Annotated in this window: 54 protein-coding genes and 1 pseudogene; 32 read left to right on the top strand and 23 right to left on the bottom strand. The window is 59.5% G+C overall.

Going from position 1 to position 56,299, the window contains the following annotated elements; translation table 11 throughout:
- Positions 1-305: 305 nt before the first annotated feature.
- The 3 genes from AC0QUY_RS03035 to AC0QUY_RS03025 form a co-directional block, all read right to left on the bottom strand.
- Positions 306-1,145: an FkbM family methyltransferase gene (locus tag AC0QUY_RS03035; protein WP_475385694.1), complete on the bottom strand. Its 840-nt coding sequence runs from the start codon at positions 1,143-1,145 to the stop codon at positions 306-308.
- 104 nt (positions 1,146-1,249) lie between these two features.
- Entirely contained in the window at positions 1,250-2,224 is a 975-nt protein-coding gene (locus tag AC0QUY_RS03030) for a glycosyltransferase family 2 protein (RefSeq protein ID WP_475385693.1), read from the bottom strand.
- A gap of 210 nt (positions 2,225-2,434) precedes the next feature.
- Complete coding sequence (locus AC0QUY_RS03025) at positions 2,435-3,034, bottom strand: serine acetyltransferase (protein ID WP_475385692.1); 600 nt, start codon at positions 3,032-3,034, stop codon at positions 2,435-2,437.
- A gap of 323 nt (positions 3,035-3,357) precedes the next feature.
- On the opposite strand from AC0QUY_RS03025, the gene AC0QUY_RS03020 reads away from it, so the two are divergent.
- Both AC0QUY_RS03020 and AC0QUY_RS03015 read left to right on the top strand, forming a co-directional pair.
- Positions 3,358-4,407 (top strand): WecB/TagA/CpsF family glycosyltransferase, encoded by a 1,050-nt coding sequence (locus AC0QUY_RS03020; RefSeq protein ID WP_475385691.1) that lies wholly within the window; start codon positions 3,358-3,360, stop codon positions 4,405-4,407.
- A 65-nt stretch (positions 4,408-4,472) separates the two neighbouring features.
- Positions 4,473-5,003: pseudogene (locus AC0QUY_RS03015) on the top strand (tetratricopeptide repeat protein); the annotation flags it as partial.
- A gap of 45 nt (positions 5,004-5,048) precedes the next feature.
- Here AC0QUY_RS03015 and AC0QUY_RS03010 read toward each other — a convergent pair.
- On the bottom strand, positions 5,049-5,522 hold the full coding sequence (locus AC0QUY_RS03010; protein ID WP_475385809.1) for a hypothetical protein: 474 nt from the start codon (positions 5,520-5,522) through the stop codon (positions 5,049-5,051).
- Between AC0QUY_RS03010 and AC0QUY_RS03005 the strand changes: the two genes are divergently transcribed.
- Positions 5,448-6,860 carry a tetratricopeptide repeat protein gene (locus tag AC0QUY_RS03005; RefSeq protein WP_475385802.1) on the top strand — a complete coding sequence of 471 codons (1,413 nt, stop codon included), beginning with the start codon at positions 5,448-5,450 and terminating at the stop codon, positions 6,858-6,860. The two genes, AC0QUY_RS03010 and AC0QUY_RS03005, sit on opposite strands and share 75 nt — an antisense overlap.
- Positions 6,861-6,867: 7 nt before the next feature.
- Here the strand turns inward: AC0QUY_RS03005 and AC0QUY_RS03000 are convergent, their stop codons facing one another.
- The 3 genes from AC0QUY_RS03000 to AC0QUY_RS02990 all read right to left on the bottom strand — a co-directional run bounded on the left by AC0QUY_RS03000 (position 6,868) and on the right by AC0QUY_RS02990 (position 9,674).
- The gene (locus tag AC0QUY_RS03000) at positions 6,868-8,136 is read right to left on the bottom strand and encodes a hypothetical protein (RefSeq protein WP_475385690.1); all 1,269 of its coding nucleotides are present in this window, start codon (positions 8,134-8,136) and stop codon (positions 6,868-6,870) included.
- Positions 8,129-8,713, bottom strand: a complete 585-nt coding sequence (locus AC0QUY_RS02995; protein WP_475385689.1) for a polysaccharide biosynthesis/export family protein — start codon at positions 8,711-8,713, stop codon at positions 8,129-8,131. The genes AC0QUY_RS03000 and AC0QUY_RS02995 overlap by 8 nt, the downstream gene beginning before the upstream one ends.
- Before the next feature lie 124 nt (positions 8,714-8,837).
- Entirely contained in the window at positions 8,838-9,674 is an 837-nt protein-coding gene (locus AC0QUY_RS02990) for an ExeA family protein (protein WP_475385688.1), read from the bottom strand.
- Between the two features lie 269 nt (positions 9,675-9,943).
- On the opposite strand from AC0QUY_RS02990, the gene AC0QUY_RS02985 reads away from it, so the two are divergent.
- Both AC0QUY_RS02985 and AC0QUY_RS02980 read left to right on the top strand, forming a co-directional pair.
- On the top strand, positions 9,944-11,290 hold the full coding sequence (locus AC0QUY_RS02985) for a GumC domain-containing protein (protein ID WP_475385687.1): 1,347 nt from the start codon (positions 9,944-9,946) through the stop codon (positions 11,288-11,290).
- 16 nt (positions 11,291-11,306) lie between these two features.
- Positions 11,307-12,122: a CpsD/CapB family tyrosine-protein kinase gene (locus AC0QUY_RS02980; RefSeq protein ID WP_475385686.1), complete on the top strand. Its 816-nt coding sequence runs from the start codon at positions 11,307-11,309 to the stop codon at positions 12,120-12,122.
- A 65-nt stretch (positions 12,123-12,187) separates the two neighbouring features.
- Here the strand turns inward: AC0QUY_RS02980 and fcl are convergent, their stop codons facing one another.
- From fcl to epsI, 4 genes are all read right to left on the bottom strand, one after another.
- The gene (gene fcl / locus AC0QUY_RS02975) at positions 12,188-13,135 is read right to left on the bottom strand and encodes a GDP-L-fucose synthase (protein WP_475385685.1); all 948 of its coding nucleotides are present in this window, start codon (positions 13,133-13,135) and stop codon (positions 12,188-12,190) included.
- A complete protein-coding gene (gene gmd, locus AC0QUY_RS02970) occupies positions 13,116-14,201 on the bottom strand; it encodes a GDP-mannose 4,6-dehydratase (RefSeq protein WP_475385684.1) in 1,086 nt (361 codons plus the stop codon). Before gmd ends, fcl begins: the two co-directional genes overlap by 20 nt.
- A 69-nt stretch (positions 14,202-14,270) precedes the next feature.
- Positions 14,271-14,975, bottom strand: coding sequence for a serine protease family protein (locus AC0QUY_RS02965; protein WP_475385683.1), 705 nt, complete (start codon positions 14,973-14,975; stop codon positions 14,271-14,273).
- Between the two features lie 32 nt (positions 14,976-15,007).
- Positions 15,008-15,718 (bottom strand): exosortase-associated protein EpsI, V-type, encoded by a 711-nt coding sequence (epsI, locus tag AC0QUY_RS02960; RefSeq protein WP_475385682.1) that lies wholly within the window; start codon positions 15,716-15,718, stop codon positions 15,008-15,010.
- 252 nt (positions 15,719-15,970) lie between these two features.
- On the opposite strand from epsI, the gene AC0QUY_RS02955 reads away from it, so the two are divergent.
- From AC0QUY_RS02955 to AC0QUY_RS02940, 4 genes are all read left to right on the top strand, one after another.
- Positions 15,971-16,834 (top strand): hypothetical protein, encoded by an 864-nt coding sequence (locus AC0QUY_RS02955; RefSeq protein WP_475385681.1) that lies wholly within the window; start codon positions 15,971-15,973, stop codon positions 16,832-16,834.
- A gap of 53 nt (positions 16,835-16,887) precedes the next feature.
- The gene (locus AC0QUY_RS02950; protein ID WP_475385680.1) at positions 16,888-17,109 is read left to right on the top strand and encodes an XrtV sorting system accessory protein; all 222 of its coding nucleotides are present in this window, start codon (positions 16,888-16,890) and stop codon (positions 17,107-17,109) included.
- Positions 17,110-17,166: 57 nt separating this feature from the next.
- Positions 17,167-18,078, top strand: coding sequence for an exosortase V (gene xrtV / locus AC0QUY_RS02945; protein ID WP_475385679.1), 912 nt, complete (start codon positions 17,167-17,169; stop codon positions 18,076-18,078).
- 138 nt (positions 18,079-18,216) lie between these two features.
- Complete coding sequence (locus tag AC0QUY_RS02940) at positions 18,217-18,897, top strand: metallophosphoesterase family protein (protein ID WP_475385678.1); 681 nt, start codon at positions 18,217-18,219, stop codon at positions 18,895-18,897.
- Between the two features lie 448 nt (positions 18,898-19,345).
- Here AC0QUY_RS02940 and AC0QUY_RS02935 read toward each other — a convergent pair whose 3' ends face one another.
- On the bottom strand, positions 19,346-20,545 hold the full coding sequence (locus tag AC0QUY_RS02935; protein WP_475385677.1) for a glycosyltransferase: 1,200 nt from the start codon (positions 20,543-20,545) through the stop codon (positions 19,346-19,348).
- 196 nt (positions 20,546-20,741) lie between these two features.
- Here AC0QUY_RS02935 and AC0QUY_RS02930 point away from each other — a divergent pair, with 196 nt between their 5' ends.
- The 6 genes from AC0QUY_RS02930 (at position 20,742) to AC0QUY_RS02905 (ending at position 25,604) form a co-directional block, all read left to right on the top strand.
- Positions 20,742-21,929, top strand: coding sequence for a glycosyltransferase family 2 protein (locus AC0QUY_RS02930; RefSeq protein ID WP_475385676.1), 1,188 nt, complete (start codon positions 20,742-20,744; stop codon positions 21,927-21,929).
- 169 nt (positions 21,930-22,098) lie between these two features.
- Positions 22,099-22,257: a hypothetical protein gene (locus AC0QUY_RS02925; protein WP_161856056.1), complete on the top strand. Its 159-nt coding sequence runs from the start codon at positions 22,099-22,101 to the stop codon at positions 22,255-22,257.
- A 487-nt stretch (positions 22,258-22,744) separates the two neighbouring features.
- A complete protein-coding gene (locus tag AC0QUY_RS02920) occupies positions 22,745-22,975 on the top strand; it encodes a hypothetical protein (RefSeq protein WP_475385675.1) in 231 nt (76 codons plus the stop codon).
- A gap of 214 nt (positions 22,976-23,189) precedes the next feature.
- Positions 23,190-23,882: an Npun_F0296 family exosortase-dependent surface protein gene (locus tag AC0QUY_RS02915; protein ID WP_475385674.1), complete on the top strand. Its 693-nt coding sequence runs from the start codon at positions 23,190-23,192 to the stop codon at positions 23,880-23,882.
- Positions 23,883-23,968: 86 nt separating this feature from the next.
- Positions 23,969-24,238 carry a hypothetical protein gene (locus tag AC0QUY_RS02910; protein WP_475385673.1) on the top strand — a complete coding sequence of 90 codons (270 nt, stop codon included), beginning with the start codon at positions 23,969-23,971 and terminating at the stop codon, positions 24,236-24,238.
- 244 nt (positions 24,239-24,482) lie between these two features.
- Positions 24,483-25,604, top strand: a complete 1,122-nt coding sequence (locus AC0QUY_RS02905) for a PEP-CTERM sorting domain-containing protein (protein ID WP_475385672.1) — start codon at positions 24,483-24,485, stop codon at positions 25,602-25,604.
- Positions 25,605-25,727: 123 nt separating this feature from the next.
- On the opposite strand, the gene AC0QUY_RS02900 is transcribed toward AC0QUY_RS02905, so the two are convergent.
- The gene (locus tag AC0QUY_RS02900; RefSeq protein ID WP_475385671.1) at positions 25,728-28,331 is read right to left on the bottom strand and encodes an NfrA family protein; all 2,604 of its coding nucleotides are present in this window, start codon (positions 28,329-28,331) and stop codon (positions 25,728-25,730) included.
- Between the two features lie 745 nt (positions 28,332-29,076).
- Here AC0QUY_RS02900 and AC0QUY_RS02895 point away from each other — a divergent pair.
- From AC0QUY_RS02895 to AC0QUY_RS02880, 4 genes are all read left to right on the top strand, one after another.
- Entirely contained in the window at positions 29,077-29,373 is a 297-nt protein-coding gene (locus AC0QUY_RS02895) for a hypothetical protein (RefSeq protein WP_161856051.1), read from the top strand.
- 272 nt (positions 29,374-29,645) lie between these two features.
- The gene (locus tag AC0QUY_RS02890) at positions 29,646-29,921 is read left to right on the top strand and encodes a hypothetical protein (RefSeq protein WP_161856050.1); all 276 of its coding nucleotides are present in this window, start codon (positions 29,646-29,648) and stop codon (positions 29,919-29,921) included.
- A 533-nt stretch (positions 29,922-30,454) separates the two neighbouring features.
- Complete coding sequence (locus AC0QUY_RS02885; RefSeq protein ID WP_161856049.1) at positions 30,455-30,829, top strand: hypothetical protein; 375 nt, start codon at positions 30,455-30,457, stop codon at positions 30,827-30,829.
- Positions 30,830-31,006: 177 nt separating this feature from the next.
- Positions 31,007-32,164: an epoxide hydrolase family protein gene (locus tag AC0QUY_RS02880; RefSeq protein ID WP_475385670.1), complete on the top strand. Its 1,158-nt coding sequence runs from the start codon at positions 31,007-31,009 to the stop codon at positions 32,162-32,164.
- A gap of 25 nt (positions 32,165-32,189) precedes the next feature.
- On the opposite strand, the gene AC0QUY_RS02875 is transcribed toward AC0QUY_RS02880, so the two are convergent.
- The gene (locus AC0QUY_RS02875) at positions 32,190-33,131 is read right to left on the bottom strand and encodes a GAF domain-containing protein (RefSeq protein ID WP_161856047.1); all 942 of its coding nucleotides are present in this window, start codon (positions 33,129-33,131) and stop codon (positions 32,190-32,192) included.
- 119 nt (positions 33,132-33,250) lie between these two features.
- On the bottom strand, positions 33,251-34,045 hold the full coding sequence (locus tag AC0QUY_RS02870) for a class II aldolase/adducin family protein (protein WP_161856046.1): 795 nt from the start codon (positions 34,043-34,045) through the stop codon (positions 33,251-33,253).
- Here AC0QUY_RS02870 and AC0QUY_RS02865 point away from each other — a divergent pair.
- Together AC0QUY_RS02865 and AC0QUY_RS02860 are read left to right on the top strand one after the other, a co-directional pair.
- On the top strand, positions 34,044-34,196 hold the full coding sequence (locus tag AC0QUY_RS02865; RefSeq protein ID WP_161856045.1) for a hypothetical protein: 153 nt from the start codon (positions 34,044-34,046) through the stop codon (positions 34,194-34,196). The genes AC0QUY_RS02870 and AC0QUY_RS02865 overlap by 2 nt on opposite strands.
- 10 nt (positions 34,197-34,206) lie before the next feature.
- Positions 34,207-35,217, top strand: a complete 1,011-nt coding sequence (locus AC0QUY_RS02860) for a glutathione S-transferase N-terminal domain-containing protein (RefSeq protein ID WP_475385669.1) — start codon at positions 34,207-34,209, stop codon at positions 35,215-35,217.
- A 9-nt stretch (positions 35,218-35,226) separates the two neighbouring features.
- Here AC0QUY_RS02860 and AC0QUY_RS02855 read toward each other — a convergent pair whose 3' ends face one another.
- The 5 genes from AC0QUY_RS02855 to AC0QUY_RS02835 form a co-directional block, all read right to left on the bottom strand.
- Positions 35,227-35,856 carry a DsbA family protein gene (locus AC0QUY_RS02855; RefSeq protein ID WP_475385668.1) on the bottom strand — a complete coding sequence of 210 codons (630 nt, stop codon included), beginning with the start codon at positions 35,854-35,856 and terminating at the stop codon, positions 35,227-35,229.
- Between the two features lie 529 nt (positions 35,857-36,385).
- Positions 36,386-38,296, bottom strand: a complete 1,911-nt coding sequence (locus AC0QUY_RS02850; protein ID WP_475385667.1) for a flavin-containing monooxygenase — start codon at positions 38,294-38,296, stop codon at positions 36,386-36,388.
- Positions 38,297-38,319: 23 nt separating this feature from the next.
- Entirely contained in the window at positions 38,320-39,084 is a 765-nt protein-coding gene (locus AC0QUY_RS02845; RefSeq protein WP_475385666.1) for an SDR family NAD(P)-dependent oxidoreductase, read from the bottom strand.
- Complete coding sequence (locus AC0QUY_RS02840; protein WP_475385665.1) at positions 39,074-39,730, bottom strand: TetR/AcrR family transcriptional regulator; 657 nt, start codon at positions 39,728-39,730, stop codon at positions 39,074-39,076. The genes AC0QUY_RS02845 and AC0QUY_RS02840 overlap by 11 nt, the downstream gene beginning before the upstream one ends.
- Positions 39,727-41,223 carry an AMP-binding protein gene (locus AC0QUY_RS02835; RefSeq protein ID WP_475385664.1) on the bottom strand — a complete coding sequence of 499 codons (1,497 nt, stop codon included), beginning with the start codon at positions 41,221-41,223 and terminating at the stop codon, positions 39,727-39,729. The genes AC0QUY_RS02840 and AC0QUY_RS02835 overlap by 4 nt, the downstream gene beginning before the upstream one ends.
- A gap of 164 nt (positions 41,224-41,387) precedes the next feature.
- Here AC0QUY_RS02835 and AC0QUY_RS02830 point away from each other — a divergent pair, with 164 nt between their 5' ends.
- The 10 genes from AC0QUY_RS02830 to AC0QUY_RS02785 all read left to right on the top strand — a co-directional run bounded on the left by AC0QUY_RS02830 (position 41,388) and on the right by AC0QUY_RS02785 (position 50,855).
- The gene (locus AC0QUY_RS02830) at positions 41,388-42,647 is read left to right on the top strand and encodes an ABC transporter substrate-binding protein (protein ID WP_475385663.1); all 1,260 of its coding nucleotides are present in this window, start codon (positions 41,388-41,390) and stop codon (positions 42,645-42,647) included.
- Positions 42,648-42,746: 99 nt separating this feature from the next.
- Entirely contained in the window at positions 42,747-43,649 is a 903-nt protein-coding gene (locus AC0QUY_RS02825) for a branched-chain amino acid ABC transporter permease (protein WP_161856037.1), read from the top strand.
- On the top strand, positions 43,646-44,665 hold the full coding sequence (locus tag AC0QUY_RS02820) for a branched-chain amino acid ABC transporter permease (protein WP_475385662.1): 1,020 nt from the start codon (positions 43,646-43,648) through the stop codon (positions 44,663-44,665). Before AC0QUY_RS02825 ends, AC0QUY_RS02820 begins: the two co-directional genes overlap by 4 nt.
- 2 nt (positions 44,666-44,667) lie before the next feature.
- Positions 44,668-45,423 (top strand): ABC transporter ATP-binding protein, encoded by a 756-nt coding sequence (locus AC0QUY_RS02815; protein ID WP_475385661.1) that lies wholly within the window; start codon positions 44,668-44,670, stop codon positions 45,421-45,423.
- Complete coding sequence (locus tag AC0QUY_RS02810; RefSeq protein ID WP_475385660.1) at positions 45,420-46,136, top strand: ABC transporter ATP-binding protein; 717 nt, start codon at positions 45,420-45,422, stop codon at positions 46,134-46,136. Before AC0QUY_RS02815 ends, AC0QUY_RS02810 begins: the two co-directional genes overlap by 4 nt.
- A 26-nt stretch (positions 46,137-46,162) precedes the next feature.
- Positions 46,163-47,377, top strand: coding sequence for a CaiB/BaiF CoA transferase family protein (locus tag AC0QUY_RS02805; protein ID WP_475385659.1), 1,215 nt, complete (start codon positions 46,163-46,165; stop codon positions 47,375-47,377).
- A complete protein-coding gene (locus AC0QUY_RS02800) occupies positions 47,374-48,147 on the top strand; it encodes an enoyl-CoA hydratase/isomerase family protein (protein ID WP_475385658.1) in 774 nt (257 codons plus the stop codon). The genes AC0QUY_RS02805 and AC0QUY_RS02800 overlap by 4 nt, the downstream gene beginning before the upstream one ends.
- Positions 48,147-48,602 (top strand): MaoC family dehydratase, encoded by a 456-nt coding sequence (locus tag AC0QUY_RS02795; RefSeq protein ID WP_161856031.1) that lies wholly within the window; start codon positions 48,147-48,149, stop codon positions 48,600-48,602. Before AC0QUY_RS02800 ends, AC0QUY_RS02795 begins: the two co-directional genes overlap by 1 nt.
- Before the next feature lie 4 nt (positions 48,603-48,606).
- A complete protein-coding gene (locus AC0QUY_RS02790; RefSeq protein WP_475385657.1) occupies positions 48,607-49,467 on the top strand; it encodes an HpcH/HpaI aldolase/citrate lyase family protein in 861 nt (286 codons plus the stop codon).
- Positions 49,468-49,622: 155 nt separating this feature from the next.
- Positions 49,623-50,855 (top strand): acetyl-CoA C-acetyltransferase, encoded by a 1,233-nt coding sequence (locus AC0QUY_RS02785; protein ID WP_475385656.1) that lies wholly within the window; start codon positions 49,623-49,625, stop codon positions 50,853-50,855.
- Positions 50,856-50,863: 8 nt separating this feature from the next.
- Here AC0QUY_RS02785 and AC0QUY_RS02780 read toward each other — a convergent pair whose 3' ends face one another.
- The 3 genes from AC0QUY_RS02780 to AC0QUY_RS02770 are packed head-to-tail and all read right to left on the bottom strand — an operon-like array spanning position 50,864 to position 54,682.
- Positions 50,864-52,456 carry an ATP-binding protein gene (locus tag AC0QUY_RS02780; protein ID WP_475385655.1) on the bottom strand — a complete coding sequence of 531 codons (1,593 nt, stop codon included), beginning with the start codon at positions 52,454-52,456 and terminating at the stop codon, positions 50,864-50,866.
- The gene (locus AC0QUY_RS02775; protein WP_475385654.1) at positions 52,453-53,157 is read right to left on the bottom strand and encodes a response regulator transcription factor; all 705 of its coding nucleotides are present in this window, start codon (positions 53,155-53,157) and stop codon (positions 52,453-52,455) included. Before AC0QUY_RS02775 ends, AC0QUY_RS02780 begins: the two co-directional genes overlap by 4 nt.
- A 34-nt stretch (positions 53,158-53,191) precedes the next feature.
- The gene (locus AC0QUY_RS02770; protein WP_475385653.1) at positions 53,192-54,682 is read right to left on the bottom strand and encodes a DUF4153 domain-containing protein; all 1,491 of its coding nucleotides are present in this window, start codon (positions 54,680-54,682) and stop codon (positions 53,192-53,194) included.
- A gap of 294 nt (positions 54,683-54,976) precedes the next feature.
- Between AC0QUY_RS02770 and AC0QUY_RS02765 the strand changes: the two genes are divergently transcribed.
- Complete coding sequence (locus AC0QUY_RS02765; protein WP_475385652.1) at positions 54,977-56,278, top strand: glycoside hydrolase family 3 N-terminal domain-containing protein; 1,302 nt, start codon at positions 54,977-54,979, stop codon at positions 56,276-56,278.
- Positions 56,279-56,299: the final 21 nt, after the last annotated feature.

The following is a 56,299-nucleotide window of genomic DNA, read 5'->3' as shown; positions in this document are numbered from 1 at the left end:
TGCACAGAGCAGCTTGAATAAAGTGCGCCGGCGTTCTGCCTTTCAGGTCGCGGCACTGGTGAGGGCGACGCTGATCGTAACTGACCTGCCACTGAACGTTCATCCAGAAGCGGTGAGAGTCTCGGGGTTCTGCATGCCTAGTGGCGCGGGGGAGCAGCGGACGGTCGGTGAAGCTGGTGGGATTGCGTGCTGACTGTCCGCTGTGGTGAGGTGGGCGGCGTAGGCCATGGATTAGGGTTTCAGCGACGGATGAGGTCGCCGAATATTCGACTCGGAGACCCAGTCACGTCGTTGAGGTTCGGGGCCTAAAGTCCGTATAAACTACGAGCGCGGCCTGGAATTTCTCGCTTGGTAGAGACGGCGATGTAGTCGTGCGCGCGCTTGTTTTCCGTCAGTGCGAGGGACATAAGAGATTTTTCGATCCCGAATGTCTTGTATCCGATTTGCGTTAGCATCGCACTGATTTGTGGAGCATCATGGGCCGAGTCCTCAAACAAAATCGCGCGAGGATGCAACCGATCGAAATGCGAGAGACACGACTCTATGATCGTCTTTTCGTGTCCTTCTGCATCAATCTTAACTAGGTCAATTCTCGAAATCGAAGTGTGGGCGAACAGCCGGTCGGCCGATTGCGTTCGAATACGGATGGCGTCTTGACCGCCGGCGGCGACTATTCGGCCAGCGCCGTTGTTTGTTTTGCTGGTTTGAAACCATACTTCGCCGTCCGTGTCCGACAGGGCGCATGGGACAATAGTTGATCGGTCGGGAGGCAGGTTAGCGCGCAAGAGCTTAAGGACGCCCTCTTGAGGCTCCACGGCAATCGCTTTCGATCCTTGCACGTTCTTCAAAAAGCAAGCGCTTACATACCCGATGTTGGCCCCCACATCGAGTAAAACATCGTTCGGTTGTGAAAAATTGCAGAGGATCTCGATAATAGTGCGGTCGAATTCTCCGGTCAGGTAAATATGCCGTCCAATCAATTCGTTTGGATTGACGGTCATCGCGAAGCCATCCGTGGTCTGCACGGTAGCCTCGTTTGTGCGAAAATGCAGTCCACTAAAAAACTTGTCGACGATACGACCTGCACCGCGCGGAAAAGGCCAGGGGCGCAGCAATAGTTGTGGAACAAGATGTTCTTTGTTCAACGGTCAACACCTCCAAAGCTGCAAATTAGCCGACGTTGCCGCCGCCGCCAATACCCACAGGACGTTTCTCGCGAGGACGTTTCTCGCGGCCGGAATCTATTTTCTCATTTATATTCGATGATTCTAGGCTGCCTGCCATGAAGATGATCACGATAGAATTTGAGCGTCCCGACCAATTCGGGGAAACGAGCGGCGACCTGGAAAGATGAAAGCTTGATTCGATCGTCGAATTTTCCGGGATTTTTCATCGCAAGGCGGCAAAGCTGCACGGGAAAGATCAACCAAGCCATCAATCCCATCGGATAGAAAATGACTGCTGATATGACGCAGATTACGGGCACGGCGAAGCCCCATACGAGCGCGCGGCACGATTCTCGTACCCCAAAGCGTTCCGGCAACGCTCCATGCAGATAGGCGCCTTGTGCGAATGCATATCCGGCTCTCGAAGACCGCTTCCACCATTGTGAAAAATGCAGCATCGCGGCGTCGTGCAAAGCCATCTCGTCGGTGAGCCGCCAGAGCCGCCAGTTCGCCTGACGAAGCCGAACGGACAACTCTTCCTCCTCGCCGGCTATCACGTCCTCCCGATAACCGGCCACGCCCCTCAGCGCCGCGGCGCGGATCATGACATTGCCGGCAAAGGTGCGGACCTCGCCGGTGGGACGGTCCCACTCTTTGTCGCACAGCCAGTTGTAGACCGATCGATCGGGATGTCGCTCGCGGAGCCTGCCGCATACGGCGGCGGCATCGGCCTGGCGATCGAGAAATGCGATTGCGGCCTCAGGCCATCCGGCGGCAAGTTCGCAGTCGCCGTCGACGAACTGAACATAAGGCAGATCGGGAGCAATCGTCAGCAGGCGGGCAAAGCCGGCGTTGCGCGCGCGCGCCGCGGTGAAGGGGATGTTGAGATCGAGTTCGACGACATCGGCGCCCAGTTCGCGCGCCGCCTGCACCGATCCATCCGTGGAGTTGGAGTCGACGTAAACCACCGCCGCTGCGGCCCGGACGGAGTGCAGGCAGGTGATCAGCCGCTGGCCCTCATTGCGCCCGATGACGACAACGCCGAACCTTCCAGGCACTGTGCTGGCTTTGTGGCTAATGCTCTCGCTCTGCAAAGTGGAATCTCTTAACATCTCAATTCCGCGGCGGCCTGGGACGCCGGTAATTTCATCAAATTCGATCCGGAAACACGACTGGCAGTGGCAACTTGTTTGCCGGGCGGGCGTCAGCGGGCGGCAGTTCGACCGGAGCCTAGGTATCACGAACAGGGCGAAGCGAAGGCACTATTGCTAAGCGTGGTGAATTCCTCCGGGGTAGCCCCTCGCCACCCCGTATGCCGCAACGTCGGCAATCACGACGGCGTTCGCCCCGATTCGCGCATGTGCGCCGATTTTGACCGGCCCAAGGATCTTGGCGCCGGCGCCGATGTCGACATGGCCGGCAATTTCGGGAACCCCGCTGCGGCCGCGGCTGCCAAGTGTGACCTGGTGGAAAATCAGGCAGTTCACCCCGATTTTGGCGTCCGGGTGAATGACGATTCCGTTGGGGTGGGGGACCAGCAGCCCGCCGCCGATCTGGCAGGTGAGCGGTATCTCGGCCCCCGTCACCACACTCCAGAAGCGATGGCGCAAGGCGATAACCTTGCAGCAAAGCGTGCCGAAAAGGCCGCCGCGTGCCCGCCAGAACTGGTAGCGCCGGACCGTCAGAAGCAGCTTGCGGCCGGGGTCCCAGAACTGCCGCGGATGTTCCCGCGTCCAGTCGGGAACATCCGCGCTGATCTCTTTGGTCGCCTGATCCACCTGTGTGCACCTGTCCTGGAATTTAACCAAATAGCCGACAGCTCGCCGCGTTGGAAGCGCCCGGTTCTCGATGCGCGCAACCATCTCCATCGGCTACCGCGATCTCCGGGGCGTCTGCCTATCCATCCTCTTGCAATTGATATTTCATTCGGGGATGGGTATTAATCACGTATATTAAATCGATTTCACTAAGCAAGATTTTCGTAGTAGATCGCTTACTATTCGTTAATTATAGGATAGCCCACCCGCTGTGCGCCGGGCAAAGATTTGAAGTTCGTGGAGCTTTTATGTTAAATACGTTGCGCGCCCCTCCAGCCTCTTCCGACTTTGCCGATCAATCTGCGGATCCGCGATCGGCGTGCGTATCTCCAGACGACCTTTCCCGCAATATATTTGGCCTCCTCGGCATTCCCGTGGACGCGCTCGATTTTCCTTCGCTGCTGCGCGCGATGGAGCTTGCAACGAATGCCGGCTCGCCATTTCTGATTTCGACGCCCAACGTTAATTTTCTTGTCAAGAGTCAGATCAACGACACCTTCCGCGAGTCCATGCTGCTGAGCGATCTGTGTCTTGCGGACGGCATGCCGCTGATCTGGATCGCCAAACTGCTACGCATTCCGATCCATGAGAGAGTTGCCGGCAGCGATCTGTTCGGCCGGCTCAAATCAGCCAATGGGGTAGGCCGGCGCCTGCGGGTCTTCCTGTTGGGCGGAGCCGAGGGGCTGGCGGCTGCGGTCGGCGCCAGGCTGAACGCCGAGCGGGGCGGCCTGGAATGCGTCGGCGTGCTCAACCCCGGTTTCGGTACGATCGAAGAGATGAGCTCGTCGAAAATAATCGACGAAATAAATACCAGTAACGCGGATTTAATTGCAGTGTTTTTCGGTGCGGAGAAGGCCCAGGCCTGGCTGCTGCGTAACCATTGGCGGCTGAGCCCGCCCGTGCGCGCCCAGTTCGGCGCCACCATCAATTTCGAAGCCGGAGCCGTTCGGCGGGCGCCGCCAATGCTCCGCAGCACCGGTTTCGAGTGGCTATGGCGCATCAAGGAAGAACCATATCTCTGGCGGCGTTACTGGAGCGACGGGAAAGCCTTGCTCGCGATGTTGGTTACTAGCGTGCTGCCCCTGATGCTGAGTGAGCGGCGGACGCGAAACTTGAACAGGCTGTCGATCGTAAGGACCGAAGATCACGGTTCCGTGACCCTTGTTCTGTCGGGGGCAGCAGTGGCCACACACGTTGACGGCGCGATCGAACAGCTCCGCGACGCGCTCGACAGTGGCAAACGATTGATCGTCGACGTTTCGAATACGCAGTATGTCGACGCAAGGTTCTTCGGGTTGTTCCTGATGGTGCGAAAGCAATTGGCCAGCCGGGGACAGAAACTGCTGTTCACGGGCGCGTCCTCCGGCATGCGACGAATATTCCGACTGAACAGATTCGAATTCCTCCTATCACAGGAAGTGTGATAGCGGAGGCAACAGACGATTATCCGGTCGCCTTTCGGCCGCATGACACTAATCCAGGGCCAGAGATGAAGCAGCCAGTTGGTCAGACTTTTCAAGTTCGCCGCGGACTTGCACTCCTGCTCGTGACGTTCTTAGCGGGCTGCGGATCGCCCGAAGAACGTGCGCAAGGTTACTATGAGAGCGGAATGGCTCTCATTGAAAAGAAGGACGACCTCGGGGCGCGCAAGGAACTGCTGAAAGCCGTCAAGTACAAGAGCGACAAGGTCGAAGTCTGGCGGGCGCTCGCAGGCGTCGACGAGCGGACAAAGTCAACCTCACTCTTCCTGGATTTGCGCCGTATCGTCGAACTGGACCCGAGCGATCTGAATGCAAGATTAAGGCTTGCGCGAATTATGGTGAGCGGAGGAGCCGCCGAGGCCGCGCTCCGGGTCGTCGATGCTGCGAACGAGGGCGACAAGCCGAATGCGGAACTCCATGCTTTGCGGGCGATTATTCTCCTGAGAACCAACGACAATCCTGGTGCGATCCGTGAAGCCCAGCGCGCCTATGAGATCGATCCGGCAAACGTCGATGCGATCTCTTTGCTTGCGTCGAAAAAAGTCGCAGATGGCGATCTGGATGGCGCACTGAAGCTTCTGGATTCAGTCCCCGCCGGCAAGGACGAAACGCGCCTTACGCTGCAGAAGATCGATACTTATGCACGCAAGAAGGATCTGGCGACGGCGGAAGAGTTGCTGCGCAAGCTGATCGCGCAGAATCCTCAAGAGGCGACTTATCAGGCTCAGCTTCTGCAATTTCTCATTGCGCAGCGAAAATTTGTCGAGGCGGAAAAGGAGTTCCGGGCGAGGGCCGAGGCCAATCCGACCGATAGCAAGGTCGGGCTCGACCTTGTTCGCTTCTTGATCGCTACGAAAGGCGCGGATGCCGGCAGAACCGAGCTGGAAGCGCGGATCAAGGCCGCGGGCGATGACTTTGATTACCAGGTCGCATTGGCCGATCTTAACGTTGCGCAAAATCGGACGGACGACGCCGTTCAGGCTTTGCAGAAGCTGGCCAACACGGCAGCCGCCTCCGACAAGAAGCTCACCGCCCAGGTCAAGCTTGCGGAGATCCATGTCGCCAAAGGCAACAAGACGGCAGCGGAGCCCTTGATCGCGGACATTCTCTCGAAGGATCGCCGAAACGCCGGCGCGTTGCGGTTGCGGGCCGCCATGAGCATAGATAAAGGCCAGTTCGACAGTGCTATTTCCGATTTGCGCGAAGCACTCAACGATCAGCCGAAGTTGGTTGAGCTGCTGTCGTTGATGGCAGTGGCGTATGAACGCAGCGGGAAGGGTGAGTTGGCTGATCGTCAATATGCCGACGCGCTGAAATCATCCAATTTCAATCCCGATGTCGTCCTCCGGTACGTCGGATTCCTGCAGCGCAAGGGGGACGCAGCGCGCGCTGAAGAGATTCTGACGGAAGCTGCCAGCCGCAATTCCGGCAATCTCCAGATTTGGTCGGCGCTCGGGCAGGTCAAGTTAAGCCGGCAGAATTGGTCGGGAGCGTTGGCAGTCGCGGACGCTATCGGACGCGTCGAGGAAGGCCGCGTGGTTGCTGAGCAAATCCGCGCGGCAGCGCTCGCGGGCCAGAACAAGATCGAGGAAAGCATCGCAGCGCTAGAGGCCGCGCACAAGGCAGCGCCCGGTGCACCGCAGCCGGCGCTTGCGCTTGCGTCGGCCTATGTGAAACAGGGCAAGCCTGACAAGGCTTCGGCGCTGCTGCAGGTGATGAGCGACAAATTCCCGGCCAACGCCCAACTACTCGTGTTTCTTGGCCAAGCGAAACTGGCCGAAAAAAAGACCGATGAGGCGCTGCAAAGCTTCAAGAATGCAGTCGCACAGCAGCCGAAAGAGCCGGCAGGATACACCGCTTTGACCGAGTTCTACGTTCAAGGCAAGGACTATGATGCAGCGGCCAAGGCGCTCAAGGCTGGCCTCGCCGAGTTGCCTGGCAATGCAGCTTTACGCCTGTCCCTGGCAGGCTTGCAGATTTTGCGGGGGGACAACGACGCCGCAATATCTCAGTACGAAACGCTTCTGCAGGATCAGCCGAATTCAGCAGTGGCGATCAATAATCTCGCCAGCCTGCTGCTGGACAATCGGAGCGACAAGGCAAGTCTCGACCGTGCATTCGAGCTGTCGGAAAAGCTGAAGAGCTCCAACGCGCCTCAGTTCCAGGATACGTGGGGATGGGCCCAGTACAAGCGCGGCGATTTCAAGGGAGCGATCGCCACGCTCGAGGCGGCTGCCGGGGCGATGCCGAACCTTGCGGCGATCCACTATCATCTCGGCATGAGCTACGCGGCTGCGGGGCAAAATGAAAAGGCGTCCGAGAAGTTCAAGACTGCGTTTTCCCTGGAGCCGGACGGGACGCCGCTCAAGGACAGCATCCGTTCCGCGATGAAATGAACGCGGGTTAGTTGCCGGAAGGCAGTATAGTCCAGCTGTGCGTCGCGACAAACATCAGGCTGTGGGAATTCGCAGGCCCGGTGCCGGAAACCGTTGGCGTGCCGGTAACCGGATCGAGAACGGCGGTACCGGTGCTGGCAAACCGATGCTGGTAACGGTAGGTGAGCGACGCCAGCCATTCCCGGGTCAGACTGTAGCTGTAGGTCGCCGACGCTGAAGCGTAATCTGTCGTTGTGGTCGAGATCTGCCGGTTGCCGCTCGCTGAAAGTGAGAGGGTTGATCGTGAATTGATGCTGTGGCTCAGCGATGCCGTGATCGAATCCCGCTTGAACAGAGAGCCGACGACGCTCGGGCCAACCGACTGGCTGGCGATAACGGACAAGGTCGTGCTCTTCAGCATTCGATAGGTCAGGACAGCGTCGCCGATCCAGTCGGCTGCCGAGCTCGATACGGGAGTGGCAGACACCGTGCCCCCGAATGCAGAACTCGAGACGCCTCGGTCGGTCACCAGATAGGCGACGCCGGCATTGGCGCGAAAGGAAAGCACCGCCGACAAAGTGGCGTCGAACCAGGCCTGCTCACGAAAAATCTGGATCTGGGTGTTGAATGCGTTGCCATATTCGAGCAGTTCATATTCGGAGGACAGGTTGATTGCTGTGACCGAACTTAGCGAGCGACGCCAATTGCCGCGCGCAAGTGTGTCCGTAAAGGGTGTGCCGCTGCTCGATGGCTCGTAACTCGTGCGGGTGGACGTGGCGAACAGGGACACGGTGTCGATTGCGGAAATCGAGCGGTCGATTCCGCCGGTAGCCGTAAGCCGATCAATACTGCCTGACGTCGGCACTATGACGCCAAGATCGTTCAGGAGTGCGAGAGCGGTACTCTGCTGTCTCCAGCTTGCCTCGACATACTCCCGGTCGAATCTGGTCTTTTCCTGCACCTCGTATCGCGCCTTGAATCCATAGCTCAAGAATTCCGATGCGGTTCCGGCAGCGCCCGGGCCCCAATACTTCTTGTAGGTGCCGTCGCCCATGAAATTGAACTTGGTAGTCGGAGTACGCGCTTGTGCGTCAGCACTGAGCGTCGTGTAGGAACCCACCGAGCCTGCGGGGGAGGGGCGCAAGAACTGATTGCTGTTCAGTTCGACCGTTTCCGTCTCGCTGGCCTTTATCGACCAGTCGAACGCAAATGCCACGGACGGCGCCATGCCAAAGCACACCGAGACTGCTATGGCAGCTCTCTTCACGTTGCCCCCGCCGAACGTCAGGTCACTCAAACAAGCGTCGTTCCGGAACCATGATGACGTCGCCGGCCCGCAAGGTGATGTTACCTTCCAAATCGTCACCAGCTTCGTAAGCCCGGTAGTTGAACATGAAAATTGTTTCGTCACCGCCGGGACCCTTGCGTCTCACCTGGATGCGATTCTTCGCAGCAAAGGGGCCGATGCCGCCGGCAAGGGCAATCGCCTGCATCAGGGTCGTCTTCTGTCTGACGACATAAGAGCCCGGCTTGATGATCTCACCGGTGATGAAAACCTTCGGCTTGAGGTCGTCCTCGGGGATCTCCTTGGGCGCGGCTATGACGGCGACCGTAACGTCGAGGTTCTCGTCCTTGTAGTTGTTCTTCAGCTTGTTCTTGAGAACGTTTTCGAGCGCCAATGGCGTGAGGCCGCGTGCTCGGATATGGCCGGCGAGGGGAAATGCGATTTCACCGGAGGGGTCGACAACGACCGTCCGGTCAAGCTTCGGGTCCTGCAGGACCGTAATGCTCAGGCTGTCGCCTGATTTCAGGGTCTGCGCGTTTGCCCCCGGGGTCAGGAAGGCAACAAAAAGCAGTACCAGCAGGATTCGCATGTCATTCCCCCTAACCATCGGCAGAAAAGCCCGTAAACAAAGACATTTAGGCCGTCGTGAAGGGATTCTCTCCCGAAGACGCGGCCATTATTTAGCCACGGGGAAACTAATAGGATACAAGGACTTAGGGAACCCGCGAGAACTTTTTAACCGGAAAAATACTGTACTGTTGCTTGTCTGCAATAACGTCCCGCACGATGTGATCCGAAATAACCCGCTGGTCGTTGGCAAAGCCGTAGACCAGCGCCGTGTCGCACAAAACATTAATCATGCGGGGTATGCCTCCGCTTGCGGAGGCGATCTGCGAACAGGCTTCCTGGGTGAAGAGGGGACGGCGGGCGCCCACCGCCTGGAGCCGGAACGCGATATAATTGGCGACCTCCCGATCATCGAGCGGGCGCAGATGGAAATCAGAGGAAATCCGCTGTGCGAATTGATGCAGCTTCGGCGCCAGCAGGAGGTCGCGCAGCTGGGGCTGGCCAACCAAAATCAACTGCAAAATCTGGAACTTGTCCGCGTTGATATTGGAAATCATGCGCAAATGTTCGAGCGCCTCCGGCTCGAGATTCTGCGCCTCGTCGATGATCAATATGGTCCGTCTTCCGTTGGCGAATTGGCCATAAAGAAAATCTTGCAACTTCTTGAAAAGATTTGGATAATCCCCTTCGAACGATTGCCCGAGCGACATCAGGATCCATTGCAGCAATTCTTGGCGGCCCTGAGGGGAATTGGAGATCAGGCCGATGGTGATAGCCGGGCTGACCTTCTTGAGCAGATGCCTGACCAAGGTAGTCTTGCCGGAACCGATCTCACCTGTAATGACAGTGAAGCCGGCGTTGTTCATGACGCCGAACTCCAGCATCGTGAACGCCATGGAATGCATCTTGCCCCAGTAAATCAGGTCGGGGTCGGGAAGAATTGAAAAAGGTTTCTCCCGCAGCTGATAAAATGCCTCGTACATTGAACTTCCTTAGCCCGGCCACAGACCTCTTATAGCGCAATTTGCAGGATTCCCCCTGCTACTCTCGACCCATTTCTCCGATCTACGTAAACTCGCCGACGTGGCAGCCGTTGGAACCATTAAGATTGAATTTTAAAAGTCCCTTTGCTGAACAACTATTCATTAAATCCCTGCAAGATCGATGCTAAGGTCACGCGTCGGAGCGATGCGCCGATCATTCCGCGGCACTGTTAACCTTGCAGGCTCGCAAACAGACGCTCGGACGAGACATGCTGCAGAAAGTTGAATTTGAGGACGATTTCCAGCCGCTGCAAGAGGACCGCAGTCATCTGTTGCAGCCTGCCTTCTACTGGGAACTGTTCAAGCGCCGCTGGGCCTATTTTGTACTGCCATTCGTCACGATCCTAGCTGTGGGCGCCGCGGCGGCTTCGCTGTGGCCACCCACCTATCTCTCCGAGGGACGAATCCTCGTTCAGTCGCAGCAGATCCCATCCGAACTGGTCCGGCCTACGGTAACCAGCGCTGCGCAGGAGCGAATCCAGGCCATTCAGCAGCGGACGATGACGCGAGATAATCTCATCGCGATCGCCGATAAATTCAAACTGTTCCCGGACAAGCGCACGCTGATGTCGCCGACCGAGCTCGTCGCGGAAGTCAAGAAGCACACGAAAATCGCGCCGGTCGACCTCCAACTGGACTTCAAGCAGCGGACGCGCGCCTCGATGGAGAATCCCACCATCGTTTTCTCGGTCGGATTCGAATACGGCAATGCTGCGGTGGCGGCCCAGGTGGCCAACGAGTTGATGACGCGGATCCTGAACGAGGATCTTCGAGATCGAACCAGCCGCGCTACGGACACGACGAAGTTCCTGGCGCGAGAGGTGCAGAGACTTCAGGCCGAGAACTCGGCGCTTGATGTCAAGATCGCTCAGTTGCGCCTCACGCAAGGCAAGCCCGCGTCGTCAACCGGCTCTGACCAGCCGACCACGCTTACCCAACTGAAGGCTGAATTGATCCAAAAGGGCGCCCTTTATTCAGAGCGACACCCCGCGATTCAGTCCCTGAAGAAACAGATCGAAGCCCTCGAAAAGGTGGCTTCGGCACCGGCGCCTTCGAACGACGCTGCGACGGCGGCCAGTCTCGAGATCATGGTCGCCCAGCAGGAGAGTCTGCAGAAAAACCTCGATGCCGCCTCCGCAAAATTGGCCGCCGCGCGGCTCGGCGAGAACCTTGAAAGGGATCAGCAGTCCGAGAAGCTCGAAATCATCGAGCAGCCGACGGCTCCGCAAGTGCCGGTGAGGCCCAATCGGCTGAAAGTCCTTGCGATGGCGTTCGCGGCGGCGTTTTTCGGCGGAGCAGGGCTGACATTCCTGGTCGAAATCCTGGATAAGGGAATCCGCAGAAGCAATGATCTTCTGTCAGTGGTCGATGGCAGATTGATTGTCTCAATTCCCTATATCTCGACGGCAGCCGAATTACGTGCGAAGCGCCGACGGATGTTTGTTTTTCTGGGAGTGTTTGCGCTGGCTGTGATCGGACTGTTGGTCGCCGCCTACCTATTCCTTCCACCCCTTGACCTCATGATTGCCAAGGCCAGGGTCGGGCTGTTTCGATAATTTGCGGAGTCGCGCAGTGGATTCAATAAAGCAGGCTGTCGAACTCGCACGAGCTGCCGAAACAGTGTACCGTCCGGGAGCCTTGAGCGGATCTCCCCTCGCGGCTGAAGGGCCGCTGCAGCGCTCTGCCGAGTCGCCGTTCAACGAAGTCCGTCTTCGCGCCGATCATCTCGAAGCCAACCGAATAGTGGCCCACGGCACTTCCGGTCAGAGCGGCCGTTACTACGACATGTTGCGCACGCAGGTGCTGCAGGAGATGGATAAGAAGAGCTGGCAATTCCTGGCCGTGACTTCGCCCACGGCGGGGTGCGGAAAGACGGTTACCGCCTGCAATCTTGCGTTGAGTATTTCCCGGCTGCCGGAGCGGTCAGTGCTGCTCGTCGACCTCGATTTGCGCCGGCCGGCGGTTGGAAATTACCTGGGCATTAGCGGCAATGGTGGTGTTCTCGACGTACTTGAAGGACGTGCGCCGCTTTCATCATCTGTTGTGCAGGCAAGCGTCGGCCCCAACAACATACTGGTGCTGCCCGGAGGTGTCTCGTCGAATTCCTCGGAATGGATGGCTTCGCAGACGATGGGAGCGATGCTGCAGACCATCAAGCGAGACTTCCGGTCGCGTATCATCATCTTCGATCTCCCGCCGATGCTGCTCGGCGATGATGTGATTTCGATTCTGCCTCGAATAGATGCCGCGTTGCTCGTTGCGGGGATTGGAAACACGACAGTTTCCGATATCAAGGAATGCCAAAGGCATTTGCAACGAACGCCTGTTATCCGCGTCGTTGTGAATAAGTCGACCGAAACGGCCGGTTCGTATTACGGCTATTATTGATTTCAAATCCGATCGCGACTCCGAAAACGGCGTGGTTCGGTTCGATTGTGCGTCTTTCGGAATGACTATTGTTGTCTTTCGTTCAGGAACGCCTGATAGGCGAGCCGGACGCCTTCCTCGAGCCCGGTGCTGGCGCGCCAGCCGAGCTTAGCCAGCCGGCTGACATCGAGCAGTTTGCGCGGCGTGCCGTCCGGGCGCGCGGTGTCGAAACTTATCTCGCCGGTATAGCCGACCGTCGCCGCGACCACGCGAGCGAATTCGGCGATGGTGATGTCCTCGCCAGTGCCGATATTGACCAGTTCGTTGTCCGAATAGGTCTTCATCAAATGGATGCAGGCGTCGGCGAGATCGTCGACATAGAGGAATTCGCGCCGCGGCGTGCCGGTGCCCCAGACCACGACTTCCCTGGCACCGGACACCTTGGCTTCGTGGAAGCGACGGATCAGCGCGGCGACGACGTGGCTGTATTCGGGGTGATAATTGTCGCCGCTGCCGTACAGATTGGTCGGCATCACATTGATGAAGTCGGCGCCGTAGTGGGTGCGATAGGCCTCCACCATCTTGATGCCGGCGATCTTGGCAATCGCATAGGGCTCGTTGGTCGGCTCCAGCGGCCCCGTCAGCATCGAGTCCTCGCGCAGCGGCTGCGGCGCCAGTTTGGGGTAGATGCAGGACGAGCCGAGGAACATCAGTTTCTCGGCGCCATGGACGTGCGCCGCATGGATCACGTTCGAGGCGATCGCCAGATTGTCGTAGAGGAATTCGGCGCGCAGCGTGTTGTTGGCGACGATGCCGCCGACCTTGGCGGCTGCGAGAAACACCACCTGCGGACGCTTCGCGGCGAACCACTGGTTGACCGCGGCCTGATCGCGCAGATCGACCTCGCTGCGGGTCGCGGTCAAGAGTTCGACATGTTCCTGTGCCAGCCGGCGCACAAGCGCCGAGCCGACCATGCCGCGATGGCCGGCGACATAGACCGTCTTGCCCCCCAGTTCAAACGGCAGACTTGCCATTGGCGACCTCCCGCCGCGCTTCCTCGAGATCGCTCGCGACCATTTCCTTGACCAGTTGGGCAAAGGACGTCCTGGGCTTCCAGCCGAGCTTGTCCCGCGCCTTGCTGGCATCCCCGACCAGAAGATCGACTTCGGTCGGCCGGAAATAGACGGGATCGATGCGCAGGATGGTCTTGCCGGACTTGCCGTCGACGCCGGTCTCCTGGACGCGCTGGCCACGCCATTCGATGCGGCGGCCGACTTCTGCAAACGCCACCTCGACGAACTCGCGCACCGAACGGGTCTCGCCAGTCGCCAGCACGAAGTCGTCCGCCGCGTCCGCCTGCAATATTTTGTGCATGCCGTCGATATAATCCCGGGCATGGCCCCAGTCGCGCTTGGCGTCGAGGTTGCCGAGATGGAGCGTGTCTTCGAGACCGACCTCGATGCGGGCGACGCTGCGGGTGATCTTGCGGGTGACAAAGGTCTCGCCGCGGATCGGGCTCTCATGGTTGAACAGGATGCCGTTCGAGGCAAACATGCCATAGGCCTCGCGGTAATTCACCGTGATCCAGTAGCCGTACAGCTTGGCGACGCCGTAAGGCGAGCGCGGGTAGAACGGCGTGGTCTCCTTCTGTGGCACCTCCTGAACCAGACCGTAGAGCTCTGAGGTCGAGGCCTGATAGAACCGCGTCTGCTTCTCCATGCCGAGAATCCGGATAGCCTCCAGCAGCCGCAGCACGCCGATGGCGTCGGCGTTGGCGGTGTATTCCGGGCTTTCAAAGCTGACGCCGACATGGCTCTGGGCGGCGAGGTTGTAGATCTCGGTCGGCCTGATCTGCTGCATCAGCCGGATCAGGTTGGTCGAGTCGGTCATATCGCCGTAATGCAGCAGGAACGGCACGTTGCGCGAATGCGGGTCTTGGTAGAGGTGGTCGATGCGCGCGGTATTGAACGAGGACGACCGCCGCTTGATGCCGTGGACTTCATAACCAAGCCCGAGCAGATATTCGGCGAGATAGGCGCCGTCCTGTCCGGTAACGCCGGTGATCAGCGCCACGCGCCGCTTTGAATGTTCATTCGTCATGCCAGCTTCGACCCTTCCTCCAAAGCGCCGACGCGCGAGCGATCGATCGACAGGGCCAAAGAGGCGCGACTAGAGCTGCAAATGGGCGGGTAAGAAGGCCGCAATTTCTGAGGCCGGAACAAAGTATTTGGCAATATCACGTGTTTCCGTCTTTCTGGTACCAGGTCGAGAATATGATTGCGAAATTTTCCGGCTCATTATGCCGAGCAGGCATTTGCGTTTGACATCGAACACTCCCGATCCGGAATTGCCGGTGCGAGCCACATCGGCGATGACTGTGCTGAACCGGCCGCGGGTTCCGATCGGCAGCCTATCGGGCGCGAGGATGTGGGAGCGCACGGCAGATCCCGGCACAATCGTCACGACCTGTTGTCCGGGACTGGGCGGATCGGTGCAAATCGAGTTTCGCCGAAGTCGCAAGCGTGCCGGAAGAAGCTCTTCCTCGACCGACAGCAACGTGAGATCCGTTCCTTCGAAACTCCCCTCCTTGATGACGCGGGTGGGATATTCCGATCCGGCAATTGCGATTTTGGGTCGCGTCAGCCAGCTCCGGCCTGCGACATGCGCTGCCGTAATGAACAGGCCTTTTCCGAGATAGATGCCGGCCCCTGGTCCCCAGCTCTGCATCGGCGTTTGATGGATGCTCACCGCGTAGGGCAACAGCGTATCGTCAGCGCCTTGTGCGCATGCCGGCTGCCACAGCGTCATCAGAAGAAGTGCGCCATGGAATAATGGTGCGCGCAGCAGCTTCGCAGTAAGTCGAGCGAACGCCAAAAATCACCTGCCGGGGTTGCGCGCCGCGACCATCAGCTCGCGCCGGTAAAGAACCTGAGTTCTTGAGGCGGAATGGCGGCGAGAAGGTCGCGGATAAACTGGTCCTGGAGCTTAAACGATACATCTTTCGGCAGGCCGATCGTGGAGACCCTGATCAGAGCACCATCGGGAATGATTCCGCGCAAGCCATACTTCAGCCGGCTCAGCTGATGACCGACGACACCGTTGGCGATGTCGTTGCCGATCCGCAGCCAGTAAGTCACCGGCTCGAAGCGCGACTCCCTTGCCGCAATCAACCGGGCCATCTTGATCGGTTGCGCGCCATCGCGATAGCTGATCACGGCATCCGCTTTTTCCGAGATCCGGAAGCCATTGGCGGTATAGCAAATCTCCGGGCGATGGGACTTCAGCCGGTAGTTCTGCACCGGACCATACGCGACCATCAGCATGACGATATTGCCATGCCCGTCGGTATAGCCTCGACCGACTTCCTGGCTGTAGATCTTTCCTGCGAGCGGGTCCGGCTGAACGTATGCGTCCGGATCCGCTGGGCGGACCGGGCTGATTTCCGGAACGAGCTTCCAGGTTCCAAACTGACGGGGAATAACGGTTTCAAGGCTGGGGGAGGCTGATGTGCGGGCCATCAGTTGACGGGGCGCCAGCACGCTGGCAAGCACCGCGCAGCCTACGATTGCGATACATGCCAACATGATATGAATTCGAGGGTATTTCATTGAGGCCATGCAAAATCTTCAAGAGTTAATTGGATTAGCCGCGCTTGAGCATATACTCCAACGGACCTATTTGCAGTCAAAAGAAAGAGATAATTAGATCCCTTAATGAAATTAACATAAATAACGCAAAACGCAGCGAAAAAGCGTTATTGGCTCGACCCAGGGCAGCTGGCTGTTTAGTCATACCGAGATTAGGGCACGGCCAGCCTGCTGTATATGCTTCTCGACCTATTAGATGCACGGAGTTCCTCGATGAAGGGTATGTCCATCAAGATCGCCCGGCTGACTGTTTTGCTCGCCTGCGGCGCGGTCGCCTTGGCTGGTTGCGGCAAGAAGAGCGACCAGCCTGCCGCTTCCAAAGGACAGGTCGTTGCGCGTGTCGGCGAGGAAGTCGTGACAACCCAGGATCTTGAGAACGAGTTTCGTTGGGCAAACGTCCCGGCCGACAAGCAAAAAGAGCCGGAGATCGTCAAGAAAGTTCTGGGTGATCTGGTCGTTCGCAAATATTTGCTCCGCCAGGCAATGGCCGCGAAGCTCGACCGCGAGCCGAGCGTGCTGCTGGATCTTCTGAGATCACGCGAACAGGTTCTCGAGAATGCATACGTGCAGCGAGCCGCGGCAGCCAAGGCGCCCGGCAAAACCGATATCGACAGGTATATCGCCAACAACCCGGCGAAATTCGCCGGCAGAAAACTGCTCAGCGTTGAACAGATCGCATTTCCGATAGGGCCGTCCACGCAGTCCTTCGTCGAAGCGAACAAAGGGGCCAAGTCGCTCGACGAGATCGATGCAAAGCTTACTGCCGCCGGCATCCCCCACGGTCGGCAAATGGGTGCGCTGAACAGCGGCGATTTGCCGCCGGAGTTTTACGGATTGATCGAGGCTAAGAAGGCGGACGACGTATTCTTCGTTCGCTCTGGCCAGAATGGGTTGTTCTTTAAGGTCAAGGGCGAGGAGCCGCGTCCGCTCGAGGGCGAAGCCGCAGCCACTCTTGCGCGACAGTTGATGCGCGCGGACGCCGTTAAAGCCGAAGTGGGAATTGCGGCCTATTCCGCGAGCCTCGAAGCAAAATATGAAGGTGATTACGCAAAGATCATGCAGCCCGGCGATAGCAAGAAAAACTGAGCACAGGATCTGACTGCAAGCCTAAGAGTTTCTCAAAGCGATATCGATGTGAAATGACAACTTTTTTTGATGTGTTAACGGTTACCTGTTTCGTGGCCCTGGTGATCGCGTTCTTCCTGTTCACCGAGCGAGACAATCGGACGTTGTTGCACTTTATGCTGGCCGGTATCGTGTTTGCCGTTGCGAACCAGGTCGGAAATGCCGGGTCGTTCTATCTTGCGCTGATCTTGATACTTGCTGGCGCTGGGTACGCGGTTTTGATATCTCGGAGATAAGCGGCTTGTTCCTTTAATGCTGTCAGTAAACTAAGTTTTGAACCTGTTGGTATTTGAATGACATATTCGCAAGTAATACCATCGGCGAAGGCAGGTTTTCTCGGCCCTTTTCTATGGCCGGCGCTGCTTGGCGCCTCGGTGATCGCCGCTTATGCCCGGACCATTCTCAGTCTGATCGATGGGCCCTGGCAGACGGAGCAGGAAGGCCATGGTCCGCTTATCATTGCGGGCTCGCTCTGGTTGATCTGGCAATCGAGAGAGAAGCTGAAGGCCGTTGAAATCTCTCCGGCTCCCGTTACGGGATGGGCTGCTCTCCTGGCCGGCCTGATCATCCTGTATCTGGCTCGTATCCAGCAGGGGCTGGTCACCTTCGAGACTTTCTCCTTGATTCCCGTCATCGTTGGATGCGTCCTGATTTCAGTCGGATGGCCGGTTTTGCGTGTACTCGCGTTTCCGATCGGCTTCCTGATCTTTGCCGTGCCGATGCCCGACTGGCTGGTCGACGCCGCTACAGTTCCGCTGAAGGTCTTTATTTCGAACGTCGTAACCGATGTCCTGTATGCGACAGGTTTTCCGGTTGCTCAGAACGGCGTCATGATCATGATCGGGACCTATCAGCTCCTGGTGAAAGATGCTTGTTCCGGAATGAATTCGATTTTCGCATTGTCCGCAATCGGTGTTTTTTACGCCTATGCGTTTCGCTGGCAGGAGAAAATTCGCAGCCTGCTCCTTCTCGCGGCGATCATACCGATTACCATCATTGCAAATTTCTTTCGCGTTTTCGCGTTGGTCCTGATCGCTTACTACTTGGGGCCCGACATGCTCGATGGAATTCTGCACGATCTCACCGGGATCGGCCTTTTCGTCATCGCAGTTATTCTGCTGTTTCTGTTCGATACCTTTCTGGGTCTATGCTTTGGGCTAGTGCTTCGTGTGCGCAAGCGTGCCACACCGGCGACACCCGCCTAACCTCGACTATCTTCGCGGCGTCTCGCAAAATCAGCCGTCAAGGCGCTTTGCTCTTGCCTCCGCTGTTTGCTAGGGCTGGTTCGCGCAGCGCTTGCTAAGCTCGTTCCACCTCAAGATCAGTTCTTGACGAAGGTTGCCGTGAGCCGAACGTACGCCATACCCGACCTTCATGGCCGGCTGGATCTTCTTGACCGCGCCATCGAGGCGGTTGCGCGGCATGCGGAGAGGATGGCTTCCACGATCATAACTCTGGGAGATTACGTTGACCGTGGGCCGCAGAGCAGGCAGGTCATCGAGCGGCTCATTAACTGGAGACCGGATGGATCGAAGGTGGTCAATCTTAAGGGCAATCACGAAGCCATGATGTGCGCGGTCTGTGAGAACCGGGCGGAACTCGAGTGGTGGATCAAGAATGGGGGAGGCGAGACACTGGCGTCATATGACCAAACTCCAACGCTTCCCGATTTGCGAGCGATCCCGGCCGACCACCTGAACTGGATCGCCAATCTCCCACTGATGCATGTCGACCGACATAGAGTATTTGTTCACGCCGCAGTCGATCCGAAAGCTCCGCTCGACCAGCAGAACGAGGAAACGTTGCTGTGGAAGCGTTATCCCCGCGATGCCGACGTCGGACACGGGCGCCGATATGTCGTACACGGCCACCATGCCGACGCGCGCGCGCCGATTGTAGGGAAGTGCAAGACCAATCTCGACGGGCTGGCCTGGAAGACGGGGCGCCTGGTTATCGGGGTATTTGAGGATGACCGCCCCGGCGGTGCCTGCGAGTACCTGGAAGTGTATGGTCGCGAAATGTGAGAACCTGACGCTCGTCCGGCAACGGCAAAGATGCGCTGAGTTGGCTCAGCACCGTTCTAATAACAGCGGCGCCCCTGACGATCGTGCATTACATAATCCGTTCCGGGCGATGGATAGTAGAGTTGCCCGCATGAGCCGGAATTGACCGGAGCGCCAATTATATCAAGCTTTCTGTCCAGCGCGTTTGGCGACGCAGTCTGGTCGCTGCTCCCTCGTCCGTAATATTGTCCGCTGTATGGGCCGCTAAATTGCCCGCCATACTGGCCGGCGTACTGTCCGCCATAGCGGCCGCTATACTGCATATTGACCTGACCGACGGTCGGCTGCACCGAGCCGATCATCGTCACGACCGCCAACAGGGAAAGCGATATCCTCATCTCACTACCTGGAAGTATGAGGTATGGCGCAACCGGGGGGCGCCGGCAATTTTTCGGCCCATCCGCCCGGTCTAGGCTTCAATCAGCCCGATCAGCTTAGCCGCTTCCTTGTCGACATCATGGCGCTCCAAAACCCTTTGGCGGGCACTTTCTCCCATTTGCGTGATCGCTTCCGGCGCCGCGCCGAGACATTCTTCCATTGCCGCAGCCAAGCTCTCAAGATCGCCGGCAGGAACCAGCCAGCCGTGCTCACCGTGCTCGATCAGTTCGGGGATGCCGGCGACGAACGTACTGATGACGGGTCTGCGGAGCGCCATGGCTTCCATGATGACGACCGGCAGACCTTCGGCGAAGCTCGGCAACACCAGCGCGCGGGCTGCGAGAATTTCGGCCCGCACCTCGTCACTGCTGATCCATCCCGTTATTCGCACAATGCCAGCCAGCTTGTATTTTGCGACGAGCGTCTCGATCTCGCCGCGCATTTCGCCGTCGCCGGCGAGCACCAGTTCGAATTTTGTCCCGCGCTCCGCCAGCAGCCGTGCTGCCTCGATCAGGAGCAACTGCCCCTTCTGTTCACACAAGCGCCCCACGCAAACCAATCGTCGTTCACTGCCTGCCGGCGCTGCGACGTCGGTTTCGTGGAAAGCTGGCTCAAGCCCGCAATGGACCACTTTTATCTTTGGCCAATAAGCGTGGGGGACATTACGAAAGAGCTGGCTGCGTCCGAATGAACTGACCGCAACGACAAAGCGAGCCCGCCGGATTTTCTCGGGAAGCGAGATGAATTTCGGCTTGTCGAATTCTTCAGGTCCGTGGGCGGTGAAGCTCCAGGGCGGCCCGCCCAGTTCGCCGACAAGCATCGCGACTTCGGCCGAATTGGTTCCGAAATGAACGTGCAAGTGCTGCGCCTTTTCGCTGCGTAACCAAAGGGCTACCTGACATGCTTCGAGCAAATAAATCAGATGAACGGGGAGGGGGCGCTCCGCCCGCAGGCCCACCTTCAACGTCAGAACGAACGCGCGAAACAGGCCGACGGGGTTGGTTGTCAGGATCCGCAAAAATGAAACCAGCAGCGGCCCCGCGCCGCCGCGCAGGACGTAACGCGTGCGAGTCTGCTCCAGCTGATCTTCGGAGCCGCGCTGCGCATCGTCCCAGCCCCGCACCGATACTCGCACGATCTCGTGCCCCAGGCGTTCGAGCGCCAGGATCTCGCGCCGAATGAAACTGTGGCTGACTGCCGGATAATGGTTAACCAGATAGGCGATCTTCATGAAGGGTGTGCTCTTCCTGACTTTTATCCCAAAGCAGCCCCGATAAAAGCGCCCATTTTTGTTCCGCACGCCTATTTATCTATTTGGGAAATATAGTAGTAATCGAGCTGGAAACGGGATATTTATACCCCGCTTAGATATTCTCTTTTTTGCCTGACAAAACGTTAAGTCAAACGTTTCGAGATCGGTTTTTGCGATGTTGATCTTGGCCGCTCTGGCTGGATTGCTCAGCGTTCCTGTCGCTGTCCTGCTGGTTGAAGTCATTGCCGCCCTCAAAGCGCCGAGGCTGGAGCCTTTCGAAGTCCAGGAATTAAATAGCGAGAAGCGCCTGGCAGTCATTGTTCCCGCGCACAATGAGAGCCTGGGCCTCGTTCCGACGTTGCAGGATATCAAATCCCAGCTTCGTGCTGGAGACCGCCTTGTCGTCATTGCCGATAATTGTACTGATGATACCGCGTCGGTCGCGGCCGCAGCGGGTGCGGAAGTTATTGTCCGCGATGACCGCGAAAGAATTGGCAAGGGATTCGCGATGGGGTGGGGCATCGCCCATCTCGCCCAGGACCCACCCGATTTTGTTCTCTTCGTCGACGCCGATTGCCGGCTCCAGACCGACCTGATCGAAGGGCTGAAGCGGGTCTGTCAGCAGGTTCAGCGGCCGGTACAAGCACTGTTCATGATGCGAAGCGCTGAAAATTCACCCATCAATCACAGCTTCGCGGAGTTCGCCTGGATTCTCAGAAACTGGATCCGTCCCCTTGGACTGAGAAACCTTCATTGTCCCGTTCAGTTGATGGGAACGGGAATGATGTTTCCGTGGAATGCGATCAGCTCCGTACCATTGGCCAGCGGTCATCTGGTTGAGGATTTGAAGCTGGGGCTCGATCTCGCGCAAGCGGGCAAGGCTCCGTATTTCTTTCCGTTCGTGAAAGTTACCAGCACATTCCCGACCAGCGCCAAGGGCACCGACAGCCAGCGTCAACGCTGGGTGCAGGGTCATCTCGCTATGATCGGAAGATTCGTTCCGCAGCTTCTGGCTGGCGGCTTGAAGCGCGGCGACGCCAATGTTCTTGTGCTGGCGCTTGATCTTTTGGTGCCGCCGCTCTCTCTGCTTGCGCTGATGATCGTCGGCATGATGGGCCTGACTTCATTGGTCACATTGCTTGGAGGGCCGTGGTTGCCCACCCTGATCGCGGGCGGCAATCTCGCTGGGTTTATCCTATGTGTTCTTCTGGCCTGGTTTAGATTCGGGCGCGAGGTTTTTCCGGCGCACGAGGTATTATCGTTCGGTTCTTTTGCATTTAAAAAGATCGGGTTCTACGGCCGGATGTTGCTAGGCGGCACAGCATCCCATTGGATACGGACCGACCGATCAACGCCTAACTAGCTATGTTTGGCCCGCGGTTTTTTTCGCGACGTCCCCCAAATGGGTCACGCAACCGTTATCGAACTCCCATAAAAACGCGCCGACAAAGGTTAAACGGAGTCCAGTTGCATCACCGAATTTAACTGGCATGCCGTTTGCCTGAGTTCTCAGGCAGGAGGAGGGGGCACACATGAAAGCGCACAGCCGCACGACCATTCTGCCGAAACCAAAGAAGCCGCCGAAGGCCTTGAAAAAGCAGCCGGCCGAGACCATTGCGGAACGATATCTCGAATTGCGACGCCTTCGCGAACGTCTGTCCGAGGCGGAAGCTTTGCGAAGTTCACAATGATAAAGTTGCGTCAAGGACTGACGCCGCCGCTCTATCTGGCGGCAATCGGGATCGCCATGGTTGGTTGGCTGTGGGCGATATTCACCGGTGTGGAATGGCTCTTAGGGGTCTAGGCAGTCCGCTCGTGGCGTGCGCACAAGACATGCTCCCAAACCGGACCATGGTTGCCCAGCGGGTTGATCCTATCGTCCGGGAATATCCCGCTTCCGTCGAATTTTCTCACGGCGATATTGCGCTGTTGCATTCCTGCCGCGGCGCAGAAGAATTAGCCAAGCCAAACAAGCGTTCATATCCACGGCCCCCTTTGTGGGCTATCAAACGAGCTCAAGAGCCGTTCATCTAGAGTTGGAAAAACGCAGGCGAATTCGGCGGCACGCTTGCGAATCGTCCCGTAGTTAGGATTTCTAGCTCAGACAGCATTGAGTTCGATCAGCGGCTTGGGTGGTTGCGACACCGTTCTTCCGGCGTGAGAGCCGGGATGGTGCCAATGGAGCAGGGGACTGTGGCCGTGTCGGATAGACTGACAAGCGCATTGCTTGCCGCGCTGAATGAATCGACGGAAATCAAAGAGAGCGATTGGCTGAAGCTCGAAAGGGCATTGCACGGTCAATCGGACCGGGACGATAACCAGCCGGGCAGTGAACCGAAAACGGCCCCGGAAAACAGGTTCGCCGCCACGGTATGCTCGGGGATGGCCAAGATTCGAGCGGACGTCTGAGCCTTCGAGCGCCGTTTTTTGTGACTGGAAAGGGGGCTTGTTAGAGCTATGACCCAAGACTTCGTTCGCCGGAACTGATTTAAATTGCAGTGCGGGCATCTAAATTAAATAGTTGTCCGGAGTATTTAATTCTCCTGTTTAAAGCTTGACCCAATTCCTAAGATTCGGTAAAAATACGCATTGGCACAGTTTTAATAATTGACAGGGGTTTGAGATGAGTAAATCTATATCTCTAGCGGCGATTGCATTGCTCGTATCAGTGCCAGCCCAGGCGGCATTGGTGATCAGCACCACGAACCTGTCTCCGTTTGGAAGCAATCAGGCCGCCGTAGCTTACACCGATTTTGGCGTTGGCGGGGCTCTGCCGGATGCGGTTTCGGGAGGCGTAACGCTGGGCAACGCTGTGGGCGGAAATATCACTTTTACCGGTGGTGGTGCTATCGTCACCGGAAGCGTGGGCGGTAAATACGCTCAGCCTGCAACGTCGGAAGGCAACTATCTTACCACGGGGTTCAATGGTGAAGCTTTTACGGTGACCACCACCGCGCAGCTCACTGGCTGGCACAACTATATCGGTCTGTATTGGGGGTCGATCGACACTTATAATACCTTGAACCTGTATAACGGGAATGTTTTGGTCGGGACCGTTGTCGGAAATGACGTAGGGGCGCCAGCGAATGGTAATCAGGCTGACGGGAATCAGAATAGATACGTCAACATATCGTCGACCTTGCTGTTCGATAGAATTCAATTCGTGAGTGGCAGTCCTGCGTTTGAGATCGATAATATAGCTCTTACGGCAGCGGTACCGGAGCCGTCGACTTGGGCGATGATGATCCTCGGCTTCCTCGGCGTCGGTTTTCTCGCCTATCGCCGCAAGTCGGATGTTGCACTTCGAATCGCCTGATCTAATCAAGCTCCTTCGCTCTGAAAAGCCGCCGTTCAGGCGGCTTTTTGTTGTATACTGTGAAGTCGTAGCCCGATCAGAAAGCCATGTGGAAAGCCTCGATCCTGCTCGTCTTGATTTCGAGCGCAGCAGTAAGCGCCCAGGATCGCGGCCGCATGGGGCGTCCGCTCCCCTCGGCGGCCGAGGCGGCGCGGCTGGCCTCCGAAACGGTTATGAACGATAGCTCGCTTCAGAAGGGCGATATCGTGGTCACCGATCGTGGCCTGTTCGTTTTCAAGGGAGTGGGGCCCGATGGCTACACCTTTGAGTTTTCGCCCGTACCCAATTCCCTCTCTGCCGGCAGGAGCGGTCGGTAAGCTGGCCGATTTGCTGCGGGGGCAATGAGGGAATCCTGCCTGCCCGTGGCGACTGTCTACATAGGCCGGAGAAGTGATTGCCCTATCCGGAGAAGCAAATTAAATTCCGCAGCTTCACGTTCCGCAATGACTGATTACGAATCACTTCGAAAGTGCGTGCAATAATGCTGGCAAGGGTACCACTGTAATGCGGAATTATTCCTATGGTGGGCCGTCGATCGCTCGCCGACCGGATTGAAAGTGATTGGGTTTCGAATTCGAGCTGCGGTTGGCCATCCCGCAGGAAAATGATTTAAAAATCAACTCCTTGCCGCAGGCGATGCAGGGGCGTATGTGCAACAACCTACGCGATCAGGCTGTTAACGATAAACGTTGCTGCAGAATATGCTACTTTGCGCCGACTGCGGCCCGTGATAATAAGTTGCTAACGATAAACAACGGGTGTTCATTTAATTGTTCGCCACCCAAAGGATTTAATATGTCGCTGCGGTCTCGTTTGCTCATTGCTCTATCGACTACCTTGCTAGGCTCCACGGCCGCATCGGCGGTCCCGGTCACCGTCACCAGCTACGAGATGAACAATGGCAACGGGAAGACTCAAAACGGTAACTACGACTACTTCGATTCGACCTACTCTGTTCCAACCAATGCCAACACCAACGGCTCTTCGCAGGTCGTGCCGTCAAATGGAGTTCCTCAGGAAGCGTGGCTGACAGGCGGAACGGGCAAACTGACCGACAATACCATTCCAACCCAGAATTACTCGTTCGTGCCCCAAAACTACGTCGGCTGGAAGTATCAAGACCCCACCATCATTTTTCATCTTGAGGCAGGCAAGAGCGTCAGCTCGATTACGTTGTACGTGGCGAGTTCGTACGCCAGCACGCTCGGCTTTGGCGGTCTTGTTGGCCAGCCGGCTTCGGTAGGTGTGTCGGTCACCACCGCCGGCAACACGACTTTTACGCCGACCTATACGACGACCTTTACCGACTATCTGAATAATCCGTACACCGGAACTGAAGTCATAACGCTTGCCTTCTCCGCGCCGATCCTTTCCAGCGACACGTTCAGCCTGACCTTGAATAGAGGACCTTTGCTGCTGGATGGCATCAACTACTACAACAATCACGTCGTCGGATATGGCTGCGACAACGCTAACCCCAACAGCTGCTTCCTCGACAACGTCAACGATTTCAAGAATAGCGCATACGATCCCAATAAGCAGCCTTGGATACTGCTGAGCGAAGTGCAGTTCACCGCCGCTGTGCCCGAACCGTCCACCTGGATCATGATGATTGCCGGTTTCGCCGGGCTCGGCTTTGTAGCCTATCGCCGCAAGGCAAAGTCCGCGATGGCGATCGCATGATCGCAATAGGACCTGCCGGATCAAACAAAAGGCCGCCCAAACGGGCGGCCTTTTTGATTGAAGTATCTGCGAAGCATGGCCCGCTGGCCGGCGAGTTTCGATTCGCAGAGCGTTGAGCAGTCCTCAATAATTGATCGATGTCTGCGCGAAGATCCCCTGAGCCCGCTGATCTCCCGCAAGGCGCCAGCGATACTGGAGTGTCAGCTCCCAGTACGAGGGCGGCGCCATGTATTTTGTCTCGCCGAACCAGTAGCGTAACGAACCGCCGGCGCCGGCCGAGTAGGCCTCACGGTTGGCGAAGGAATCATCGTAGTTTGCGGCCAGCACGGCGTGCGGGAAGAATACCAGCTTGCTGCTGATGGGATCGAGCCGGAAGCTGCGTCCGAAACGGCCTTCCGTGATTACTACCAATTGTCGCTTCTCGAGGAAGCGATCCACTTCTGCATAGACGTACCAGGTCGGCCAGCTCGCATCCAACACACGCAAATCGGTTCCGACCGTGTGGGAGTAGAGGGCGCGCAACAGCGTGTCATCGCGGGCCGCATCGCCGAGCGCGAAAAGCTTGTCGACTTCGAAAACCAGATTGGCGTTCGAGAACGGTTTCCAGCGGGCGCCCACCATGCCCTGCGTCGTGAGTGCGCCGGTCGGTCCGCCGGACTGGTCATAGAGAGTTTCGAACAGCCGGCCGAACAGCTCGAATATCGCGCCGTTCCTGTATCCGATCCCTTCGGGACGATAATAGAACTCGGTTCCCAGTTGCGAGGTGTAACTGCTGGGGGCGGTTGTCGTCAGGAACGGATTGGGTGCCGAACCAACCTTACCGTATGAAACCGACGTGTTGATACCCCATACGCGGGCCAGGTCTGAGACCGTCCGACGCGTCTCGAACAGCTTTTGATCGTCGATATCGATCCGCCCGTCGGCCTTGGCGTCGATCCCTTCCATCAGATAGGCGATGGCCTTCGGATTTTCGAAGCGACGCATGGCGGTATATCCCGCATCGATCGTGGCCCGAGCTGGCAATTGTCCACGGGCATGCGCGCGATCGAAGCGAGCCAGACCTTCCTCGTCATTGCCTACGGCGACGGCGAGATAGCCGAGGTCGGCGTCCCGAATCGAACGCAATCTGCCCTCGGCGATTGCCTGATCGAAAAGGATGCGGGCTTCCGGTTTGCGGTCCAGCTCCACCAGCGTGTTGATCTGCGCACGCAGCGCGCCGTCCCGCTGAATAGCGGTCTTGGCGAGCCGTTCTGCCGTTCTGAATTCGACGAGCGATTCTTCCTTTCGCCCGAGCGCCTGCAGTGCATACGCCTTGCGGATCGCGGTCTCATAGCTGACGGCCAATTTCTGAAGCGCGCGCAATGCCCGCATCGGGTCGTTGGAAGCCAAGGCAGCATCGGCGAGGGCGAGACGAACGTCGTGGGCCTGAGTGGGCGGGAGACCCCGCTTCAGGGCGTTTTCCCAGTCTGACATCGCGCCACTGAATTTCTTGAGCTTGCTGCGCGCATAGCCGCGCTGCGCATAGATTTCCGCGCTCGAATGCCCCGCGTCGATCGCCTTGGTCGCTTCGACCTCAGCTTCCGCAGGGCGGCCGGCGGACATCAGGATATTGACCAGCAGGAGGCGGTTCGTGGCGGCTTCTGGTTCAAGCTGAACAGCTTTGCGCGCCTCGACGATGGCCAAGTTGTAGTCCTTGTCTCGTTCCGCCCGATAGGCGCGTTCCTTCGCTTCAAAGATTTCCTTTGCGGCCTTTTCTTCCGGCGATGCAGAAGGGATCAATATGCTCAGGACGGCAGGCGCCTCGAGTTCGCAAACCACACCGTTGACGGTGGTTGAACACTCCTGCACCGGCGTCGGCATGCTGCCATTGTTCGGAAGCGTGCCCCTGTGCTGGCTTGCGCCTTCGGCGTCGGTGAGCCTCGTAACGACTTTGGGGTCGGTTCGCGAATAGCGGCCCAGCAATTCGATCGCGGCGTTGAAATCGCCTGACGCCAAAGCTGCATCGGCGGCGATCAACCGGACGTTCTTCTGCTGGCCTGCGGTCAGGCCCGGGATCGCCAGGGCCGCGTTGAAGTCAGAGATGGCGTCAGCGCGCTTCCCCAGTCGCTGGTTGATATAGCTGCGCCATACCAGGGGAAGATAGTTCGCCCGGTCGCGTGCGACCGCTTCGGTGGCCGTTGCCAATGCCGCCGGCAAATCATTGTCCGCGATCTGGGCGCTCAGCAGCAGCAAGCGGTAGGACATCGAATCCGGGGCATATTCGATGGCGCTGCGGGCGGCTCGGATCGCCGCCTTGGCATCGCCCCTTTCAAGCGCCTTGTAGCCATCGCTGGCCGGCTGCTGGGCGAGGCGCTGCCGAATGGTTGCTTGCCGGCCTTCGAGCTCCTGGTTGCCCGCAAAAGCCGCAGACGCGGCCTTCGTGGCCTGTTCGGCTCGGGTGAGGTCGCCCGCGGCGATCAGCGAATCGATCAGGAGGAGATGCAGGCGAAGGAGATCAGGACGGAGCGCCACAGCCTCGGCGGCGCTTGCCGCGGACGCCCTGTAATCTCGCTGGCCGAACGCCTTGTAGGCGGTCTCAGCCGCCGTATAGGCATCACCCTCCAGCGGAGGACCGCTTTCGGCGACCTGGGCGCTGGCGCCGGACCACAGCACCGCCACGAGCAAAAGCGCAGCCAGCGCTCCCCGAAAAACCGTCTGGCTCAGGTAATTTCCGCCCCAATTGCCCATGCAACCAGCGTTACGCCAATCCCGTTAAATTTTAACGCAGAACTGTAATCGAGGCGGCGATTCAGCGGAACCGGGATTTGCTCTTTGGCGGACTTGTCACGCCTTGATCATTCATTTTTCTCACTTTTTCTGCGGCTGTGATGTTTTTGCTGCGAAATGTCCGCCCAAATAGGCCACGGCGCGCGTTAACGATTTTCCCGTTGCGCAGTCCCTGCAGCACGCGCGTTCCGATGGCGGCTGGCTGTCCATATTTGAAGCACGGCGTATTAATTCACCGAACTGGAGTCCGGTAATTGAGGGATCCAGGCCGCCCAAGGTGCTAGCTGCCGGGCTCCGCTTCAAGGGACCGGGCCGTTCGATCCTGCCGTCGCTGTCGAGCAATCCCGCGCGAGCCGTTGCAGGCGCGGATGACTTAGCCTCCGGACCGATCTCGCGCCACCGTCCGGTGAAAAGAAATTGGCAACGAGGATGATGATCGTTGATCCAATGTCCAAGCCATTGTCGTCTGCAGGCAGGGGGCTGCACACTTCGGCAGCCTGATCGACGCGTCGATGCGTACCGCTCGGTATCGGCTGGCTGTGTCGTAGTGAGCGAGCGGCAGATCGCGGGCGTTGATCTGCACCCCCGTACGGTCTCTTGACGTCGCCGAATAGTAAACGCCCGTCACACCAGGCTCGGGACCATTAGGGTTAAATGCGTTCGCCCGTTGCAGAGGTCAGCAAGAATCTGAATTTGTGGGTTCAGGGTGGCGGTCCAGGCCGGCGCTCAATTTGAGGTGTTTTCAATCGTTCATTGTTTCAGTTTGTCAAAGTCCGGGTTGATGGATCTTAATATGGATATTGAGACGAACGCGGCCTCGATGAACCGGCAAACATTCAAGCTGGTTTGCGAGCAATGCGGGAGCCTGACGGTTGCGTTGCCGGTCGAAGCCCTGCCGGATCCATGCTCCATTCTGAAATGCGGCCGGTGCGGCTCTCCAAGAGGAACGCTTCAGTCGCTGCGCGACACGTCAATTCAGGCGGGCATTCGGCATCCGGTGTAGCGCAGGCGGCCAACGGGTCCGATGCGCCCACAGTCCTGAACGGGGCTCGGCTTATCGGGCACTTGATCGCCTGATGTGAATGCGGGTTGTGGTGACATAACCACTGAACCCGTCGAGGCCGATCCCGGTTTTACCCTGGAAAATCAGGGCAGGAGGCCTAGTCAGCTTTCGGTCAAGCGGATAGGCTCGGATGGAACTAGTTTTTGTTTGTCGGTGTGGGGCTTCGTATTTTCGGAGCAGCAGCTAGTTAATTCGCGAGGGGGAGACGAGATATGCGAACGATCTGTGCGTCGGTGCTGGCGGCCAGTTTCTTGATTGCTTCCAATGCCAGTGCCGCGCCGCTTCTGAGCCATATGCAGCCTGCTCCGGGTTCGCTCATCACGGCCGCGAAGGTGATCTGCGACGAGGCGGGCAATTGCTACCGACCGGATCGGCGCCGCCCGGTCGCCCGGTGGGTTTATGGCGACAAGAATTTCTATGGACCGTACGCTGGACCTGGTTACTACGGCAATCCGCGCCATCGCTATAACTGGTGGCCCTGGTACTGATCGCGGGCCGAATATCTGCCAAACGAGGATCGGCCAGACTTCGTAGCTGCGGCGGCCGTCAGCCTGCCGAAAGCCAATGCAGGAATGTGGCGCAGCCGCAAATGAGCTGTGACGCCAGCATGAGAACCGCCCATGAAACGAACAGGATACGAATCATCCCCGCGCTCTCGACCGGCTGCAGATCGCTAATCGGTCGGGCATAACGCTCCACATTCGAATTTGTTCATCATCGCGGAGCGTGAAGGCTCGCTTTGCTTGGCCCTTGAGCGAGGCGAAGCGCACCCTGGAGTTGTTTTCGCATGAAGTGGGCTGCCATCCATGGTTGCGGCCGTCGCGAGCGAATCTTTGCGCGCGTTGCAATTATATCTCCACATGTGGATTGCCGTGGAACCCAAATAAAGCCGGTTTCGCCCTATAAACCGTATCAAATCGCTGCTATAGGATTGCGCAATGCCGCCGATATTGGCGGCCAATCAAACCTTGCGATCCCAGTTTTAAGATAATCACGCTGTTTAATTGTCATGGCTGTTAAAATGAATGATGCGGTTGCGTGGACCCAGCGTCCTCGAAGCGTCGGGTTAAGCGACAAGCCCGACGTGGCTGATATCTCCAAGCCCATACGGCACGAACCGGCATTCGATGGCGTCGATTGGTCGGCTGCTGCTCCTGGTTGGCTTTCAATAATCGCCGGGCTATTTCTGCCGTTGCTGGCTCTCGCTCTGCTCGTCGTTTCCATCGACCTTGCTTTGGTTTGGTTGTTTGAAAGATGGATTGACCCTTCATCGAACATGTCGCCTTTGCTGCTTGTCGCGATCATGTTTCCGCCGGCGCTGATAAGCGTTTTTTGCGGCTTCAAGCTTTTCCTCAATTTTAAGGATGCGAGGACGGCTGCATCGCGCAAGCAATAGGGCGCTGAGCGGATTGATCGCCTGCTGCATCTGACGGCTTCGACGTTCGTGTGAAGTCTGGAGCGAAAATCAGCGCGCCCCGGCGCCTCCCTTGATATCGGCCTCGTGTGCGACGATGATTTCTGCTGGGAAAGTCCGTCCCGGCAGCTTCGCCTGGATACGAAAGGGGGGCCTTTCATGAGCGCTGAAATCAAACCCTATCGCATTTCGATCGGGGACGATGTTCTCGAAGATCTCAAATCGCGGCTGCGCAAGACGCGCTGGCCGGAGGCCGAACTGGTCGACGACTGGAGTCAGGGCGCGCCGCTGAAATGGATCAAGGATATTTGCCGCTACTGGGCCGAGGAGTACCATTGGCGCCAGCGCGAGGCGCGGCTTAATCGTTTTGCGCAGTTCACCACCGAAATCGACGGGCTCGACATTCACTTCCTGCACGCTCGTTCGCCGCATCCGGACGCGATGCCGCTGGTCATCACGCATGGCTGGCCGGGCTCGGTGGTCGAGTTTCACAAGGTGATCGAACCCTTGACCGATCCGACCGCGCACGGCGGCAACGCTGCCGACGCGTTTCATGTCGTTTGCCCGTCGCTGCCAGGCTTCGGCTTTTCAGAGAAGCCGAAGACAACCGGCTGGGGCATCGATCGCATTGCATCGAGTTGGGCGGTGCTGATGGATCGCCTCGAATATGTGCGATACGGCGCGCAGGGCGGTGATTGGGGATCGGCAATCACCACCGCGCTCGGCGCGCAGGACCCGGAACATTGCGCCGGCATCCACATCACCTTAGCGATGTCGGCGCGTCCCAATGTGGAGGGACAGCCGACGCCGGAAGAGGCGCGGGCCTTGAAGGGCATCCAGTATTACGCCGATTGGGATTCCGGTTATTCCAAACAGCAGTCCACCCGGCCGCAAACGCTTGGGTACGGCTTGACGGATTCCCCGAGCGGGCAGGCGGCGTGGATCCTGGAAAAGTTCTGGGCCTGGACCGACTGCGACGGACATCCCGAAAACATCCTCGGCCGGGATGAATTGCTCGACAATGTCATGCTTTATTGGGTGACGGCGACGGCCGCTTCATCGGCGCGCCTGTACTGGGAAAGTTTTGGGCCGAAGCGCCGGACGGCTCACAAGGTGACGGTGCCGACCGGTGTTGCCGTCTTCCCCAAGGAAATCGTCACACCGGTGCGAAAGTGGATGGAAGCGAGCTACACGAACATCCGGCACTGGAGCGAAATGCCGAAGGGCGGTCACTTCGCGGCTTTCGAGCAGCCGGACCTTTTCGTGCAGGAGGTGCGAAACTACTTCAGAACGCTGCGCAAGCCGCCTGTTTCCTGATCAGTGGGCCCCGCGCGCCCGCTGTCTAGAGATACCAGGCGAGCACCGCCTTGAGCAGCGCGTTTTCGATTACGGGAAGAACGACGATCTGGTTCATGCCGGCTGCGCGCGCTAGCTGCGCCGCAACGGATTCGTCGACGTTCAGATGCTCGTTGATGGCGGGCATGCCCGTCGCCCAGGCGCCGCCGATGCTGCCTTCGCCCTTGCGTATCGTCTTTGACGCATAAAGCGAGGCGAGATCGGCATTCTTGCTGCAATCGCCGGACTGAAACACCAGCACCGTTCGCGACGGGTCCGGCACCCAGATCTCAAAACGCCTGGCGATCGGCGTTGCCTGTGCGGACAGGAAGGTCATGACCCAGGTCTGGTCCGGAGGCGTGGCGTAGGGAATGCCGACGCCGCAATTGATTCCGATTTCGCTGGCTTCCTCCCAGCGCAGGAAGCTCTTGGCGTTGTGTAGATCCTTGATGATCAGCGGCATGCCGGCCTTCCAGGCACGGCCGGGAAGGCCGAAGCCGCGCGGGAATTTCGTGTGCCGCGAATTGAACTCGAACATGTCGGCGGTGCCGTAGTAGCCGTCGACCAGGCCCATCTCGTGGGACTTCTCGGGGTCGTTGTGCCAGAGCTCGATGGCGCCGACGTGCTTTTGGTCGTCGCCACAGAACAGCACCATCACCGCCATCAGGAATTCACCGGCAAAGACCGGCAATGCAACGCCACAAGTCAATCCGGCCTCGATCGCCTCGTCCGTGCGCTTGAAGTAGGAGTTTGCGAATTTCGTGAGGATGACCGGATGGCCGGCGGCCCATGCCTTGCCGGGCAGCCCTTCGTCATAGGCGAACAGCGCGTTCTCGCTGACGGCCTTGAACTCCGAATACTCGTCGCTGCAAAGACAGCCGCCGAACTCCAGGCGGGTGCGGGTTCGGTCGGGCACCCACAATTCAACCACGCGAATGAATGTCTTCATCTGGACGCACCTGTCGCCACGCCTGATAACAGCATCGGCGATTTAGCGGCGACAGGTGCGATCAAATTACAGGCAGGCGTCGCCCAAAGTTCGTGCGGCGTTTCGGGGTGCCCAGCGGCTCAGTTCCGATACGACGGATCGGTGCGGTCGAGCTTGCGCAGCAGCGCCGGCCAGGCGAGTTCGCCATTGCGCGCGGGCCGGTCGGTTCGAGGCCGCATCTTGTCGTAGGTTTCTTCCAGCACGTTCTGCGGCGGGTAGATCAGCTTGGTGTTGCAGGACAACGCCATGACCTGCACCTGGCAGGCGCGCTCGAGGCGGAACAGCACGTTGAATGCCGCAGGCACGGTGCGGCCGACGACGAGCAGGCCGTGGTTGCGCAGGATCATGGCTTCGTGGTCACCGAGATCCCTGACCAGCCGCGCGCGCTCATCGACATCATCGGCGATGCCTTCGAAGTCGTGATAGGCGATGTGGAGAAACCGCATCGAGGTCTGCGCCAGCGGTAATAGCCCGCATTCCATGGCCGAGACCGCCATGCCGGCCGGCGTGTGCGTATGCGCCACGCAATCCATGTCGTGCTTGGCCATGTGGATCGCGCTGTGAATGACGAAGCCCGCGACGTTGACGTCATAGTCGGAGGCGTTGAACAGCGTGTTGCCCTCGACGTCGACCTTGATCAGGCTGGACGCGTCGATTTCCTCGTAGAGCATACCGTAGGGATTGATCAGGAACTGGTCGGTCGTCCCCGGCACGCGGCAGGAGATGTGGTTGGCGACCATCTCGGTCATGCCGTATATCGCGGTGAGGCGGTAGCAGGCCGCGAGGTCGACCCGCGCCTGCCATTCTTCCGCGCTCACCTGTTCGCGAACCGATTTGACGACCTTGACGGCGGGTGAGCTGACAGGAGGATTCATGGCGTTTCTCCGCGGAGAGGAATTATCCGGCCCGCTGCGGCCGATCATTGTTCGGCAGGATAGCTGCATTTTGCCGCTCGGCAAGGCGAGCATCGCAGGCGTTATTGCAGGTCTGGCGGGTGAAAATCGAATGCGCTATGGCAGCAGGTGAGGTGAATGCCATGACCGAAGGACGCTACCGGCTGATCGGCTCGACCGCGTCGCCCTACGCCATCAAGCTGCGCGCGTTGATGCGCTATCGCAGAATTGCCTTCGACTGGGTCATCATGACCAAGGAGCTGCGCAAGGCGACCGAGCATTTGCGGCCCAATCTGATTCCGGTGCTGCAATATCCAGACGGTACCTACCGCGGCGAGACGACGACGCTGGCGTATGACCTCGAGAGCCGTCACAAGGACCGCTCTGTCATTCCCGACGACAAGGTGGTCGCGTTCGTGTGCGATCTCCTGGAAGACCTCGCCGACGAATGGGCGGTCAAGCCGCTGTTTCTCTATCGCTGGTGGGATCCGGAAGACCAGGCCTATGTCTCGCGCTGGGCGGGCGAGGAGTGGTCGGTCTCGGAGGCCGAAACCGGCAGTGCGGAGGAAATCGAGCAGTTCCGGCAGCGGCAGATTTCACGCATGGTCATTCTCGGTGCGACTGCGGAAAACAAGCCGCTGCTTGAGGAGAGCTACGTGCGAATGCTGGCAGCGTTCGAGCCCCATGTCGGGATGACTAATTATCTGTTCGGCAGCAGGCCCTCGCTCGCCGACTTCGCCTGGTTCGGCCAGCTCAGCGAAATGGCGACCGATCCGACCCCGATGGGGATCATGCGCGCGAAGGCGCCGTTCACCGATCATTGGGTGCGGCGCCTGGACGATGCCTCGGGTGTGGAGGGTGATTGGTATCCGCGCGAACGGGCGCTCAGTGGCATGACCGAGGCGCTGTTGAAGATAGCTGGCGAATTATATTTGCCGTTCCTCGTCGCGAACGCTGAGGCTTTCGCGAAAGGCGTCGAGCGGCTGGAGATGAACGTTTGGGGTCTGCCTTATGCCTTGGCCCCGTTCAAGTATCAGGTGAAGTGCCTGCAGCAGCTTCGCGACAAGTTGTCGGCACTCGACGTTGACAACAGAACTGCATTGCGGCCGGTGCTGGAGCGCACCGGGTGTTGGCAGCATTTGACCACCGGCTAGGCGCTCACCTCACGGACGATGCCGGCTGCCGAGCGCCGTCGCGATCGATTCCGGATTTTGGATGCGCTCGATCAGCATGTCGATGCGATCGCCGCCCCAGAACAGTTCGCCGTTGAAGACCATGGTCGGCACGCCGAACACACCGAGCGCTTCGGCCTCGTCGATGATGCGGTCGTGCTCTGCCCGCGCCGGGCCGTAGACGTAAGCTTCAAATTGTTCGGACGAGCCGCCGATCGATGCGATCACGCCCGAGATTGCCGACAGTTCGTCGATTTCGAGATCATGGCTCCAGAATCGCCGGAATACCGTGTCGTGATACGGCCGGAACAGGCCGTGGCGCTGCGCGAACAACATGCCGGCGCTGGAATAAAAGGCGTCATAGATGCGCCGCGGCCCCTTCATGACGAGGCCCTGCGCATTGGCGTAACGGCGCGCGTCCATATAGGCGTAGCGTACCTTGCGCCAGAAATGCGGCGTGCGCTCTTCCACTGTTCCCATGAATTCAGGAATGCGCAGCGTGTAGGGCAGCCATTCCAATTCGACGCCGCAAGCTTCCTCGAGCTCGAACAGCCGCTTGTTGGCGACGAACGCGTAGGGGCTTTTGTAATCGGTGTAGATTCGTACGCGGGGCCTGCCCATGACGTATCCCTCTTCGATCGAATCAGTATTCCCGATCCGGGTCGAGGATGGAACTACGCGACGCGGTGTTGAGACTGCAAAAACGAATGGGCCCCGGTGCATGGAGCATCGCGGGGCCCGACATCTTCGTTATAGGCGAAGGATTTCTGGTAGACACCAGCATTTATCTCAGGATCCGGCAGCGCGTGGCCTTGGCGCTCCAGTCCCGCGTATGTGTTCGAATTGTCGAAAGGTGCGATGAGGCTGGCAGCTGCTTATGACCTCAACCGCGCCTGGACCTTGCGCTGAGCAAGGTCACCGGCTGACCCGGTGGCGTCATGCTCCTCTCCAAGAGTTGGCCAACGGACTGTGTCCGCTTTCTCTGCGTGTCGTCCCGATCATGTAACCGGGGCGCCAATGCCTGCGAAGCGGGGAGCTGACGCTCCATGACTCCTGCAGGTGCAGTGGCGCAAATGCTGCGGCAGATAGAGGCACGTGTCAAGTAAACCAAGGTTTGTTCATCCGCCGGGTTCCCGCGGCCGCCGGTATATCAGGCCATTGTGTGGCGGTAATCCTGTAGATCAGGATCGTGGGTCATTGCCCAGTAATCCACAAAACGCCATGGCATCGCCGAGAATACCCGGCCTTGCTTGTTGCGGTAGTAGGTCGTCATGCCAGGATGCGTCCAGATCAATTGCTCATGCTCGGCATCAACTTGTCTGATGTACTGATCGTGCGCTTCCTGACGAACATCGATCGCAGCGATGCCTTGCTCGATCATTTCGACGAGACAGGCCGAGATGTAGCGGCTCTGGCATTCCGACTGGAAGATCACGCTGCCGCCATGCGCGGGACCTGAATTGGGGCCAAGCATCACGAAAAGATTTGGAAAGTCCGGCACGGTAAGCCCGAGATAGGCGGTCGGGTTGTCGTTGGCCCAGGCCGTCTTCAGATTTTTTCCATCGCGCCCTGTGATGTTGAGACGCGCCGCCATCTCCGTGACCTTGAAGCCGGTGGAGATGACGATGATATCCGCGGGCCGCAACTTGCCGTCCGCAGCGACAATGCCGTCGGTCGCGAAATGGTCGATCGTGTCGGTGACCAGCTCGACATTGGGCTTCGTCAGCGTCTTGAACCAGTTGTTGTCGAGCAGGATGCGCTTGCCGTAGGGCGGATAGGTCGGCACGCATTTTTCGATCAGATCGGGACGGTCCTTCAATTCAGAGAGGATGAAATTGGTCAGCTCCTCGCGATGCCGGTCGTTGCCCTTGTTGACGGCGCGGTCCGGATGCGGCCATTCCGGGTCCTTGCGCAGGAACGGCAACAGGCCGTCGCCATAGCGCCAGAACATGTTGAAGCGATACCACTGCACATAAAATGGCAGGTGCGCGAGCAACCACCGCGCTCCCTCGGTGATGGGATCGGAATAGCCCGCCACCGGCCGCGCCCATTGCGCGGTGCGCTGATAGACCGTGACCGAGGCGACGCGGTCCGCGATCGACGGGACCAATTGCATGGCGGTGGCGCCGGTGCCGATCACGGCAACGTGCTTGCCGTCAAGATTGATGTCGTCGGACCACAGCGCGGAGTGCAGCGTCACTCCCTTGAAAGCTTCCTCACCCTTGAAGTGGGCAGGGTGGGGGTCGTTGAGCTGACCGATGGCACTGACAAGCGTGCTCGATTCAAATATCTCTTCGCCATTGGCGCTCTTCAGCGTCGATATCCAGCGTCGCTTGCTCTCGTCCCAGCGCGACGACGTCAGTTCGGTGTTGAGGCGTAGATGGCTCCGGATATCGTGTTCGAGTGCGACTTTCTTGAGATAGTCGAGCAATTCCTGTCGCTGCGCGAAATAGCGTGTCCATGGGTTCCTTTTTCCGAACGAAAAGGAATAGGAATGGTTCGGCGTATCGACGCCGCAACCGGGGTAGCGATTGACATACCAGGTGCCGCCGAGTTCGTCGTTCTTCTCGACGATGGTGTAGGGAATGCCGAGCCGGCCCAGCGCGACACCGAGTGCAATCGCGCAAACTCCGGCGCCGACGATCAGTACATGCTGCTGGGCCAGTTTCTCGTTTGATGGCGGCTTGGTCCAACGCGCTTCCCGAGGGATGAAACCCATTTCCTCGCGCATCAGCGGCGCATATTCCGGGGCCACGTTTTCGCCGAGCGTCGCGCGCATCATCTTCAGCATCAGTTCATTGCCGGGGTCGGTGATGGCCGGCTTCGGTTCACCGTTTGCGAACAGCTTCAACACGGCCGCGCGAATCTCGGCCTGGATCTCCTCCGGTACGCCGGCATGCGGATCCGGAATCAGGCGGACGTCGCGCTTGGGCTTGTAGGGCGGCTCCAGCCAGCGCTCGTCGCCGGTCATGTGCACCAGCACCATCAGCAGGACACGAATATCGCCCTCGGCGATAGCCGATGACAGGTCGAGTTTCTTGCGCGGCAGCTCGATATTCATGCTGATGTCCTCGTTTACGCGCCTTATGGTTCCGGCAAGCCGCCATAGGCGGCCCAGGTCGTGCCGGCGATATAGCCGGCATCGACGGGAAGGTTGATTCCGGTGACGCCGCTGCTCATTGGCGAAAGCAGCCACGCGATGGCCTGTGCGACCTCGATCGGCTCGACCAGCCGGTTCATCGCGGTCGGGCTTTCAAGCCATTTCTTGTTTAGCGCGCCCGAGGCGATGCCGGCTTCCAGCGCGACGGTGCGGGTGAAGCCGGGCGAAACCGCATTGACGCGGACGCCGCTACGGCCCCATTCGGCGGCCAGCGTCTGCGTGATCTGGATGACGCCGGCCTTGGCGGCGGTATAGGCATGGATCGGACCTGAGGTCATGCCAGCGACGGAGGCGACATTGACGATCGCGCCATGTCGGCGCTCGGCCATCTTCACGCCGACGCTGCGGGCAACCAGAAAGGTGCCGCGCAGGTCGATATTGACCTCGCGGTCCCATTGCTCCATCCGCACGCGTTCGATCCGGTGCATCTTGCCGAACACGCCGGCGGCATTGACGAGGCTGGTGATCGGGCCGTGCGCGGCCTCGATATCGGCGATGCCGCTGACGACGGCGCTTTCGCTCGCGACATCGAACGGCGCGGGCCACAGGATCGTTTGCGTTCCAGCCAACGGCTCCGGCGCGATATCGACAATAACGACCTTTTGGACTTGTTTGGCGAGGAGCGTGGCGGTCGCCGCGCCAATGCCGCGGCTGCCGCCGGTAACGAGGACGACGCCTTCAGCGGTCATGGCCGTTCTTCCTCTCCGGTACGAACAGACCGCGCGTGACCAGTTTCTGATAGGCGGAGAGGACGTGCTCGGGCGCTGCCGTGACGTTGCCGCCAACATAGGAGTAGCGGCGGCTCAAGTAGCCGCGCGCACCCATCAGCATGTGAACGATGGCTTCAAATTCCTCGTCGCTGTAGTCGATGATCGCGCCGGCGTGGCGGGCGCGCCGGAGAATGCGGACATAGGCGGTCGCGATATTGTCGAGATGCTTCTGGTAGCCGATCGGTGCGAAATATTCGGCCTCGTTGAGGATGCGCAAGAACTCCGGCACCTCGCGGATGAAGTCGAAGAAGGCGCTGAAGCGCTCGATCTCCTGCCGTGCGGCGTGCGCAGTGCCGGTGCGCTCGCGAATGAAATGAACCATGTCGATGCCGATCTTCGGCAGCAATTGATCGAGCAGTTCCTGACGGTTTTCGAAATGATTGTAGAACGTGCCCTGCGCGACCCCGGCTTCCTCGGTGATGCGGGCGACCGAAGCTTCGGCGTAGCCATACTTGCCGACGATCTTGGTGGCGGCGTCGAATATCTTGCGCTTGGTCCAGGCGTTGCGCTCGACACGGTTGAGTTTTGTCACTTTGCCGGATGCGGCTTGCGATGATTGCGTCATGCGTGGGATTCCAGTTCGGCGCGCAGCACACGTTTGAGAACCTTGCCCGAAGGGTTACGAGGCAGGCTATCGCGGATGATAAGTTGTTTCGGCACCTTGAAGCCGGCGAGCCGAGCCCGGCAATGATCGGTGAGATCGGATAATTCCAGCGTGGCGCCATCCCCGAGCACGACGACTGCGACCGGCTTTTCTCCCCAACGATCGTCCGGCATGCCGACAACGGCGACTTCGCGCACCTGCGGCAATTCGTAGATGACGCGCTCGACTTCGGACGAAGCGATGTTCTCGCCGCCGGAGATGATCATGTCCTTCTTGCGGTCGGTCAGATAAAGAAAGCCGTCTTCGTCGAGATAACCGATGTCGCCAGAACGAAACCAGTCGCCGAAGAAGGCGGCCGCGGTCTTCTCGGGATCCTTCCAGTAGCCTTGCGTGACCTTCGGCCCGCGCAGGCAGATTTCGCCGTTTGCGCCGGGCGGAAGCCTGTTGCCGGCATCGTCGCGGATTTCGATCTCAACATGGGCGATGGCGCGACCGGTCGAGCCGATTTTTTCGATCTCGCGGCCGGCTTCCATGAAGGTGTCGCCGCCGCAGGTCTCCGTCAGGCCATAGGCGTCGATGTAGCGGGCGTTTTTGAAATAATCGGAGAAGGCGCGGATGCGAACTTCTGGTGTCTTCTCGCCGCCGCCGATCGCCCAGCGTAGGCTGGAGACGTTATAACGGTCGCGGGTCGGGCAGGTGAGGATCGCGGTCGTCATCACCGGGGCAAACCATGCGGCGTTGAGTTTCTCCGCGTCGATGGCGGCGAGCGCCTGCTCGGGCTCGAAGTTGCGGTGGATGGAAAGCATGCCGCCATGCCAAAGCACTGCAATGCCAGGCAGGTCGAGCGCGCCGACGTGGTAGAGCGGACCGACCACCAGCAGTCGCGTGTCCGCGTTCAGTCCCAGCACGAGCGTCTGGTCGGCCGACTTCCAGTACAGATTCTCGTAAGTCAGCATCACGCCCTTGGGGAGGTCGGTCGTGCCAGACGTGTACATCAGCCGCATCAGGTCGCGCGGCTGCCTCACATGAAGAGAGGCGGGGGCGATATCGGGCGCAAGACGTGTTGCGTTGGATTGCGCCGCCTCATCGAGCAGTACCACCGGCGCGCCGCCGGCCGCGATGTCCGCAAGCTCCGCATCCGCAATCAGGATGCGCGCGCCGGAATTGCCCACGATGTAACCGACCTCGTCGGCGGACAGGCGATAATTGATCGGCAGAAACACCGCGCCGATATGGCTGGTCGCGAACACCAGCTCGAGAAACGCCGTGCTGTTCTTCATCAGCACCGCAACGACGTCGCCGGGCTTGATCCCGCGCGCCGCGAGCCATCCGCCGACGCGGCGGATACGGTCGTCGAATTCGGCATAGGAGACATCCTCGCCGCGATATTTCAGCGCACAGCGGTCCGGCGTCCGCCGGGCGTGAAATGCGATGAAGCTCGAAAGATTGATCATTATCAGCTCGAACGGCCGGTTGCCGGGGGTCCAAATATGAATTCTGACTCGTAATTCATATTTGGCTTGACGTCACCCCCTTTGCTCTGAAATTCTCAGGTCATACGGAGACGACACGATCTCCGGCCGGGGTTTGGGAACGCAAACCCACAAGGGAGGAAGCAATGACGAGAACCCGCAAACCGGGCGTAAGCCGACGTGCGACGTTGGCGATGATGGGCGCCGGTGTAGTGACATTCGCGACGCCCTGGGTGGCGCGCGCGCAATCCAAGACCATCAAGGTCGGCATGCCGACCATTCTCTCCGGACGTGTCGCGCAGCTTGGCACCTCGTCGCGCAACGGCGTGACGCTGGAAGTCGAGAAGGTCAATGCTGCCGGCGGTCTGGCCGGCCGACAGATCGAAATGGTGATCCGCGATTCCAAGGGGCAGCCGCAGGAAGCCGCCCGCGTCGCGCGAGAACTGGTGAATACTGACGGATGCGAAATTCTAATCGACGCGGAGGCGTCGTCGGGCGCGTTCGCGGTGCATGAAGTGGCACGCGATCTCGGTGTGCTCTGCATTCACACCAATTCGGAAACTTCGTCACTCACCGCCGATCCGAAACAGCACATTCCCAACGCATTTCGCACTGCGCGGCAGGGCGTGCACGACTCGATCGTCGGAGGCAGCTACGCAGCGGCGATCGCGAAAGCCAAGGGCCTGAAGAAATGGGCAACTTGCTCGCCGGATTATGCCTATGGCCGCGACACCACCGGCGAATACGTGACGTATCTGAAGCGCTTTGCGCCTGATGTCGAGATCATCAGCGAGTCCTGGCCAAAGCTGTTCCAGCCAGATTACACCGAGGTGGTGACGAAAATCCTGCAGGCCAAGCCGCAGGCGCTGTACTCCTGCCTCTGGGGCGGCGACCTGACGTCCTATATCGATCAGGCAAACATCTACGCGCTGTTCAGCCAGATGGAAGTTTTCGCCGTCAACATGGCCGACTACACCGCGCTGACGGTGGTGAAGAACCTGCCGAAGGGCATTCACTCCGGTAACCGCTACATCAAGACCTATCCCGCGACCGCGGAAAACGCCGCGTGGGGTGACGCTTACAAGGCGAAGTACAACGAATATCCCACCAACTGGTCATGGGAAAACGCAACTGCAATCATGCTGTTAGCGGAAGCTTCGAAGAAGGCGAATTCAGCGGACGGCAAGAAGATTGCAGAGGCACTGCGCGGCCTCAAGATCAAGTCTCCTTTCGGCGCCGACGGCACGGTCACCATGCGCGCCGAGGACCAGACGCTGGTCGGCTATGCGATCGGCTGGGGGACCACGATCCCGCAGGAGCCCTACGTGCCGCAGGTTCAGGCAGGCGACTGGAAGACGATCTTCGAACTCGAAGCCGAGTGGAAGAAGAGCAAGGGTTACACCTGATCGATCGGCGATCACGGAGGCGGCGTGAGCCGCCTTCGTTCGCTGCGGAGTTTTTTCTCGCGCGCCGCCCATTGTGGCGTGCCGTAATGGATGCTTCCCTTGGATATCGATGCGCTTACCGGCTGTCTCGCCAGTTCCGCCTGTCTGGTGACGCAAACCACCAGCGGCTTCATCATCGGCATGTTGCTGTTCCTCGTCGCCGTCGGGCTGACGCTGATCTTCGGTGTGCTCAAGGTCGTCAATTTTAGCCACGGCGCCTTCTATATGTTCGGCGCCTATTTCGCGATGACGGCCTATCAGCTCACCGGCAGCTTTGCGCTGGCGATGCTGTGCGGCGCGGCCGGCACGGCCATCCTTGGCCTGATATTCGAACGCGGTTTCATGAGTCGCGTCTATGGCGCCGACGTGTTGATGCAGGTTCTCGTCTGTTACGCCTTCGTGCTGATCTTCGATGATGTCGTGCGGATGATCTGGGGCCCCGAATTCAAATCGATGGGCATGCCGGTGGCGTTCCAGGTGGCACCGCTATTCATCGCCGGCGGGGTGGTGCCGCCATACTATCTGCTGCTGATCAGTGTCGCGCTGGCGGCTGCAGCGGTGCTCGGGCTCGGATTGGCGCGCACAAGAATTGGCAAGGTGATCCGGGCGGCGGCGCATAATCCGGGCATGGTGTCCGCGCTCGGCATCAACACCGGCCTGATCTATGGCGGGGTGTTCGCGCTCGGCGGGATGCTGGCGGGCCTGGCCGGGGCGCTTGCCGCGCCAGTGCGTTCGCTGACGCCGGGCATGGGATTTTCGGTCCTGATCGAATCCTTCATTGTTACCGTGATCGGCGGCATGGGCTCGATCCTGGGCGCGCTGATCGGGGCACTGCTGATCGGCATGATCCGTTCCTTCGGATCGCTCGGCTTCCCGCTGTTTACCGAAGGGCTGATGTACCTGTTCATGGTGATCGTCCTTGTATCGCGGCCGACCGGGCTGTTCGGCAAGGAGGTCGCATGACCGAGCTGCAGGCCGATCAGGGCGCGCAGGCACTCGAAGTCGCTCACGTCCAGGCAAAGACGCGGCGCAATCGGGATGTCCTGATTGCGTTGGCGGTCTTTGTCGTCCTTGCACTGTTGCCGATGCTCTTCAGCAGCAAATTTCTGCTCGACTTCGTGATCCGCTGCGCGGCCTACGGGCTGTTCGCGACGTCACTCAATCTTCTGGTCGGTTACACCGGCCTGACTTCGTTTGGCCATGGCATGTTCTTCGGCCTTGGTGCCTACGGCTTCGGTTTGATGATGCAGAAGACCGGCGTTTCCGTCCCGGTGGCTTTCGTTGCCACGCTCGCGATCACGTTTGTCACAGCCCTCATCATTGGCGCCATCTGTGTGCGGCTGAAGGAAATCTATTTCGCCTTCGTGACGCTGGCGTTCCAGATGCTGATCCACTCGACCATCCTGTCCTGGGTATCGCTGACCGGCGGCGATCAGGGATTGCGCGGCGGCATCCCGCGGCCGCCGTTTTGGGGTATTGACCTATCGAACCATCTGCATCTCTACGTCACGAGCTGCGCGTTGCTGGTGATCGGACTGTTCCTGATGCATCAGATCGCGCAGTCGCCCTTCGGCTACACGTTGCGCATGATCCGCGACAACGCCACGCGTGCGAGCTTCATCGGCATCGATGTCTGGCGTGCCAAGTTGACGATCTTTGTGCTCGCGGCGCTGTTCGCCTCAACCGGCGGGGTCATCATGGCGCTGTTCGTCTCAGGGGCCTATCCGGAATTCGCCTATTGGACCATTTCGGGCGAGGGCATCTTCATCAACATGCTCGGCGGCGTGACCACGTTCCTTGGGCCGATGGTCGGCACCGTGCTGCTCCTGATCCTCAACGACACCGTCACCCGACTGACTGAATATCATGGGCTCGTGCTGGGGATTGTGATCCTGTTCTTCGCGATTGGCTTGCGGAAGGGCCTGATGGATTTCGTCGTTGAATGGTACGCGCAACGCCGCGATGGTCGCGGGAAGTAGCCATGCTGGAGATACGCTCCCTTTCCAAATCGTTTGGCGGCGTCAAGGCGACGGACAATGTCACGCTCGACTTTGCCGACGGTTCGCTCACCGCCGTGATCGGCCCCAACGGCGCCGGCAAGAGCACGTTCTTCAACCTGATCACCGGCGCGCTGACGCCTGACGCTGGCCAGATCCTGCTCAACGGCGTCGACTTGGCCGGGCGCACGCCGCCGGAGATCGTGCGCCACGGCATCGGCCGCGCGTTCCAGGTCGCGAGCATCTTTCCGTCGCTGACGGTTCAGGAGACGATGCTGGCAGCGGTGTGCGCCGATCAGCGCAAAGCCACCGTCCTGCACCGTCGCTTCCCTTTGGCCGAGACGCGCGACCGCGCAGAGCATGCGATGGAGCTGCTGGGCTTGGCCAACAAGCGGAACCGGACTGCGGCGACGCTGTCGCATGGTGACCAGAAGCTCCTCGATATCGCGCTGGCGCTGGTGCTCGATCCCAAGGTGCTGCTGCTCGACGAGCCCACTGCCGGGATGGGCACCGAAGAGCGCTGGCGGATGATCGACAAGGTGAGGGAGCTCTGGGAGAAGCAGAAGATAACGGTGGTATTCATCGAGCATGACATGGATATCGTATTCAAGATTGCGCCTGAGATCGTGGTGCTGTGCTACGGGCGCATTCTCGCAACCGGCACGCCGGATGCGATCCGTCGCAACGAGGCCGTGATCGAAGCCTATCTCGGCACCGAACATCACGCGGGGGCCGTATGAGCACGCAGCCCGTGGTGCAGGTCGAGGACCTCGACGTCTATTACGGCACGAGCCAGATCCTGTTTGGCGTCGGCCTCTCGGTACGGCAGGGCGAGACCATGGCGCTGCTCGGCCGCAACGGTGCGGGCAAGTCGACCACGATGAAAGCGATCATGGGTCTGGCTCCCGCCCGCCGTGGTACGGTCACCCTGCAAGGCAGAGTTGTTTCCGGGCTGAAGCCGCACCACATCGCGCGAGCCGGTCTCGGTTTTGTGCCCGAGGATCGGCAGATCTTTCCGGAGCATACCGTCGAGGACAATCTGGTCATCGGAGCCAAGAAGGGGCCGAACGGCGAAGACGAATGGCCGATCCGGCGTATCTATGACGTATTTCCGCTGCTGGAGCCGCTGCGTCAGCGGATCGCGGGAAGGCTGTCCGGCGGCGAACAGCAGATGCTGGCGATTGCGCGCACGCTGATGGGCAATCCGGCTCTGCTGCTCCTGGACGAGCCGAGCGAGGGCTTGGCGCCGATCATCGTGCAGCGGATCGGCGAATTGCTGCGACAACTCCGCGGCACCGGCGCTACCGTGCTGATCGCCGAACAGAACATGCATTTTTGCCTTGGCCTTGCGAGCCACGCGACGGTTATCGACAAGGGTCAGATCGTCTACACATCCGGGATCGAAGAGCTGAAAGCCAACGAAAATATTCGTCAGCGCTATCTCGCGCTGTAGCTTTCGGCCCGACCCCGGGGGACGAGATGACGATCGAACGCAAGCTATCGCCGACGCATGAGGCGCCGTATCGCGGCCTGCGCGTGCTGGATTTCGGGCAGGGCATCGCCTCGCCCTATTGTGCTATGCTGCTCGGCGTGTACGGGGCCGACGTCATCAAGGTCGAGCCGCCGGAGGGGGACTGGTCGCGTTTTCTCGGCACGACCTATGGAACCCACACCACGCTGTCGGCGGTCTATAACCGAGGCAAGCGCAGCCTTTGCCTCGACATGAAGCACAAGGACGGGATTGCAATCGCCCGAAGGCTGGCGAAGGACTGCGACGTGCTGATCGAAGGCTTTCGGCCGGGCGTCGCCGCGCGGCTCGGCATTGGCTACGAGGATTTGTCGCGCGACAATCCAGGGCTGATCTATCTCTCGGTCAGCGCGTTCGGGCAGAGCGGTCCCTACTCGAAGCGGCCGGGCTCTGATTCCGTGGCACAGGCGTTCTCCGGGTTTGTGTCGATCAATGTTGGCAACGACGGCACCCCACATCGGGCCGGCACCACGATCTCCGACGTCGTCACCGGCGTCTACGGCTTCCAGGCCATCGCGACCACGTTGTTCGCGCGCGCAACCGTCGGCACCGGGCGCTGGATCGACGTCAATCTTTGCCAATCGACCTCTGCACTGCTCGGCCACAAGGTCGCCGAACATATTCTGGAGGGTGGTGCGCCGCGTGCGCTGAACGTTCCGGCGGGCTCCTATCAGACGGCCGATGGCTGGATGATGGTCACGCTGGTGAATGAGCCGCAATACAAGCGGCTATGCTCGGCAATCGGTCGCGAGGATCTTGCCAGCGATCCGCGGTTTGCCGATTTTGCGCGGCGCGCGGATTCTGTGGATGCGCTGATCCCGCAGTTGCGGGAGGTGTTTGCGACGCAGCCGACGGATGTCTGGCTATCGCGGCTGCATGCCGCCGATCTCATCGCCGAACGGATACTCAATCCCGGAGAATGGCTGCGCAACGTTCATGTCGAGGCGACGCGGGCTGCGGTATGCCAGGATACGCCGGGCGTGGGGCCGGTGTACTCACCGCGGACGCCGGGCATTGCAAGCTTCTCGGAGGATGACTTGTGCCCCGCACCTGATATAGGCCATGACAGTGTTGAGGTGCTGCTCGAAGCCGGTTTCGAGCGCGGCGCCATCGACGATCTGGTCAAGGCTGGCGCGGTGCGTCAGGCCAAGGGAGGCAAAGCATGAGCGATCTCGTTCGTTATTCCGTCACGAGCAATATTGCCGAGATCATGCTGGACCGCCCGCCAGTCAATGCGCTCAGCATGGACCTGATCGATGCGCTGCTGGCGGCGCTTTCGAAAGCGAGAGAAGACGAAGCGGTGCGCGCCGTCGTCATCGGCAGCGCGCACAAGGTATTTTGCGCCGGGCTCGATCTGGATATCGTCCGTGGCAAACCCGGGATCGAAACCAAGAAGTTCCTCGAGCGGCTGTATTTCGCGCTCAACGATACGCAGTATCGCATGGGCAAGCCGACCATCGCCGCCGTCGATGGCGCGGTGCGCGCCGGGGGCATGACGATTGCGATTTCCTGCGACATGATCCTTGCTGGCGACGCCTGTACCTTTGGCTATCCCGAGATTGATGTAGGTCTGATCCCGGCCATTCACTTCGTCCAATTGCCGCGGCTGGTCGGCAAGCATCAGGCGTTCGGTCCGCTTTTTCTGGGCGAGCCTTTCGATGCTGCGACGGCGTTTCGCATGGGTCTCTTGAGCGAAATAGTGCCAAAGGGGACGGCGCTTGAGCGTGCGCGGGAAATCGCGCGAAAGCTCGCCGCCAAATCACCGATCGTGATGAAGATCGGGCGTGATGCCTTCATGCGGGCGGTCGACGCCGATTTCCGCCGCTCGGTCGAGAATGCTGCCGAGAGCTTTGCGCTTGTCGCGACGACCGAGGACTGTCAGGAAGGGCTGAATGCGTTCGTCGAAAAGCGAACGCCAAATTACCGGGGGCGGTGATGGCCGGTTTGTATTTTGAGGAGTTCGAGGTCGGCCGTGAATTCCATCATGAGTTCAGCCGCACCGTCACCGAAATGGACAACACGATGTTCAGCCTGTTGACCATGAACCCGCAGCCGCTGCATATCGACGCGCATTTCGCCGAAAATACTGAATTCGGCCAGCGACTGTTCAACAGCATCTATACGCTCGGCATCATGATCGGCATGAGCGTCTACGACACGACGCTCGGCACCACGATCGGCAATCTCGGGATGACCGACGTCAAGTTTCCCAAGCCGGTGTTCCACGGCGATACGCTGAAGGCGCACACCAAAATCATTTCCAAACGCGAGAGCAAGTCGCGCCCGAACCAGGGCATCGTGGAATTCGAACACACCATGACCAATCAGCGCGGCGAGGTGGTGGCAAGCTGCCGCCGGACCGGTCTGATGCACTGCAAGCCGAAGGCATAAGCGCATGCGCTCTTTTCTTTTCGTTCCCGGCGACAGTCAGCGCAAGTTTGAAAGCGCGAAGAAGACCGCAGCCGACGCGCTGATCCTCGATCTCGAGGATTCGATCGCGCCGGAAGAGAAGGTCGGTGCGCGGCGGACGGTGCGCGAAATGCTCGACGCGCGGAAGCCGGACCAGAAGATGTACGTCCGCGTCAACGCGCTCGATACCGGGATGACGCTTGGCGATCTCGCGGCCGTCATGCCGGGCCGGCCTGACGGCATCGTGCTGCCGAAATGCGCTGGAGCTGCCGACGTCAATCGGCTTTCGCTCTATCTAGACGCTTTCGAGGCGACGGCCGGGATCGAACAGGGCACGACGCGAATCGTCACCGTAGCGACGGAAACGGCGAGGGCAGTCCTCAAGCTGCTCGATTTCGAAAACATGAGCCCGCGGTTGTGGGGCATGATGTGGGGCGCCGAGGATCTTGCGGCCTCGCTCGGCGCGTCGCGAAACCGGACCGCCGGCCGCTTTCACGGACCATTCCTGCTAGCGCGCGACCTCTGCCTGATCAGTGCGGCCGCGGCCGGCGTTGTTGCCATCGACACCATCGCGACCGATATCAACGATCTCGACGCGCTGCGGGAAGAGTCGATCGCTGCGCGGCAGGACGGGTTCCTTGCCAAAGCGGTGATCCATCCCAGGCATGTCGACGTCGTCAATGCCGCCTTCATGCCGACGGACGAGGAAATCGCCTGGTCGGAGAAGGTCGTCAAAGCATTCAGCGACAATCCGACCTCGGGCGTTGTGAAGATCGACGGCAAGATGATCGACAAGCCGCATCTGCGTGCCGCGGAGAAAATTCTGGTGCTGCGAGAACGGAAATGATGGATGTAGCCCGGAGGAGCGCAGCGACATCCGGGAGGACGTTAGATAGGTCCCGGATATCGCTTCGCTCATCCCGGCTACGAATTCGCTCACCACATTGACTTTGCAGTTTGATCGGCGGCAAATGCCGCAAAGCAACAAGAAGGAAAAACACCATGGTTGACGCGCTGATCATTGACGCATGCAGGACGCCGCGAGGCATTGGCAAAGCCGGCAAGGGCGCCCTCTCGGGCATTCATCCGCAGCAGCTTGGCGCCACAGTGTTGCGCGCGCTAGCCGATCGCACCGGGATCAATACCGCCGATGTCGACGACATCGTCTGGGGTACCAGCTCGCAGCGCGGCCAGCAGAGCGGCGATCTCGGCCGGATGTCGGCGCTTGATGCCGGCTATGACGTCCGCGCCAGCGCGGTGACCCTGGACCGGTTCTGCGGCTCCGGCATCACCAGCGTCAACATGGCGGCGAACTCGATCATGTCGGGCTCGGAGGATCTCGTGATCGCCGGCGGCACCGAAATGATGTCAATGGAAGGCCGCCGCGGCGAGGGCCCGTTCATGATGGATAACGGCAATCTTCGTCTGCGCGCCCGGCATCCGCAGTCGCATCAGGGCGTCTGCGCAGACGCGGTGGCGACGCTGGAGGGTATCACGCGACAGGACGTCGATGAGCTAGGTCTCGAAAGCCAGAAGCGGGCGGCTGCTGCGATCAAGGGCGGTCATTTCGACAAGAGCCTCGTGCCGGTCTACCGCGAAGACGGCAGCCTGGCGCTCGATCGTGAAGAATATCCGCGGCCGCAAACCACGCTCGAGGGGCTGGCCGGGTTGAAGCCTGCGTTTCCGGCGGTGGCGGACTATCCGCTCGACGACAAGGGCACGACCTACCGCAAACTCATTCTGGACAAATATCCCGATCTCGACATCAACTTTGTGCATCATGCCGGCAATTCCTCCGGCGTCGTTGACGGCTCGGCGGCCATCCTGTTGGCGTCGCCGAGCTACGCAAAAGCTCACGGCCTGAAGCCGCGTGCCCGCGTCGTCGCCATGGCGAATATGGGAGATTCCCCGACCCTGATGCTGAACGCGCCGGTGCCGGCCGCCCGCAAGGTGTTGGCCAAGGCCGGCCTCACGCTCGATGATATCGACCTGTTCGAGATCAACGAGGCCTTTGCGGTCGTCGCCGAGAAGTTCATTCGCGACCTCAAGCTCGACCGCGAGAAGGTCAACGTCAATGGCGGTTCGATCGCGCTCGGCCATCCCATCGGTGCGACGGGCTCGATCCTGATCGGTACCGTGCTCGACGAACTGGAGCGGCGCGATCTGAAGCGCGGGCTGGTGACGATGTGCGCCGCCGGCGGCATGGCGCCGGCGATCATTATCGAGCGGGTTTGAGCAGAGCGCTAGGCAGCCGGAAACTGCAGCTCGAACGTAACGCCGTGGTTGGACGGTAAAAGCCGGATCGATCCGCCGTGGCTGGTCATGATGGCCTGGACGATCGAGAGTCCCATTCCCGTGCCGCCGGTGTCGCGGCGCGTGGTGAAGAAGGCGTCGAAGATCTTCTCCCGGTTCGCCTCGGATATTGGGTCGCCGTCATTGCTGACGGTCACCTTGATGGAGGCTTCTTCCGCAGCGGCTTCGAGCCGCACGCTCTTCGCGTTGTGACGGATCGCGTTGTCGGTCAGGTGCGACAACACGATCAGAGCTTTTTCGCTGGACATGCCGATCGAACGCTCAAGGTCGCCCGCTGCCTCGATCGCCCGCGTCGGGAACCGGCTCTTCAACCCGCTGACCACCGTCGACAATTCGGTTTGCTCGTTCTGCGGCGCGGCCTCGGCGCGCGCCAGTTCGCGTAAGCGTTGGGTCATCGCTTCCAGACGCCCGGTGTCACCCAAAATGTTCGATATGAAATTCTTCTGCTCCATCCGTGTCAGGGTGTCAGATTTGCTTTGCAGGGAATCGAGCAGGAGTTCGGCGGCGCCCTTGATCGACGTCAGCGGTGACTTCAACTCGTGGGTAAGGTGCGACGAAAACGTTGCGATGTAGTCCGAGCGCCGCGACAATTGCTCGGCCATGTCCAGAAAGCTGTCGGACAATTGGGCGAACTCGCGTGTGCCGTAATGGGCGAGCGGCTGGAATGCATCGCGATCGCCGCGGCCGATCCGCTTGGCGCGATCGACGAGCTCGCGCATCGGGCGGGTGATGGTTCGGGAGAAAATCAGGCCGATGACGATGGTCGCCAGAACGACCGTAAGGCCTGCCAGAATGAACTTGCGGCGTTCCTGATAGAAGTGGTCGAAGATGTTGCTTGGCGTTCTCGACGTGTAGACGACACCCGCCACGCGGTTGTTGACGATAACGGGCATCGCCGAAAACACATGCACGCCGACGCCGCGGCTGATCGAGTAGATCGGAGGCGGAGGCTTGTCGGGTTTGCGAATTCGCAAGGCTGCCCGGTATTGTCCCCGTAGCGCCGTCGCTACTTCCTCGATATGGGCGAGGGATTGGCCGACCTCGTCGCGGCCGGCAATCACGACACCGCGGGAATCGAGGATGCGGAAGCCGGCCAGCGTGACCTTCTGCGTTTCCAGGATGATCGGCATCAGCCGCGTGCCGATCTCGACATAGGCAGGCGACGCCGGTGCGTTTGCCGGAAGGGCATTCGGCCGCCGCCGGAGCAGATCGCGGCCAGCGGCGAGGTCGAGCGCGGGCCGGATCGGCGTTAGCTGATCCTCCCGATCAGGGCGCGCCTCGGGCGGAATTTCAGCGCCGAGCGTTGCTCCGGCCGCGAGCCTTGCTTCTACCTCGCGCGCATAGACGGCGGCCAGCACGCGACTTTGGGCGATCAGCTCAGCCTGGGTTTGATGGATGAGCTGGTTGTCATAGAGGCGGAAGAAAAATAGTCCGACCAACGGCAGCATCGCCACGGAGGCGAGCATGGCGAAAATGACCAGTCCCAATGACGGTCGCCATTTCTCGCGTGCGCGGGATGTCATGCCTGCGGCTCGCATCGTCCGAGCTTGAAGCCGACGCCGTGAATGGTTTCGATGACATTGTCGCAACTCACGGCGGACAGCTTGGCGCGGATATTGCGGATGTGGCTGTCGATGGTGCGATCCGACACCTGGATGTTGAGCTGATAGGCCGCGCTCATGATCTGCTCGCGGCTGAAGACGAGTGTCGGCCGTGTCAGAAATGCCCTCAGGATCCCGAACTCGATGGCAGTCAGCCGAAGCGGGGTGCCCGCGAACTCGGCGATGTGCTGGTCGGGATCGACCGACAGCCTGCCTTGCGAAAGCGCGGCCTGGGACGCTTTCGCATCCTGCCCGCGCGAGGCTATGCGGCGCAGGATGACGTTCACGCGGGCGACGAGCTCGCGCGGGCTAAAGGGCTTGGTGACGTAGTCGTCGCCGCCGATCTCGAGGCCCAGCACGCGGTCGATCTCGTCGTCGCGTGCGGAGAGGAACAGGATCGGCACATCGGAGGATCTTCGAATTTCCCGGCAGACGTCCAGGCCGTCGAATTCCGGCATGCCGATATCCAGAATGATCAGATCCGGCTTGTCGGCGGCAAAGCGGGTCAACGCTTCCTTGCCATCGCGCGCCTCGAAGGTGGCCATTCCTGCCTTCTTCAGTGCGACACGGATGACCTCGCGGATGTGAAGATCGTCGTCAACGATGAGAATGCGGTGCGTCAAACGTCTCTCCCGGCGCAATCGGCTTGCAGTCGAACTAGCCTGTGGTCAAACTCTTTGGTTGGGCATCCAGGGCGCGCTGGAGGCGCCAGTTCCGAAAACCCCAGGAACGCCAGGAAGCCGTTTCTTTCTTGTGCTGTTCTACAAGGCAACCACGACGGGAAACAAGGGTCGGATCGAACCCACGAAGGGCAATGGCCCGGTCGATGGCCGGCAGCGCCTGCGGCCCGAGGGACAACAGATAGTTCATATCGATCCAAACTCCCTTGCCACCGGCTTCGCGGCTATGGCTGACATTGTAGTCAGCGATGACAGCGGCAAAGTTCATCAGGGAGCAGATGTAGAGCGTTGCCGTCAGGGTGACGAGATTGGCGCGGATCAGCCAATCATTCGAACGGTTCAAAACGATGCGGGCGACGATGAGGACGAGGCCCATGGCGACGAGGATCATCCAGATGAAAGCGGCGACACGCCACCAGGTCAGCAGATAGATTTGAATGTAGAGGTCGAGGCGCAGGATCGACGACATCACCAGCAGCACATTTTGCGCCACCCAAAGGTAGACCAGCGGCCGGATCACTTTCGATTGCTCGGCCGGCCCACCGGGCCTCATGGCGGCCAGGACGAAGCCGGCCGCCAATAGTGCCGTGACAATGAGCGGATAGGCGCCTCGATGCGCATATGACGCGTAGCTGATATCGGAGGGCAAGGTCGCGTTGCCCCAGAGATAGACCGCGTCGAGGATAGTCTGAACGGCGAACAGCAAGTTGAACAGGATCAGCGAACGCAGAATCGTCGCAACGCCGAAGAAGTGGGTTGGGCCCGATGGTATCCCCTGCGCCAGGGCTGCCGCTTCAGGTAAAGCTGCCGGCATTTCCCGCTTGCCGCTCCACCGGACATGGATAAAGGGCCATACGATCGACAGCGCCGCAGTCCAGAACAGTATGCGCCCGAGGCTCAGATACGAAGCTGTGTTACCCGGGTTCAGCAGGCTAATCCACTTCTCGAGCAGTGGATTGGCCGACACCAACAGAAACACGAAGACGCCACTGAAAACTATGGGAATGAACCACACGGCAAAGCCGGTCTTCAGCGCCGGCAGATTGAACGCAGCGATGGCATCGCGGAAAAATCTGAACGGGCCGACCAGATAAAGCTCGCATAACGCTGCTGTTCGCTCGCCGAGACAAGATCGGTCGCGATTTGTCGTCAGCAGCAGGCCTATGCCGAGGGCCAGCACCATGAACGTCAGAGACGCGATGTTGAATTCCTCGATGGCGGGGACAAGGGCGGCCAGCAGGAGGGCGCCGGCCAGCAGCACCGGCTTTCGGTTCAGAGTTGCGAGGTTGGCGAGCAACGAGCCGCAGGCTACGGCGACCGCAAAGATGGCGGCCGATATTCCAATGCCGTGCCCGTAGAACAGCCAGTCGGCCAGCGCAGCCAGCGCGAGAACAATTGCTGCTTTGATGGGAAGGGTGCCTTCCTGAACGGAGCGAGCATTGGATGCCGGCGTGGTGAAATCAGTCATTATTGCGCTACCTGCCTGGATGGGAAAATTGCAAACCGGTGCGGGCGCGGGGCGCTCGCATAGCCACCACCCGTCGTTCGCTAGTCTTGTCGGAATAGGCATTCGATGATCGCCCCGGTTTGCAGGACGAACTATCCGGCGCCGTTGTGCAATTGCTTGGAGCGCCTTCTGCAAGAGTTCAGGATTTTTTTGCAGTTTCCGTGCAGGCGCGGTTATGCGCTCGCACCGGCGAGACAAGTTTGATACGGGCAATGGTCGCCTTCGACCTTCTCGCGCAAGCCGCCATCCATTCACATGAAAATTCTCAAACGTATCGGCCTCATCCTGCTCTGGTTCGCCGGAGCCGTCGTCGTTTTCGCTGCAGCCAACAAGAACGATCCCTATCTGATTTCGCTGCGGGGACCCGGAAATATCGTTCTGGCCACGACGAGTGTCGTGGTTGCTCTCATCCTTATCCGCCGTGGTTACTGGAGGAGGGGCGTCGCGGGGAAGGCGCTCATTCTGCTGTGGTGCTTGCCATCGCTGTCGATGCTCGGCGCGCATGCTTCGTTTGAATGGCGCAAGCAGCGCGTTCTGCAATCCGATGCCGGGCAGACGAGAAGCCTTGGGCGGCATTTTATCGTTGGATACTCGTCATTTCCCGAGGTGGCGTTACTTGCCGAGAAGGGGCTGATCGCCGGCGTCTACGTCAGCAGGCGCAACGTCGTGGGATCTACGGCGGCGCGGCTGAAAGAAGAGATCTCGGCGCTGCAAGAGAAGCGGCGTGCTGCCAGCCTGCCGCCCCTGATCGTCGCGGCCGATCAGGAAGGCGGCATCGTATCGCATCTGGCGCCGCCCTTGACCAAACTGCCGGCGCTATCGACGCTTGCCGACCTGACGCCGGAAGCTCGCGCCGAGAAGGCGGAGGCGTTCGGGCGTATTCACGGGCAGGAGCTGGCGGCGCTCGGCGTCAACCTCAACTTCGCGCCAGTGCTGGATTTGCGGCCCGAACCTAAGCGCAACCGATTGGACTTCAACACGCTGATCGGCCGACGCGCGATTTCCGACGATCCGGCGATCGTCGCCGATATCGCGCAAGCTTATGTGAGCGGTCTCGAAGCGTCCGGGGTTGGAGCGACGGTCAAGCATTTTCCGGGGCTTCGCCGCGTACGAGCCGATACCCATCATTTCAGCGCCGACCTAGATACGCCTCTCGACGAACTCGAGGCTTCGGACTGGATCCCGTTCAGGAGGGTTCTGGCCACCTCGAAAGCGCAACTGATGATCGGGCATGTCAGGCTGACCTCAGTCGATCCGGACCGTGCGGCGTCGCATTCCAAGCGGGTCGTCGACGGCATTATTCGCAAGAAATGGAACCATCAAGGCGTCGTCATAACCGACGACCTCGTGATGGGAGCGATCTATCAAAGCAATGTCTGCATGGCGGTGGTCGAGGCGCTCAACGCCGGCGTCGATCTCTTGCTGGTCGCATTCGACGGGACGCAGTTCTATCGTATCTTCACCTGCGCCATGGCGGCGTCGGCCGAGGGAAGGCTCGATGCAGCCATGTTGCGCGATAGTGAGACGCGGTTGAAGGCGGCATTCCCGGTGGATTGAGGGCGAGGAGGGCAGAAGCAA

The organism is Bradyrhizobium sp. WYCCWR15520 (assembly GCF_056174665.1).
The sequence above is the reverse complement of the archived record's forward strand: the minus strand, read 5'-3'. Positions and strand labels throughout refer to the sequence as shown.

What these genes read in the sequence shown, in the direction of transcription:
- AC0QUY_RS03025 (WP_475385692.1), bottom strand. Translation starts at nt 3,034, where the DNA reads ATGGAGATGGTTGCGCGCATCGAGAACCGGGCGCTTCCAACGCGGCGA.
- AC0QUY_RS03010 (WP_475385809.1), bottom strand. Translation starts at nt 5,522, where the DNA reads ATGGATCTCCGCAAGCTTGACCTGGGCGGTGAGCTTCTTGTCGGAGGC.
- AC0QUY_RS02995 (WP_475385689.1), bottom strand. Translation starts at nt 8,713, where the DNA reads ATGCGAATCCTGCTGGTACTGCTTTTTGTTGCCTTCCTGACCCCGGGG.
- AC0QUY_RS02990 (WP_475385688.1), bottom strand. Translation starts at nt 9,674, where the DNA reads ATGTACGAGGCATTTTATCAGCTGCGGGAGAAACCTTTTTCAATTCTT.
- AC0QUY_RS02985 (WP_475385687.1), top strand. Translation starts at nt 9,944, where the DNA reads ATGCTGCAGAAAGTTGAATTTGAGGACGATTTCCAGCCGCTGCAAGAG.
- fcl (WP_475385685.1), bottom strand. Translation starts at nt 13,135, where the DNA reads ATGGCAAGTCTGCCGTTTGAACTGGGGGGCAAGACGGTCTATGTCGCC.
- gmd (WP_475385684.1), bottom strand. Translation starts at nt 14,201, where the DNA reads ATGACGAATGAACATTCAAAGCGGCGCGTGGCGCTGATCACCGGCGTT.
- epsI (WP_475385682.1), bottom strand. Translation starts at nt 15,718, where the DNA reads ATGGCCTCAATGAAATACCCTCGAATTCATATCATGTTGGCATGTATC.
- AC0QUY_RS02955 (WP_475385681.1), top strand. Translation starts at nt 15,971, where the DNA reads ATGTCCATCAAGATCGCCCGGCTGACTGTTTTGCTCGCCTGCGGCGCG.
- AC0QUY_RS02950 (WP_475385680.1), top strand. Translation starts at nt 16,888, where the DNA reads ATGACAACTTTTTTTGATGTGTTAACGGTTACCTGTTTCGTGGCCCTG.
- xrtV (WP_475385679.1), top strand. Translation starts at nt 17,167, where the DNA reads ATGACATATTCGCAAGTAATACCATCGGCGAAGGCAGGTTTTCTCGGC.
- AC0QUY_RS02935 (WP_475385677.1), bottom strand. Translation starts at nt 20,545, where the DNA reads ATGAAGATCGCCTATCTGGTTAACCATTATCCGGCAGTCAGCCACAGT.
- AC0QUY_RS02930 (WP_475385676.1), top strand. Translation starts at nt 20,742, where the DNA reads ATGTTGATCTTGGCCGCTCTGGCTGGATTGCTCAGCGTTCCTGTCGCT.
- AC0QUY_RS02925 (WP_161856056.1), top strand. Translation starts at nt 22,099, where the DNA reads ATGAAAGCGCACAGCCGCACGACCATTCTGCCGAAACCAAAGAAGCCG.
- AC0QUY_RS02920 (WP_475385675.1), top strand. Translation starts at nt 22,745, where the DNA reads ATGGAGCAGGGGACTGTGGCCGTGTCGGATAGACTGACAAGCGCATTG.
- AC0QUY_RS02915 (WP_475385674.1), top strand. Translation starts at nt 23,190, where the DNA reads ATGAGTAAATCTATATCTCTAGCGGCGATTGCATTGCTCGTATCAGTG.
- AC0QUY_RS02910 (WP_475385673.1), top strand. Translation starts at nt 23,969, where the DNA reads ATGTGGAAAGCCTCGATCCTGCTCGTCTTGATTTCGAGCGCAGCAGTA.
- AC0QUY_RS02900 (WP_475385671.1), bottom strand. Translation starts at nt 28,331, where the DNA reads ATGGGCAATTGGGGCGGAAATTACCTGAGCCAGACGGTTTTTCGGGGA.
- AC0QUY_RS02890 (WP_161856050.1), top strand. Translation starts at nt 29,646, where the DNA reads ATGCGAACGATCTGTGCGTCGGTGCTGGCGGCCAGTTTCTTGATTGCT.
- AC0QUY_RS02885 (WP_161856049.1), top strand. Translation starts at nt 30,455, where the DNA reads ATGAATGATGCGGTTGCGTGGACCCAGCGTCCTCGAAGCGTCGGGTTA.
- AC0QUY_RS02880 (WP_475385670.1), top strand. Translation starts at nt 31,007, where the DNA reads ATGAGCGCTGAAATCAAACCCTATCGCATTTCGATCGGGGACGATGTT.
- AC0QUY_RS02875 (WP_161856047.1), bottom strand. Translation starts at nt 33,131, where the DNA reads ATGAAGACATTCATTCGCGTGGTTGAATTGTGGGTGCCCGACCGAACC.
- AC0QUY_RS02865 (WP_161856045.1), top strand. Translation starts at nt 34,044, where the DNA reads ATGGCGTTTCTCCGCGGAGAGGAATTATCCGGCCCGCTGCGGCCGATC.
- AC0QUY_RS02870 (WP_161856046.1), bottom strand. Translation starts at nt 34,045, where the DNA reads ATGAATCCTCCTGTCAGCTCACCCGCCGTCAAGGTCGTCAAATCGGTT.
- AC0QUY_RS02860 (WP_475385669.1), top strand. Translation starts at nt 34,207, where the DNA reads ATGACCGAAGGACGCTACCGGCTGATCGGCTCGACCGCGTCGCCCTAC.
- AC0QUY_RS02855 (WP_475385668.1), bottom strand. Translation starts at nt 35,856, where the DNA reads ATGGGCAGGCCCCGCGTACGAATCTACACCGATTACAAAAGCCCCTAC.
- AC0QUY_RS02850 (WP_475385667.1), bottom strand. Translation starts at nt 38,296, where the DNA reads ATGAATATCGAGCTGCCGCGCAAGAAACTCGACCTGTCATCGGCTATC.
- AC0QUY_RS02845 (WP_475385666.1), bottom strand. Translation starts at nt 39,084, where the DNA reads ATGACCGCTGAAGGCGTCGTCCTCGTTACCGGCGGCAGCCGCGGCATT.
- AC0QUY_RS02840 (WP_475385665.1), bottom strand. Translation starts at nt 39,730, where the DNA reads ATGACGCAATCATCGCAAGCCGCATCCGGCAAAGTGACAAAACTCAAC.
- AC0QUY_RS02835 (WP_475385664.1), bottom strand. Translation starts at nt 41,223, where the DNA reads ATGATCAATCTTTCGAGCTTCATCGCATTTCACGCCCGGCGGACGCCG.
- AC0QUY_RS02830 (WP_475385663.1), top strand. Translation starts at nt 41,388, where the DNA reads ATGACGAGAACCCGCAAACCGGGCGTAAGCCGACGTGCGACGTTGGCG.
- AC0QUY_RS02820 (WP_475385662.1), top strand. Translation starts at nt 43,646, where the DNA reads ATGACCGAGCTGCAGGCCGATCAGGGCGCGCAGGCACTCGAAGTCGCT.
- AC0QUY_RS02815 (WP_475385661.1), top strand. Translation starts at nt 44,668, where the DNA reads ATGCTGGAGATACGCTCCCTTTCCAAATCGTTTGGCGGCGTCAAGGCG.
- AC0QUY_RS02810 (WP_475385660.1), top strand. Translation starts at nt 45,420, where the DNA reads ATGAGCACGCAGCCCGTGGTGCAGGTCGAGGACCTCGACGTCTATTAC.
- AC0QUY_RS02805 (WP_475385659.1), top strand. Translation starts at nt 46,163, where the DNA reads ATGACGATCGAACGCAAGCTATCGCCGACGCATGAGGCGCCGTATCGC.
- AC0QUY_RS02800 (WP_475385658.1), top strand. Translation starts at nt 47,374, where the DNA reads ATGAGCGATCTCGTTCGTTATTCCGTCACGAGCAATATTGCCGAGATC.
- AC0QUY_RS02795 (WP_161856031.1), top strand. Translation starts at nt 48,147, where the DNA reads ATGGCCGGTTTGTATTTTGAGGAGTTCGAGGTCGGCCGTGAATTCCAT.
- AC0QUY_RS02790 (WP_475385657.1), top strand. Translation starts at nt 48,607, where the DNA reads ATGCGCTCTTTTCTTTTCGTTCCCGGCGACAGTCAGCGCAAGTTTGAA.
- AC0QUY_RS02785 (WP_475385656.1), top strand. Translation starts at nt 49,623, where the DNA reads ATGGTTGACGCGCTGATCATTGACGCATGCAGGACGCCGCGAGGCATT.
- AC0QUY_RS02780 (WP_475385655.1), bottom strand. Translation starts at nt 52,456, where the DNA reads ATGACATCCCGCGCACGCGAGAAATGGCGACCGTCATTGGGACTGGTC.
- AC0QUY_RS02770 (WP_475385653.1), bottom strand. Translation starts at nt 54,682, where the DNA reads ATGACTGATTTCACCACGCCGGCATCCAATGCTCGCTCCGTTCAGGAA.
- AC0QUY_RS02765 (WP_475385652.1), top strand. Translation starts at nt 54,977, where the DNA reads ATGAAAATTCTCAAACGTATCGGCCTCATCCTGCTCTGGTTCGCCGGA.